Annotated in this window: 47 protein-coding genes and 2 tRNA genes (1 of these 49 running past the window's edge); 23 read left to right on the top strand and 26 right to left on the bottom strand. The window is 30.5% G+C overall.

All coding sequences use genetic code 11. The annotated features are described in order from the left end of the window. Together ACXLDF_RS14080 and ACXLDF_RS14075 are read left to right on the top strand one after the other, a co-directional pair. On the top strand, positions 1-104 hold the end of the coding sequence (locus tag ACXLDF_RS14080; protein ID WP_457559177.1) for a hypothetical protein. The gene continues 262 nt to the left of window position 1, outside the view; 104 of the gene's 366 nt are visible here — the last part of the coding sequence; its start codon lies off the left edge, out of view; it ends in the stop codon at positions 102-104. After that, positions 101-2,605 carry an N-6 DNA methylase gene (locus ACXLDF_RS14075; protein WP_457559176.1) on the top strand — a complete coding sequence of 835 codons (2,505 nt, stop codon included), beginning with the start codon at positions 101-103 and terminating at the stop codon, positions 2,603-2,605. The genes ACXLDF_RS14080 and ACXLDF_RS14075 overlap by 4 nt, the downstream gene beginning before the upstream one ends. Here the strand turns inward: ACXLDF_RS14075 and ACXLDF_RS14070 are convergent. After that, complete coding sequence (locus tag ACXLDF_RS14070) at positions 2,553-3,452, bottom strand: alpha/beta fold hydrolase (RefSeq protein ID WP_457559175.1); 900 nt, start codon at positions 3,450-3,452, stop codon at positions 2,553-2,555. The genes ACXLDF_RS14075 and ACXLDF_RS14070 overlap by 53 nt on opposite strands. 96 nt (positions 3,453-3,548) lie before the next feature. Between ACXLDF_RS14070 and ACXLDF_RS14065 the strand changes: the two genes are divergently transcribed. The 4 genes from ACXLDF_RS14065 (at position 3,549) to ACXLDF_RS14050 (ending at position 9,466) form a co-directional block, all read left to right on the top strand. Continuing rightward, positions 3,549-4,379, top strand: coding sequence for a PHP-associated domain-containing protein (locus ACXLDF_RS14065; RefSeq protein WP_457559174.1), 831 nt, complete (start codon positions 3,549-3,551; stop codon positions 4,377-4,379). 48 nt (positions 4,380-4,427) lie between these two features. Further along, entirely contained in the window at positions 4,428-4,955 is a 528-nt protein-coding gene (locus tag ACXLDF_RS14060) for a flavin reductase family protein (protein ID WP_457559173.1), read from the top strand. Between the two features lie 104 nt (positions 4,956-5,059). Beyond that, positions 5,060-7,807, top strand: coding sequence for a DUF3712 domain-containing protein (locus ACXLDF_RS14055; protein ID WP_457559172.1), 2,748 nt, complete (start codon positions 5,060-5,062; stop codon positions 7,805-7,807). A 534-nt stretch (positions 7,808-8,341) separates the two neighbouring features. Next, positions 8,342-9,466 (top strand): KamA family radical SAM protein, encoded by a 1,125-nt coding sequence (locus tag ACXLDF_RS14050; RefSeq protein ID WP_457559171.1) that lies wholly within the window; start codon positions 8,342-8,344, stop codon positions 9,464-9,466. A gap of 53 nt (positions 9,467-9,519) precedes the next feature. Here ACXLDF_RS14050 and ACXLDF_RS14045 read toward each other — a convergent pair whose 3' ends face one another. After that, on the bottom strand, positions 9,520-10,506 hold the full coding sequence (locus ACXLDF_RS14045) for an asparagine synthetase A (RefSeq protein WP_457559170.1): 987 nt from the start codon (positions 10,504-10,506) through the stop codon (positions 9,520-9,522). A gap of 270 nt (positions 10,507-10,776) precedes the next feature. Here ACXLDF_RS14045 and ACXLDF_RS14040 point away from each other — a divergent pair, with 270 nt between their 5' ends. Then, positions 10,777-11,214 carry an Lrp/AsnC family transcriptional regulator gene (locus tag ACXLDF_RS14040; RefSeq protein WP_457559169.1) on the top strand — a complete coding sequence of 146 codons (438 nt, stop codon included), beginning with the start codon at positions 10,777-10,779 and terminating at the stop codon, positions 11,212-11,214. A 48-nt stretch (positions 11,215-11,262) separates the two neighbouring features. On the opposite strand, the gene ACXLDF_RS14035 is transcribed toward ACXLDF_RS14040, so the two are convergent. The 4 genes from ACXLDF_RS14035 to ACXLDF_RS14020 form a co-directional block, all read right to left on the bottom strand. After that, on the bottom strand, positions 11,263-12,186 hold the full coding sequence (locus ACXLDF_RS14035; protein WP_457559168.1) for an alpha/beta hydrolase: 924 nt from the start codon (positions 12,184-12,186) through the stop codon (positions 11,263-11,265). 641 nt (positions 12,187-12,827) lie between these two features. Then, a tRNA-Gly gene (locus tag ACXLDF_RS14030) sits at positions 12,828-12,899 on the bottom strand. Positions 12,900-13,064: 165 nt separating this feature from the next. After that, positions 13,065-14,477, bottom strand: a complete 1,413-nt coding sequence (locus ACXLDF_RS14025) for a serine hydrolase domain-containing protein (protein WP_457559167.1) — start codon at positions 14,475-14,477, stop codon at positions 13,065-13,067. Positions 14,478-14,773: 296 nt separating this feature from the next. Further along, complete coding sequence (locus ACXLDF_RS14020; RefSeq protein ID WP_457559166.1) at positions 14,774-15,682, bottom strand: carotenoid biosynthesis protein; 909 nt, start codon at positions 15,680-15,682, stop codon at positions 14,774-14,776. A 156-nt stretch (positions 15,683-15,838) separates the two neighbouring features. Between ACXLDF_RS14020 and ACXLDF_RS14015 the strand changes: the two genes are divergently transcribed. Further along, on the top strand, positions 15,839-17,617 hold the full coding sequence (locus ACXLDF_RS14015) for a hypothetical protein (protein ID WP_457559165.1): 1,779 nt from the start codon (positions 15,839-15,841) through the stop codon (positions 17,615-17,617). A gap of 218 nt (positions 17,618-17,835) precedes the next feature. Here the strand turns inward: ACXLDF_RS14015 and ACXLDF_RS14010 are convergent, their stop codons facing one another. The 5 genes from ACXLDF_RS14010 to ACXLDF_RS13990 all read right to left on the bottom strand — a co-directional run bounded on the left by ACXLDF_RS14010 (position 17,836) and on the right by ACXLDF_RS13990 (position 21,457). Further along, on the bottom strand, positions 17,836-18,657 hold the full coding sequence (locus ACXLDF_RS14010) for a hypothetical protein (protein ID WP_457559164.1): 822 nt from the start codon (positions 18,655-18,657) through the stop codon (positions 17,836-17,838). Positions 18,658-19,181: 524 nt separating this feature from the next. Then, complete coding sequence (gene rpsJ, locus ACXLDF_RS14005; RefSeq protein WP_457559163.1) at positions 19,182-19,487, bottom strand: 30S ribosomal protein S10; 306 nt, start codon at positions 19,485-19,487, stop codon at positions 19,182-19,184. A gap of 285 nt (positions 19,488-19,772) precedes the next feature. Beyond that, entirely contained in the window at positions 19,773-20,543 is a 771-nt protein-coding gene (locus tag ACXLDF_RS14000) for a class I SAM-dependent methyltransferase (protein ID WP_457559162.1), read from the bottom strand. A 61-nt stretch (positions 20,544-20,604) separates the two neighbouring features. Further along, entirely contained in the window at positions 20,605-21,258 is a 654-nt protein-coding gene (locus ACXLDF_RS13995; protein ID WP_457559161.1) for a methyltransferase domain-containing protein, read from the bottom strand. Between the two features lie 70 nt (positions 21,259-21,328). Continuing rightward, complete coding sequence (locus ACXLDF_RS13990) at positions 21,329-21,457, bottom strand: hypothetical protein (RefSeq protein WP_457559160.1); 129 nt, start codon at positions 21,455-21,457, stop codon at positions 21,329-21,331. A 17-nt stretch (positions 21,458-21,474) separates the two neighbouring features. On the opposite strand from ACXLDF_RS13990, the gene ACXLDF_RS13985 reads away from it, so the two are divergent. Both ACXLDF_RS13985 and ACXLDF_RS13980 read left to right on the top strand, forming a co-directional pair. After that, positions 21,475-21,834 carry a hypothetical protein gene (locus ACXLDF_RS13985; protein ID WP_457559159.1) on the top strand — a complete coding sequence of 120 codons (360 nt, stop codon included), beginning with the start codon at positions 21,475-21,477 and terminating at the stop codon, positions 21,832-21,834. Between the two features lie 148 nt (positions 21,835-21,982). Then, complete coding sequence (locus ACXLDF_RS13980; RefSeq protein WP_457559158.1) at positions 21,983-23,248, top strand: bis-aminopropyl spermidine synthase family protein; 1,266 nt, start codon at positions 21,983-21,985, stop codon at positions 23,246-23,248. A 114-nt stretch (positions 23,249-23,362) separates the two neighbouring features. On the opposite strand, the gene ACXLDF_RS13975 is transcribed toward ACXLDF_RS13980, so the two are convergent. From ACXLDF_RS13975 to ACXLDF_RS13965, 3 genes are all read right to left on the bottom strand, one after another. Further along, entirely contained in the window at positions 23,363-23,686 is a 324-nt protein-coding gene (locus ACXLDF_RS13975; protein ID WP_457559157.1) for a hypothetical protein, read from the bottom strand. 203 nt (positions 23,687-23,889) lie between these two features. Continuing rightward, positions 23,890-25,224, bottom strand: coding sequence for a hypothetical protein (locus ACXLDF_RS13970; protein WP_457559156.1), 1,335 nt, complete (start codon positions 25,222-25,224; stop codon positions 23,890-23,892). Between the two features lie 64 nt (positions 25,225-25,288). Then, a complete protein-coding gene (locus ACXLDF_RS13965) occupies positions 25,289-26,467 on the bottom strand; it encodes a hypothetical protein (protein WP_457559155.1) in 1,179 nt (392 codons plus the stop codon). A gap of 153 nt (positions 26,468-26,620) precedes the next feature. Here ACXLDF_RS13965 and ACXLDF_RS13960 point away from each other — a divergent pair. The 3 genes from ACXLDF_RS13960 (at position 26,621) to ACXLDF_RS13950 (ending at position 28,798) form a co-directional block, all read left to right on the top strand. Next, positions 26,621-26,703, top strand: a tRNA-Ser gene (locus tag ACXLDF_RS13960). A 298-nt stretch (positions 26,704-27,001) separates the two neighbouring features. Then, positions 27,002-27,706, top strand: coding sequence for a DNA/RNA nuclease SfsA (sfsA, locus tag ACXLDF_RS13955; protein WP_457559154.1), 705 nt, complete (start codon positions 27,002-27,004; stop codon positions 27,704-27,706). Positions 27,707-27,901: 195 nt separating this feature from the next. Continuing rightward, entirely contained in the window at positions 27,902-28,798 is an 897-nt protein-coding gene (locus ACXLDF_RS13950; RefSeq protein WP_457559153.1) for a Fic family protein, read from the top strand. Positions 28,799-28,862: 64 nt separating this feature from the next. Here ACXLDF_RS13950 and ACXLDF_RS13945 read toward each other — a convergent pair whose 3' ends face one another. Beyond that, positions 28,863-30,050: an aminotransferase class I/II-fold pyridoxal phosphate-dependent enzyme gene (locus ACXLDF_RS13945; RefSeq protein WP_457559152.1), complete on the bottom strand. Its 1,188-nt coding sequence runs from the start codon at positions 30,048-30,050 to the stop codon at positions 28,863-28,865. Between the two features lie 373 nt (positions 30,051-30,423). Here ACXLDF_RS13945 and ACXLDF_RS13940 point away from each other — a divergent pair, with 373 nt between their 5' ends. Further along, positions 30,424-31,380: an NAD-dependent epimerase/dehydratase family protein gene (locus tag ACXLDF_RS13940; protein ID WP_457559151.1), complete on the top strand. Its 957-nt coding sequence runs from the start codon at positions 30,424-30,426 to the stop codon at positions 31,378-31,380. Between the two features lie 97 nt (positions 31,381-31,477). Then, a complete protein-coding gene (locus ACXLDF_RS13935) occupies positions 31,478-32,158 on the top strand; it encodes an alpha/beta hydrolase (protein WP_457559150.1) in 681 nt (226 codons plus the stop codon). On the opposite strand, the gene ACXLDF_RS13930 is transcribed toward ACXLDF_RS13935, so the two are convergent. Beyond that, positions 32,145-32,711 carry a class I SAM-dependent methyltransferase gene (locus ACXLDF_RS13930; protein WP_457559149.1) on the bottom strand — a complete coding sequence of 189 codons (567 nt, stop codon included), beginning with the start codon at positions 32,709-32,711 and terminating at the stop codon, positions 32,145-32,147. The two genes, ACXLDF_RS13935 and ACXLDF_RS13930, sit on opposite strands and share 14 nt — an antisense overlap. Positions 32,712-32,960: 249 nt before the next feature. Between ACXLDF_RS13930 and ACXLDF_RS13925 the strand changes: the two genes are divergently transcribed. From ACXLDF_RS13925 to speD, 3 genes are all read left to right on the top strand, one after another. After that, positions 32,961-33,965 carry a WD40 repeat domain-containing protein gene (locus tag ACXLDF_RS13925; RefSeq protein WP_457559148.1) on the top strand — a complete coding sequence of 335 codons (1,005 nt, stop codon included), beginning with the start codon at positions 32,961-32,963 and terminating at the stop codon, positions 33,963-33,965. A gap of 184 nt (positions 33,966-34,149) precedes the next feature. Next, a complete protein-coding gene (locus tag ACXLDF_RS13920) occupies positions 34,150-35,817 on the top strand; it encodes a hypothetical protein (RefSeq protein WP_457559147.1) in 1,668 nt (555 codons plus the stop codon). An 89-nt stretch (positions 35,818-35,906) separates the two neighbouring features. Further along, positions 35,907-36,275 (top strand): adenosylmethionine decarboxylase, encoded by a 369-nt coding sequence (gene speD / locus ACXLDF_RS13915; protein ID WP_457559146.1) that lies wholly within the window; start codon positions 35,907-35,909, stop codon positions 36,273-36,275. 42 nt (positions 36,276-36,317) lie between these two features. Here speD and ACXLDF_RS13910 read toward each other — a convergent pair whose 3' ends face one another. Further along, positions 36,318-37,076, bottom strand: a complete 759-nt coding sequence (locus tag ACXLDF_RS13910; RefSeq protein ID WP_457559145.1) for a SagB/ThcOx family dehydrogenase — start codon at positions 37,074-37,076, stop codon at positions 36,318-36,320. 128 nt (positions 37,077-37,204) lie between these two features. Here ACXLDF_RS13910 and ACXLDF_RS13905 point away from each other — a divergent pair, with 128 nt between their 5' ends. Together ACXLDF_RS13905 and ACXLDF_RS13900 are read left to right on the top strand one after the other, a co-directional pair. Further along, positions 37,205-37,465, top strand: a complete 261-nt coding sequence (locus tag ACXLDF_RS13905) for a hypothetical protein (RefSeq protein ID WP_457559144.1) — start codon at positions 37,205-37,207, stop codon at positions 37,463-37,465. Between the two features lie 545 nt (positions 37,466-38,010). After that, positions 38,011-38,205 carry a 4Fe-4S dicluster domain-containing protein gene (locus ACXLDF_RS13900; RefSeq protein WP_457559143.1) on the top strand — a complete coding sequence of 65 codons (195 nt, stop codon included), beginning with the start codon at positions 38,011-38,013 and terminating at the stop codon, positions 38,203-38,205. Between the two features lie 126 nt (positions 38,206-38,331). On the opposite strand, the gene ACXLDF_RS13895 is transcribed toward ACXLDF_RS13900, so the two are convergent. Beyond that, positions 38,332-38,709 carry a hypothetical protein gene (locus tag ACXLDF_RS13895; protein ID WP_457559142.1) on the bottom strand — a complete coding sequence of 126 codons (378 nt, stop codon included), beginning with the start codon at positions 38,707-38,709 and terminating at the stop codon, positions 38,332-38,334. Between the two features lie 228 nt (positions 38,710-38,937). Beyond that, positions 38,938-40,029, bottom strand: a complete 1,092-nt coding sequence (locus ACXLDF_RS13890; RefSeq protein ID WP_457559141.1) for a Coenzyme F420 hydrogenase/dehydrogenase, beta subunit C-terminal domain — start codon at positions 40,027-40,029, stop codon at positions 38,938-38,940. A gap of 333 nt (positions 40,030-40,362) precedes the next feature. Here ACXLDF_RS13890 and ACXLDF_RS13885 point away from each other — a divergent pair, with 333 nt between their 5' ends. Further along, positions 40,363-42,192: a nuclease-related domain-containing DEAD/DEAH box helicase gene (locus tag ACXLDF_RS13885; protein ID WP_457559140.1), complete on the top strand. Its 1,830-nt coding sequence runs from the start codon at positions 40,363-40,365 to the stop codon at positions 42,190-42,192. A gap of 5 nt (positions 42,193-42,197) precedes the next feature. Here the strand turns inward: ACXLDF_RS13885 and ACXLDF_RS13880 are convergent, their stop codons facing one another. The 3 genes from ACXLDF_RS13880 to ACXLDF_RS13870 form a co-directional block, all read right to left on the bottom strand. Next, a complete protein-coding gene (locus tag ACXLDF_RS13880) occupies positions 42,198-42,527 on the bottom strand; it encodes a hypothetical protein (protein ID WP_457559139.1) in 330 nt (109 codons plus the stop codon). A 183-nt stretch (positions 42,528-42,710) separates the two neighbouring features. Next, positions 42,711-43,151, bottom strand: coding sequence for a Zn-ribbon domain-containing OB-fold protein (locus tag ACXLDF_RS13875; protein WP_457559138.1), 441 nt, complete (start codon positions 43,149-43,151; stop codon positions 42,711-42,713). Between the two features lie 12 nt (positions 43,152-43,163). Further along, positions 43,164-44,438: a thiolase C-terminal domain-containing protein gene (locus ACXLDF_RS13870; RefSeq protein WP_457559137.1), complete on the bottom strand. Its 1,275-nt coding sequence runs from the start codon at positions 44,436-44,438 to the stop codon at positions 43,164-43,166. Positions 44,439-44,621: 183 nt separating this feature from the next. On the opposite strand from ACXLDF_RS13870, the gene ACXLDF_RS13865 reads away from it, so the two are divergent. Both ACXLDF_RS13865 and ACXLDF_RS13860 read left to right on the top strand, forming a co-directional pair. Continuing rightward, positions 44,622-45,437: an SDR family NAD(P)-dependent oxidoreductase gene (locus ACXLDF_RS13865; protein ID WP_457559136.1), complete on the top strand. Its 816-nt coding sequence runs from the start codon at positions 44,622-44,624 to the stop codon at positions 45,435-45,437. Positions 45,438-45,517: 80 nt separating this feature from the next. Continuing rightward, the gene (locus ACXLDF_RS13860; protein WP_457559135.1) at positions 45,518-46,786 is read left to right on the top strand and encodes an acyl-CoA dehydrogenase family protein; all 1,269 of its coding nucleotides are present in this window, start codon (positions 45,518-45,520) and stop codon (positions 46,784-46,786) included. 219 nt (positions 46,787-47,005) lie between these two features. On the opposite strand, the gene ACXLDF_RS13855 is transcribed toward ACXLDF_RS13860, so the two are convergent. The 4 genes from ACXLDF_RS13855 to ACXLDF_RS13840 form a co-directional block, all read right to left on the bottom strand. Continuing rightward, entirely contained in the window at positions 47,006-47,968 is a 963-nt protein-coding gene (locus ACXLDF_RS13855; protein ID WP_457559134.1) for an AEC family transporter, read from the bottom strand. 202 nt (positions 47,969-48,170) lie between these two features. Next, positions 48,171-50,078, bottom strand: coding sequence for an acetate--CoA ligase (locus ACXLDF_RS13850; RefSeq protein ID WP_457559133.1), 1,908 nt, complete (start codon positions 50,076-50,078; stop codon positions 48,171-48,173). 230 nt (positions 50,079-50,308) lie between these two features. Then, positions 50,309-56,551, bottom strand: a complete 6,243-nt coding sequence (locus ACXLDF_RS13845) for an MG2 domain-containing protein (RefSeq protein ID WP_457559132.1) — start codon at positions 56,549-56,551, stop codon at positions 50,309-50,311. Between the two features lie 215 nt (positions 56,552-56,766). Next, positions 56,767-57,318 (bottom strand): hypothetical protein, encoded by a 552-nt coding sequence (locus ACXLDF_RS13840; RefSeq protein ID WP_457559131.1) that lies wholly within the window; start codon positions 57,316-57,318, stop codon positions 56,767-56,769. Positions 57,319-57,671 lie beyond the last annotated feature (353 nt).

Here is a 57,671-nt window from a genome sequence, read left to right as displayed (position 1 = left end):
GGTTTATGGAAAAAAAAAATATCTTACCTGGAATTAGAATCATTAACTATTCTGATTTAGTCGAATTTTTAGAAAAACAGCCAAAAAATGTGCTTATTTTATGAGTGATCAATGTTCAATTAGTGCAGAAGAATTAAAAAACCAATTTGGTTCAGAATCGACCTTTTTTCATCTTTATTCTCAAATTTTTATAGAGAACATTAACTCTCAAGAGTTTAAATCTTCTTATAGATATTGGACAAAAGAATTTGGCAATCTTTCAGCTCATTTAAACTCAGAGGAAATGAAATTGGAATTCTATTTACGAATTTCTTATTTTATTTGGATATCGCAGCAAATCATTCATGAAATTGATTCTACATTTGATTTCGATCAAAATTTACCTTTTTCTTTCGCATCATTTCAGTTTAATTTTAATTATCCAATTCAATCTTTAGAGAATAAACAGTTTTTTGCTAAAAAACCTTTAAACAATAAACTTCCAAATAATATGTTCGTAATTAAGAAATTTGCTGATGAAGATTTGTTTTCCCCACTTTTGACTGATCTACTTTCTTTAGATACTCTAGAAGAAAAAGGTATGTTCTTTACTCCTAACAGTATTGCCAGATTTCTGGTCTATCAACTAAATAGATTTGATGGGTTCACCTTAGAAAATGCGATTATTGATCCTACATGTGGTAGTGGGGCAATTCTACGAGTGATAGTTAGACAAATTCTTGATTTAAATATTCCTTTTTCAAAATTTCTTCATTATTTCAGCAATATTTTCGGAATTGATGAAAATCCTGCTGCTTTACTCTCAACTATTTTAAATCTTTGGATAATGATCACAAAGCACTATAACCATCAATATAACTTCAAACAATTGTATTCATACTTTAAGAAAAATTATTTTTGTTTAGATTTACTCGATATATCAGACAATAAATTGTTTTCAGAACGTATATTTCATATATTTCATATTGTTCCAACAGGTACTTCATTTCAATCATCAAAAATTCAAAAGAATAAACATAAACCAAATACTCGATATTTTTTTACTGCAATTGGTAATTTACCGTGGAATGTTTTGAATAATATCCGCACTCCAGCCCTTAAAGATAAAATTCTTTCTTTGGCTAAATATTATCAAATCGGGATGACTTGGAAAAATCAGTCTAATATTGAAATTGCGACTATTTTCTTTGAGATCATTCGTAGAACACTAGTTAAAGCAGGAGGAATAATGGCATTTCTGCTTCCAGCCAGTTTACTAACTGGCTCACAACATGCTAAATTCCGTCGTTTTTTAGGAATAAGTGAAATCTTGAGTTTCCAATTATTTCCTGATTTTTTTCCAATTCATTCAATGTTATTAATTTGCAGAACTAAATATGATAACACCTCTGAACTAGATAGTAACTTAAAATATGTTCCATTACCGATAAAATCAAGTAAAGTCACTTTTCTAGAAAAACAAAATACTGAAACAAAACATCCTAGCTTAAATTGGATAGAAGAATTTCTTGGAATATCATATCCAGCAACGTTTAAAATTTACAGAAATCAACCTTTAGTGGGAAAATATATTGTTAAAAGTCAATATCATTCCAAAATATCTATTTCTCCTTCAGATTATACAAAATTGGTTTATCGAGGATTTGATATTACACCTCGCAAACTACTTTTTATAGATTGTAATAGAAAGCATATCAAAGACCCAAAAAAAGAAGTGATTCAAATCTTTCCTATAAAATCAGGCTATAGTTCAACTCAAAGTACTCGATGGAACAATGTCACCTTTACACCTACCAAAATAGAGCGCGATTTTATCTTTCAACTAATAAAAAGTACCGATCTTATTCCTTTTAAAATTATTTCCCAACATTTTGCATTTCTTCCAATTAAATTGGAGAAAAAACGCTATCATGTATTATCTGAAAATCAACTACCGCCGTTGGCTAAAGAACATTTCAAAAGATTGAAAATTATTTATCAAAATAATCGCAATCAAAAAGCACGAAATACTTCATTGATTCAAAGTATTTCTTATGGAAATAAGCTTTTTAATCCTCATTTAACACAAAATATAAAGGTTATTTATCCTGTAGGTGGTAGTCGCTGTAAAGCAGCAATAATTCGAGATTCAAAACTATTGATTGATGTTACATTTTATTACTTAACTCCAAAATGCGAAAATGAAGCGTATTATCTTCTTGCTTGGCTTAATTCGAATTTCTTACAAGAAAATTTACATCGTGTTTGTTCTATTGGAGCAAATGGTTCAATACGAGTAATTCACTTAGCACCATGGCAATTTCCCCTACCTGAATATAAAAATGCGAATGATTATAATAAAATTGCAGAAATTGGGAAAAAAATGGAAACAAGGGTTTTTCAAATATATCATGAAAATAAAATCGATATAGATCTTACAAAATCGACAAATCTTTCAAATAATCATATCAATCATCGATATTCTTTAAGTAAAATCTATAAACTCCTAAATCAAGATGACTTATATCAACAATATCAAATTCAATTGAGTAAAGCGCTTCAGCATTTATTTACTACTTATGAAAATAGAACTTTATCCGTTTCACCAAAAGATCAGAATGGTTAAACACAGTAGATAGATGGCCATCATTAGGAAATGTTCTTAGCAGACTATGGGGAATATTTTCAGCAAGATTTTCAGCCATGAACAGAGGTAAGATCTGATCTTTTTCACCATGCCAAATCTCCACAGGAATATCTGAAGAAATTGAAGAAAGATTAAAATCCCAATTTCTTAAATATATCATTGCATCTTCTTTCACAGGTTTAGTTCCATTCATGAATGCTTCATACATTAAACGCGCATAAATTTCAACATTCTCCCAAACTTGAAAAATTTTTTGATCATTTTCAGGAAATGAACTAATGTCTTTTAGAGTAGATTTTAGTGCCTTTTGCCAAGTATTATACCTTCGAGTTAAGGTAATCCATAATCCAAAGGATAAAAGAAAGGGAAAAGAACGCCCAATAATAATGCCAATTTTGAACAAACGATCGATTCCTTGCAAGTTTGACTTTAAAGGTGCCACCCCAGATATTGTAATAATGGATTTCAAACGCTGAGGATTGATAAATTTACCACAAACAAGAGCATATGGTGAACCACCAGATATTCCCAATATTGAAAATTCGTTTAAGCTCAAAAATTGAGCCAACTTAGATACATCCTCTGCCCAGTCAATCAATTGTCTTGGAAAATAAAAAGTAGAATGCCCCATACCTGGTCGATTGGGGCTGATTATTCTAATTCCTTCCGCTTTGGCAATAGTATCTAAGAATTTTCCTTCCATACCACTTCCAGGAAATCCATGAAAATAGAAAAGTGGAATACCAAATGGATCACCAAATTCATAGAATGTAATATATCTCTCATCTGTTATTTGAAAGGAATGAGATTGTGGAAATTTATTCATTGTAAGTAATTCACTTAATTTTTTTGAAATTTCAATATATAAATCGAAAAGATATTTTTATCAATGTTCCGCTGCTTTATTAATTGAACGATTTTCATGCAATCAACTAAAATGTATTCACGATCTAAATTTGGAGCGATTTTTGATGCTCATATTCATACATATTACGATCTTCACGATGGAACAATATCAGCTGAAGACTTAATTAAAATCACATTAAAATGGGGATTTAATTGGGTTAACGCCATGGCTCATGATAGTCTCCGCGGTTTACCTAAGATTAGAAAATTAGCTCAGGAAAAAGATCTTCCTGTAATTCCTGCTTTGGAAATTTCTACTGGATTTAATCATATCTTGGCATATGGAGTTCAAGAATGGCATTTAGCAAAAGATTCATGGAATCCAGAAGAAGTTATCGAACTTCTCAGAGAACAAGATTGTGCCATTTATTTAGCTCATCCAGGTTTAAATCCTTTTAAAGGATATTGGTCACCAGCAATTGTGAAGAGATTAGATATTGATGGCATAGAATGGGTAAATGGCTCGAATTATCTCCTAAATAAACGAACTCATAGATGGTTTAAAGGTTGGAAAAAAGGGAAAATCGCTGGTACTGATGCACATCATATCAACCAATTTGGGTATACCTATACACAAGTTCCAACTAACACAGAAGATCCTGATGAATTAGTGAAATACTTAAAATGTGGAAAATGTAAACCTGGTGGCTCATACGTTCCGATCAATCGATTTTTAATATGGGAAATTTACATATATAGTAAAAAGCATTTCTTTCCTTCTTTTTTCTTTGAAAATTCATGGATCAAGCCACAATATCAACCAATTGGAAAGCTACCAAACGATTCTTTTAATGTAGAAAAGTGGAAAGAAGATCTTTTAAAAAAACCTGTGAGATTTACTTGGTAATAAAAAGTGAAAAATTCTTTAAGATGAAAGAAATATCAAAGAATAACTATGGTATCATTAAATTTAAATGAAATTTCCATAGAAGAAGTATCTAAAAATTTCTTCATAGGAATGCAAAAAGAGTGGTTTTTAATAACTGCAGGAACGATTGATCGATATAATATGATGACTGCAGCATGGGGTGGTGCAGGAATTCTATGGGAACAACCAGTAATGTATATTTTTGTTCGCCCAAGTCGATATACATATGAATTCTTAAATCAAAATAAACTATTTTCATTGAATTTTCTTCCAGAAGAAAAACGAAAGATCTTAAAAATCTGTGGTTCTAAATCGGGAAGAAATATTAATAAAATGGAGATAGATGGATTAAGTCCTGTCTCAATAAAACTTTCTGATGAAACTGTTTATTTCAAAGAAGCAGATTTAGTATTTATTTGTGAAAAAATTTTCTTTCAAGATTTGAATTCAGAGCAAATTCCAAATTCAGTGAAGAATGAATTCTATTCTTCAGGAGATTATCATAGAATGTATGTAGGGAAAATTTTAAAATGTTATCAAAGAAATGAGAGTTAATATTCAAATCTAACTGAAATATCACCATACAATTTTGTATATTTTGTATTATTTCTTTGATTTTTTTTACAAAATAATTAAAGTTCCAAAAATAAATAATATGTATGAAAAAAGGAGCAACAATTACCATTGTTCTGACTTTCCTACTCGCTGGTGGTAGTTTAGGGACATTTTTTGGTGGTCAAACCTATTTTTCATCAAAGGTTAATGAAGCCGAAATCAATCTTAATTCGATTGAACTCATGGAATTTCAAAATAACCAATTTATTTTCCATGCAATTCTATCGCTTAGTACAGATGTTCCACTAAATGCATCAGTAGAATTGCGAGACATTAGCATCTCATATAACAACGAAGAAATTGGTCCAGTAACCATCAGTAACCCTACAATTTCAACAAATCAAAGCCAAATTTCATTTACAGGTGCAGTATCAATATCTAATCCCAGTATATATCGAGATCTTGCATCAGATTTACTTTCTGATTCTTCTGTTGAAGTCTCTCTTAAAGGTTCAGTAGATTTCAGTGCAATTGTATATACAATAACAACATCGTTTGATAAATTGGTATCACTAACAGGTTTTAATGGCTTAGCATCACAATTATCAAATTTGCATGTTACAGGTGGTAATTCAACTGATTTATTTGTGGATTGTGACATTTCGTGGGAAAATCCGACTGATTTAGAAATTGACCTAAAAAACTTACAAATTAATATTTATTATAAAAATACCAAGATTGGAGATTATATCTTTGGGATAATTACAATTTCCCCTGGAATACATGAAGAACATATTAGCCTAACTGTTGATGCCACATCTTCCAGCTTAATGAGTGATTTTATTCAAGAAAAATCAATTGAATTTGAATATGGATTAGTTCCAGACTTAGGAATTGAAAATCAAACGAATTTAGGCGAAATTTACAGAGATTCAATTACTCTGGCAGGTTTAGATCAATTACCGTTAATCATAAATAATATGCATTTGGTTAATTATACCGATTCTGCAATTGAAATCGAATTAGATTTAAACTACACCAATCCTTCTGCTGTAACAGTTCAAATGTCTTCACTAACCATGGATGTTACTTATGAAGATCATATAGTCGGGAACATCTCTGTTGAAAACTTAGTTTTAAATCCAGGTGATAATAATTTACGTATTAATGCAACTTTAATTCCTGCTGGCACAACATTATTGGATGATTATATTAATCTTGATACATTAACGTTCTGGCTTAATGGATATGCAAATATTGTCAAAGATGAGAATGAATCTGTGTTCCTATTCAGCAAAAAATTTGAATTAGAAGGATTTAAAGGGTTACCTTTAAGTATTACAACTTTTGATTTAATTAACATGACTAAAACGGAGATGGGAGTTAAAGTCGATGTGTTAGTAAATAATGAAGCGTTATTGGAAGCATCTATTCCTGAATTAGGTATCAATGTTGAGTATAAGGGCTTTTTAGTTGCATCAGAAGTATATCATGATGTAGAACTAACTAAAGGAGCAAATTTGTATTCTTTTAACGTTGATTTAAATCTTACTGAAATTAATTTAGTAAATGAATTTATTTTTGAAACCGAGTTAATTTTTGAAATTACTGTACAAGCGCGCTATGGAGTGGCAAATATTCTCCAAGAAATTTATAAAAATTATACAGTTATAGGTATGGGTGGTTTGAACTTAGAGATTAAAAAGTTGGAAATAAATGACGCAGCAGATGATTTTCTAAATCTTACTATTGAAACATCTTTCAATAATCCCTCCGAATTCGAATTTTCAAACATGAATTTATATATAGATATATACTATAACAATACCTTAGTTAGCAATCAAAATTTGCAAATAAATCTAACAACTTCTGAAAATACCCATATTGTATTCTTAATTATCAATGATCCAGTCGTAATTGATGAAATCCTCGATCTTTATTTGCACACTGAGCAAATTCCATTTGATTACAACATAACAGTTTCATTATTTGATAGTAATATAACTTTTAGAGGAAAATATAACGTAACGGGATTAGGTGCAATGAAAATGAGTATAATGGATTTCACAGTCAGTAAAGCGACCAATTCCTATATCGATTTCATTGTTCAGACAAATATTACTTTAGCTACAGGAATTTCAGTAAATCCTCACAATATCTCAGCAGATGTGTTTTATAATAGCTCTTTTATTGGAACTGCTTTTATTTCTCATCCAAATCTAACTGCAGAAGAAAACGTACTTGATCTTGTGCTCCGGATTTCGGGTAATTCAAGCGACGTGGAAGAATTCATGAGTAATTATATCAATGGGAATAATAGCTTATTTGAAATCAACATTTCGATAATGGTTTATAATTTGAATATCACAAATAGTATGAATTTTACTTTATATGGAATTGATGAAGATCTTTTGACGATATCAGTAACTTCTATAAGTGTAGCAATCACACCAGGATTTCCTGATCCATCATATTCATATACAGTCAATCTAGCATTAATTTTCACCAATCCTATGGGATTTGAAATCAACATTACAAATTTTGCAGGAACGATAGATTTCGATGATATAGATGGTTGTTCAACACCTATTTCATATAGCCCATATATGAATTATATTTTAGATAATCCAAATTTAGATTGGTCTGCATTACCCATCGAAATTAGTGAACATTCTTCTTCGTCTAAATCTTATCAATTCACAGGCAATGATGTTGAAACCACAGTTAGATTAAATGATGACTACAATTTAGACAACAATCTCTTACTTGATATTATTGGAGATCTATCCATTCAAATTGGATTATATGATTTTACAGTTTCTATAGAATTACTTAATGTTCACGTTGATTAAGTGGATTTTTTTACCCTTTTTTTTTTCTCTGTTCTTTTATGTATATTTGGATTATTAGTCAGAAAATGCTCGTTTATTGTGATATAGCAACATATTTCATTTAGAAAGTTAAAACAAATTAGATTTCTTTAGATTTCTAAAAATAACACCAATTTTTCAATATTTTTTCTTTTAAGTAAAATGCATTTTTATTTATTCAAAAAAATTCTTATAATAAACCCATTTTTGAGATAAGAGTTAAATATGAAAATAAACATATTTATATTAGTGTTTTAAAAACATTCAATCATTTCAAAGCGTGAAATGGTTTAATCCTCGACAACTTACATCTCCCACATTTAACTCTGTCGTTGAAATATATATAACAAGATAGGATGTTTCTGGCAAATATCGTTACGTACATTCTATGTCTGGAGAAAATCCAAAGAAAAAAGCAATAAAAACACTAGCTAATCTACTTTGAAAATCTCAAAAGAAAAAAAAATCTTAAAGGGAGATTATATGTCGAAATATACAAAAGGAGGATAAATAAAAATGGAAACCCATCATGAATATTCAGAAGATTGGAATATACAAAATCTACATCAAAACGAATACAATAAAAACTATTTAGAGACAAAAGAAATTTTAGAATCGATTAAAAATACTTACCCAGAAGTCGTTAAAAAATTCCCAATGAAAAGTACCCCATACTACCTTTCATTAATAAATTGGGATGATGAAGCAGATCCTATTGCAAAAATGGTTATACCTTCCCAAGATGAACTAAATTACAAAGATATTGGAACAATTACTCATGAACATGATAATACAAAGTTATTTGGATTACAACATAAATATGATCAGACCGCTCTCATCCTTGTTTCTAATGAATGTGCATCTTATTGTAGATATTGTTTTAGAAAACGATTTGTAGGATTACATCAGAAAGAAATTATGCATAATTTTGAAAAGGCTGTAGATTATATTAAACATCATCCAGAAATTAATAATGTCTTACTTTCAGGAGGAGATCCACTAATATTATCAAATCAGAATATTAAAAGAATTTTTGAATTATTAGATGAATTACCTCAATTAAAATTCATCAGAATTGGAAGTAAGGTGCCTGTAACATTTCCAAATCGAATTACAAACGATCCAGAATTGCTAGATATTTTGAGAGAGTATAGCAAACCTAATCGTAGAATTCACTTACAAACTCATTTTAATCATCCAAAAGAAATAACCGAAGAATCAATTTCAGCAATTGACGCTTTAATATCAGCAAATGTTTTAGTTCAAAATCAAAGTGTCCTTTTAAGGGGAGTCAATGATGATCCAAAAATATTGGCAGAATTATTGAACTCACTGGTAGGAATCGGTGTAAATCCTTATTATGTGTTCCAATGCCGTCCTTTCACATATAAACCATCTACATTTCAAGTTCCATTATGGGAAGGAATTGACATAATAAATGAAGCCAGGAAATACTTAAATGGTCAAAGTAAACGCTTTAAATTTTGCATGTCTCATGCAACTGGAAAGATCGAAATTATAGGAAAAATAGGGGAAGAAATCTTGTTTAAATATCACCAAAGCAAGTATCCGGAGAATCATAACAAGATATTCACCAGAAAATTGCCTAAAGATGAAGTTTGGCTTTGGGAACACACATGAAATGATTTTTTTTGTTTTTCATCATTTATCAATAAAATAAAAAAAATGCATTTCTAAAATATTATTATTTCTCCAGGAATTTTTGGAAAAAGACAAACATCAGCAATGTGTGCTTGTTTTGTGATGAATCGAAGCAATCTTTCAACACCTAAGCCACCTCCTGCGCTGGGGAAGAGTTTTCCTTTTTTTGCAAATTCAAGATATGATGAAAAGGCAGAAGGATCTTGGTTTCGTTCCTTTAATTTTCGGAGAATAACATCGTATTCATATTCACGTTCCCCCCCTGAAAGAGCTTCATTAAAACCTTCTGGATAAAAAAGATCATAATTAATGTAGTGACCTGGTCGATTAGGATCTTCTTTATCATAAAACTCACGTTTAAAATCAGTAATCCAAAATAACGATTTCTCTTTATCTGATAATATTTGTTCAAAATCTTTACCATATTGATTAAAAGCAGATTCACTTGAATACCGCGGGAATGGACGACTTGGAATAACTAAGTCTGATTCAAATAACCCCAATTCTGCTTGACATTGACTCTTTACATGCTTAAACACATCCACTATAACACTTTCCATTAAGGCCATAAAGTCATTTTGGGAAGCATGGCGCAATTCAATGTCAACTTGACTGAACTCTAATAAATGTCGCAAGCTTTGTCTTTTTTCTTCAGTTTCTAGGCGAACATTAGGTGAAACAATAAATATACCTTCAGCTCTACTCATAGTCAAAGCTAATTGTTTGTGTAAAATCATACTTTTAGTTAATTGCAGTTGTTGATCCCTATAGTGAATCGATGCATCATATACAGAATGATTTAGTGGATCTGTTATAGGTGATAAAATAACAGGCATGAGTTGAATAAATCCTCGACTATATAATGAATCATGTAGCGCTTTTAATACTTCAGTCTGGATTCGAAGTAGAGCCATTCTTTTTTCTATATCTTGGGAATCTAAATATTTTAATAGCTTTTTCTTCTTTTCATTCGATAAAGATTGTTGCGATTTTAGGGTTTTTTTAATTGTATCTAGCATTTCAAACATCTCACTAATAATAAAATAGTATGATCTTTCAAGAAATCATTCAATTTAAGATTGTTTATTCCAATAATATGGAATAAAATGGCCACAATATCGCAAATATTTATAATTTATGGGATATGTATTCCAAATTAGAATTTATCTTTTTGGAGAGAAATCACAATTCTAATAAAAATTGTGTATTATAAGACTTTATTCCAGATTTCAATAATTTTTGATAGCATCATGCATAAATCTTAATTATTTCAGCATATTTACCTCATTATGCGATCAATAATTGATGAAAAAGATATAAAAATTCTAAATGCATTGAAACAAGATGCCAGCCTTTCTGTGGCAAAATTATCTAATAAAACAGGGCTTCCAGCGACAACTATCCACAATAGAGTAAAAAAGTTAAAAGAAAATCGTATTCTTGATCATTATACTATCGCTGTGGATAAAGATCGCTTATATGGTAATATCGTTGCATTTATTTTAATAAAAACTTTTCAGGCAAATCAGCGCAAAATTGCAAAACATCTATTGAATATTTCTGAAGTGGAAGAAGCAGCAATAATTACAGGGGATCAAGATTTGATGATAAAATTCCGTTGCCGATCAATTTCTGATTTAGATAAATTCATTATCGACGAATTAAGGAAGATTCCAGGTATCCAATCTTCACACACCATGATCTCGCTAGAAAACTATGAAAAATGAAGAAAAATAAAAAATAGAGCATCATTTTGTGAATTTAAGCAAATTTAATTATAGTTTAGATTCAAGCCAATTTATTAAATCTTGTATTACTTCTTCTTTATTTGTTTCATTTAATGTTTCATGCCTAGCTCCATCATATATTTTATAACTTAGATCTCTAATTCCTAATTTTTCATAACGATCAACTAATGATTTAAATCCTTTAGCTTGCATGTTGGTTGGATCTTCTCCACCTGAAAAAAGATAAATTGGAAGATCTTTTGGAATTTTTTCTTCATTATTTGGTTTCCATATTTTTTTTAATCCTTTCGCCAATTCAATAAAATAACTATAAGGAACCATGAAACCACACCATGGATCTTCATCATATTTTTTTACAACTTCAGGATCTCTACTTAACCAACAATTCTGTGAATCTGCTGGTTCAAAAGGTTTATTCAAAGGTTTAATAGCTAATTTATCAATGAATTTACCTTTGGCATTATATCCTTTGAATTTTGCAATAATTGTTCCAATAATTAATAATAAATTAAGCATTGGTTGGGCACCATTGGTCCCACTTAAAACAACACCCTTTAATTCAGAACCCCATTGTTGGATATAATCTTGTGCTAAATATGAGCCCCAGGAATGTCCTAAAAGAAAAACAGGCAAATCAGGATATTCTGCCTTAAGATAATCCGTTAATTCTCTAATTGATTTTAGAGTCCCTTCCCATCCATCTGGTCCTAATTCTCCTGCATGTTCTAATCCTAATGCACTTTTTCCATGTCCACGATGATCGTCTGCATAAACGATAAAACCATGCTTGGTCAAAGCTTCAGCAACATGTTGGTATCGAGCAGCATGTTCAGCCATTCCATGTAGAATTTGTACAACAGCTCTTGGTTTTATTGATTCTTCAGGAATCCATTTGTATACAAAAATTTCGATACCAGCATAATCTGTATATGTAAAAGTTTTACTTTGCATAATTTAGCATTTGTCCTATTTCTATTTGAAGGTTTGGAAACTAATTTCATGTTATTTTTGAAATTAATACTTTGAAAGATTATTCAAAATAAAAAGAATTTTTTGAATCTTATGTAAAATTAATATATGAATCTGAACGAGATTTTAAAAATTTCATCAAATTTACATATATTTAATCAAAATAAGAATAAAATGCCTAATTAATTAATAAAGTAAAAAAAATAGATATTTAAAAATATTGTCAAGATTAATTCTTCGAGGTGATTGTAATAATGATTCCTGATCAATCAAGTAATCCTTAAGAAAAAATCATATTACTAATTAAGTCCGCTAAATTTGAAGTTAAACCAAATAGAACTTTTGTTCTATTTTTCTATTTTTCTTTTTTTCTTTTTTTATATTTTTCAAGACCTTAAATATAATTTAAACTTTCAATTTACAATTATTTTTTCCTCAACAAAATTTGAAATGAAAGAGAATTTTGAGAAATTTCATTTCTTTTTCTTTAATTTATCCATATAATTTAGAGAATTTCTACAGATTTCTTTCTAGTTTGTTTTTAAGAAATAATAACAATTTACTTAACCAAGATTTGATTAAATATTACCTTAAAATTTGAAAACATTAACAAGTAAAAGAAATGCGTCATCCGGGAATTGAACCCGGGTCGCTGGCTTGGGAAGCCAACATACTAACCGCTATACAAATGACGCTTAGTAAATATTAGAATACTCAAGTTGAAATAACGAATCATCTAATAAAAATTAAATGGCACTTTCAATAAATAGCCAAAATGAGGGCACAATAAGAAAATAGAATTATAAAAAATAAAGAATACTCGCTTTAAGAATAAAAGTATAATATATTCTTTTTATGATTTATATTTGCTTCATGTATATATATCTGTCAAATGTGGCAAATTTAATGTGGTTATTTTTAGAATCCCGATAAAATTGCACATAAAAAGGCTTAGGAGAGATAGAGCGACATACAACAAATTGTAATTTTTCAAAATTTTCCAAGTATAATGGAAATTCAAGGGCACCGTCATCAATTTCCAATTGTGCATTTATAATTCCCTTTTTTTCAGAAATTTTCATACTGTACATTCCATACGGAGCAATATATTCACCACATATTTCATTTAATAAAGCAATTCGGCGAAAATCTTCAAAAATTATTTCAGGTTTTTGCCCTAATAAGTATGCAATAGCAGCTCGTCCTACCTTTTCAACAGAATCTATGCAAGTGTTTTGAGCAACAGATATTCCTATCTTTAATTCTGGAATTATAGCAAAAAATGAACAACTAGTCCCTAAACCACCTCCATGATGAATAAGAGTATAGGGTATTCCATTTATTCCTTCATCAATCACCCATCCCAAACAGTATTTTGGTTGGGGTCCATATCCATAAGGAGTAGGAATTACAGGATTCCATAATTCTTCAACAGAGTTTGGTTGAATCAATTGAATATTATTATAGCGCCCTTTATTCAGAAGACATTCTGCGTAATGCATCATATCCTCCATTGATACATAAAGCCCTCCTGGAGCTTGTAAATCATTAAAAACTGGGACAGGTGCTTTAGTCAGAACTGTTTTTTTATCTTTTAATTTAGGAAGATAACCTGCCATGCGGTTATTTTCTGGATGATTGTTAAATTGATCAAGAGTGAAAGCAACATTAGTCATTTGTAATGGGTCTAATATTTCTGATTTAACAAATTCAGCGTATGAGCGTCCAGTCAAATTTTCGATAATAAATCCAAGACAAACATACATGTCGTTATTATAAAAGAAATGTTCCCCTGGAGAAAAGTAGAAATATTTTTCAGCATCAGAAATGTGGGCTAAAAATTGATCACGCGATTGTACTGGGCAAATTCGAGAAAAATCTCCAAAAAGATAAAACATTTCAAAAAGACTAGCATCACAAGCAGGAATTCCAGAACTATGAGATAATAAATGACGTATTTGAACATTTCGATGATTAGAAAATGGAGGATATGGTAGATATTTACTCACAGAATCATCCAATGAAAGCATTCCAGATTCAACCAATTTCATTATTGCAATTGCTGTAAATGATTTGGTCACACTGCCAATTCCAATCAATGTTTGGGGAGTCATTGGAAGACCTTTCTCCAAATCCCTAGCACCAAAACCTTTTGAATAGACAAGTTGTCCTTTATGAATTATAGAAATTGCAAGACCAGGAATTTTCCCTGATCGCATGTATTTTCTAATATATTTATCTAAATCTTGCAAATTATGTGATATATTATTCATTTTATTCTTCTCTTTCAATATTACAATGCTTTTATGTATAACTTATTAAAAATTTTTCTTTTTGCCTTATAATTTTTCTTTTTTCATTTTTAGAAAAAGAATTATCAAAATATACGACTTTTTGATTTTACAACTTAATTTTACTCATGATCAAAGAACCAATTCACGATTAAAATAATAATTGTAGAAAATTGATTGTTAAATTTTTAATAAAAAAATTCTTTTTCTGAATTTTAAGATTCGATTCAATTCTTTCTCATTCTTTATCATTCTTTATCATTCTTTATCATTCATAATCATTTCTTGGAATCATCATACTTTTTATTTTGTTTAATTGATAAAATTTCGAGAATTACTGTTCCAATTATTAATATCGTGCATAAGCTTAAATAGGCAGGAATTTGATTCCAAAAATTAAAGATTAAAGAAACTACAATAAGATATACATAAATTGAAATCCAAAAGAATAAGGAAAAGGAATGTTTCACATAAAGAATGTTTGGATGCTTAGTAACCATATAACTAATAACAGCAATAATACTCCCCAAAAAAAGAATTAAAAACATAATCGCACTATAATGATGTAATCCTAAAATTCCAAGAATAAAGAACGTTAATAATAATAGTATATCTGATAAGATTGGAATTGCAAAAATACGAATAAGATTTTGTTTCCAATTTGTATCTTTTAAAAATTTCCGTCCACTTTTCCTTAAAACTCCGAAATAAAACATTACAAAAAACCAACCTACAAAATTAAACCAAGGAACCCCATATAATGCTTCAAGACTAATGTTCCAATCGGTTATAAAACCTCCCCATACCCAGAAACCACCTTCAAGCCGAATAACAATTACATCTAAAAATAAATCATAAGAAACAGCGATAATAACCGACAGTAGGATTTGAAGAATTACAGGAATCTGATATCTTTCACTAAGTTCTGATGATGTAATTCCCAGCAGACCCCAAGCTAATCCAATGACAATTGGAACATTATTTGGAGGATTTCCAATCTGAAATAGAAATCCAGTGTGATAAGTATAACCATGAAATAATGCAATATTCAAATATTCAAGCATCAAACCAAATAAAGTACCACCAATTAATTCACTTAAAATTATTCCATTTTTATTCAAAATTAAGCCAATAACTGCAAATAAATATATAATAACAACCATCCATTCAAAAAGCTCTAGCCACATAAGTTACCTTTCTCATCTGTAAATATAAATCTACTATCTTTGTATTTAATTATCTTTAAAATTCGTTTTTGAATTCTATAAAAGAGTCAACATAGATTTAAAAGCCATATTTATTATTTATTTCTTTGACATTTAATGTCAAGGTGAATTTTATTCATGAGAAAAACAGTAAAAATATCAACATTATTATTAGTGCTATTGATGGCAAGTTATTTTGCACCCATTTATACAAGAGCACTAGATGATAGTGATTACGAGCCAAATAATGATTTAGCAAATGCTGCTGTAATTACTACGGGGGTTCATACTGGCTTAACTTTGTCATCATCTACAGATGAAGATGATTGGTTTAAAATTGAACTTTCAGAAGGAATGGCAATCTCTGTAGATATGGAAGTAACTGATTCAGATGATGGAAATTACTTTTATATTAGATTAACTAATGAAAATGAAAGCTTTTTAGATAGCGATTATTTTAGTTATTACACTGATAATGAATATGGGGATAATTCTGGAAATGTTTCATATTATGCAGATGACTCAACATTAATGGTTTATATTCAATGTCATTATTCTTTTTGGAATACAAATGATGCAACTTATACTCTCAGAATCAATATTTTTGATCCAAAAGGAGATGCTAAATTTAGTTATGGAATTGAAACAGGTGAAGATTTAATATATACTGCTTCTAATAATATTGATTTGCAAGCGAGTTCTAACTTTTATAATGAAGTGGGAGGATATATTGTAGATCAAATTGAAGATGATGCAGGTGAAGATGTTTTCTCTAATAGTTTTAACTTTTCACATTTCATGGGAGATCTTTTAGACTTTTTCTCAATGGATGTTGACCTAAAATTCAGTATAAGTGATATTTATAATTTAGATTTACAACAAAATAATAGATCCACAGATGTTATTGAAGGTTCTATAATGATGGGGAATAATGACAATTGGGTTTTACCTTCAGCATATATGGCAGGAAAACTTGAAGAATTAAATTCAACATTTGAACCATATTTTGATCCTGATTTTTATGATAATTTTCAACCTATACTAAATGATTCAATTACAGAATTGAATGATGTTGAAGCAACAGACTTTGAAGATTTACCCTTATCAGTCCATACTTATTTTGAAAATGTAACAGATGCAATTGGGATTTCTGTTGATCCACTAGATGATGGAACAGAGTTTCCTGCGTTTCCAAATGAACATTATCTCCCAATTTCTCCTTCAATATTTGGTTTTTATTCAATATTCAGTCTGTTTTCAAATGTAGAATTATGCTATCCAACTGATTTTAGCTTTTTAGATTGGTACAATTGGGGATTAGATGTATACAATTTTTCTGCACAATATGCCGAACAAGAAGGTGAAGATATACCTGTTTTTGAACATTCAATTCAAGACTTATTTGCAATTGGAGGAATCTCATCATTCCATGTGGATAAACAATCAATCGGATTTGTTTGGTCACTAAATGGTATTGATTTTGATGCTTTAGAAGATATTTTGAATTACACTGATGGAGATTTAGAAGATGATCTAACAACTGAATTAGCAAATCAAGGGATTGATTACAATAACTCAGGTATTTCAGTATCATTTGCAGTTGAATATAATAGTGATATGGTATTAGCTTCATATGCTCAATATGTTGATATGACTATTGCATTTGAGAATACATCAATCACAGATTTTAATATTGATGGTGAAACTGTTAGGTTTTCGATATCACAAACATTGGTTCGAGAGGGTTATGAAGCACCAACATCTGAACAAATACAAGACGGAGAATTAGGAGAAAATCGCGATTTAGGTGGAGGTGGGTTCTTCTCAAATATTCCAGGAGCTCCTATTGAAATGATTAGTTTTGCATCTTTAGTTTCTTTAATTGCTTTGGTGTATCTCATAAAACGCCGAAAATAAATGTATATTATATCATCTAAATTTTTTTTTCTTTTTTTAAATAATTTTTACTTTTTGCTTTCTTTAGTTAGCTTTTTGATTTTTTCAATTCAGTGAAAATTATACATTTTTGCAATCATTTCTTATCAGAAAAATGAGTTAATTTACTTGAAAGGAGAAAATATTTAAGACTTCTATAAAATCTTTTTTGTCTTTGTACGAAAAAAAAAAAATTCGAATTAATCTTTAGTAGATTGAATATATGATTCCTGCATTTCAAATAACAAATTGTGGAATTGCTCATACATTTTTTTTGCATCTTTTCTGCATCCACCAATGATCCAATATCCAGATTTAACATTAGGAGAAACCCATCGAACCATCATTTTAGGAAAGGGAAAAGTCTGACCGATTACTAAACCAACCTTGAAATATTTCTGTGAAAAGAAAAGCACATTCAAAATTAATATGACTGTACCTATTGCTAACATAATTATTGAAGCTAAGTTAAACCAGTAATTTTCTTGGACTGTCAAAACATTAGCTGCATCTGCAATTTTTTCAAATATCCAGAAAGTTACCCCTGTTAAAAGCATAAATCCTCCTAATATCATTATTTGAATGTCGGGATATCGAGATTGATTACGCTCAACTAATAAAATATTTGAAATTCTGGTTGTAAATTCTTGAATCATACGAAATTTCTTTAGAAAGAATAAATTATATTCCGATTTGTAAATTACGCGCTTGTTGCTTAAAATTAAGTATTTTTTTCCATAACCAATAAAAAATAATAAGGATAACATACATATTATCCATATTCCCAACACAACATCAAGAAAAATTTGTGTATTCTTAGAAATATCATCAGATCTATTACTTACAATCAGCAAAATAATAGGTAAAAGTAATAATAGAATCCAAATAATAAATCCGAGGAGTGAAGTGGTTCTATAAGGAATAAAAAAACTTTTAATAATTTTTTCATCAGGTAATCGTTGAATGAGAACATTTTGCGAATTTTTATCAATATTTATGATTTTTGCATTTTCATTACTCATTATTTTTCATTTTCTTTTTGAATATATATTAATTGGGATGTACCTTTATGATTTTGTGTTTCACGAATTCCTTTAAATAAATCAACTTAATGTTTTTTTATATCAAATAATGCTCTTAGGAGGGTCTGGCAACATTCAAAAAATGGATTAAATTTTGAAAATCTTGCATAGATTATCCACAATCCCCTAATCCATCCAAATTTAAAATTCATCGAACCATTATTTTGAAATAAAATAATCGAAATGCGATATTTACAACCGATTTTAGCTGCGTGAAAATACAGACTCAAATAAAAGTGGGAATGACAGGATTATAGTCGGAATATTGGCTGCAAAAATTGGAATTTGATAGAAATAGACGAAGCTGCTAGAACTTCTTAGCAAATATTCTTCGATCTAATTGTAAATTATTGAAAAATTTCTTCACTAATACGATCTTATCATAATAACACTATTATTGAAAATTAAAATTTTGAAAAGTAAGAAAAAAACTTTTCTTTTAAAAATCTTCAAGAAAAGGAGAATTAGATCAATTCAATTTCTACTAAAACGCTTTCTGGAAAAATTATCTTCATAATCAATATCATGGAGCGTTCATCAGCATTAATATCAATGAGACGCTTGTGAATTCGGAGTTGGTAGGTTTCCCATGTCGAGGTTCCTTGACCACAAGGAGTTTTCCTTGTTGGGATTGTCAGTTTTTTTGTAGGAAGTGGAACAGGACCGTATTGTTTTACACCAGTTTTTGTTACAACACGATTAATTTCATCAATGACTTCTTGTAATGCACTTAAATCAGGAGAACTTAAACGAATGCGGGCTCTTTGCATATTATATCACAAATTTTATGATTTTTTCTAATTTGGGTTGACGGAGATTCTCTTTTGCCAGCTAGGTTAAAAAGAAAAGAGAGAACGGCTTGTGAAAAAGATAATTGATTCACATTGAGATTCTCCTTTCAGACCATACCCGCAAAAGAGTTTTTAATTCTTTCGCCAAACTAACTAATTTGATTAAATATTTCACTGTAAAAAAAATTTGCGGTTTTATCTGGGATTTCCTTTAAATATTTCGATTTTTGGTGAAATAAAATCAAGATTAATCTTTTATATGAATTAATCGAAAAGTTCTGAAATTTTTCTCAAAAGTAAAAATTTTTTTTCTTTCCGTGTTCCAGGTTCTGTTTTTAGCATTCCACCTTTTATGGGGAATTGTTTTAAAACTTGAAAAAAGATTTCTTCTTCTAGGGGAGTGGGATAAAATTCGATTACAGTTTTGCTCAAATCGCACATACAATATATGAGATCTCTGAAAGCTTGGTAAATCTGTCGAGTAATTTGATTTTTATTTTTAGCACCTTCACTTACAAAATTATATGCCGAAATTGATATAACTGTAGAGAAAAGATTGGAGCGAAATGGTAGAGCCCGTAGATCTGCTTGAACTAAATGAAGAGAAGCATTATTAGGAATGAATTTGATCATATCTCTTGAAAAATCCAAACCAATGACTCGCGAAAAGAAATGAATTAATTCCAAACTCGAAAAGCCAGAACCACATCCTAAATCCAGACATAAATTATCTGCAAAATATGAATCTTCTATTTCTTCTTTTTTTGTAACATAATTATTTTCAATTTCAAAGTATGGTGAAGATTTTAATAATTCAATGGCTTTTAGAGTAGTATTTCTCTGATTTCGTTCCATCCACTGTGAATGAGCATATGCTTCAGCATCTAAGCCAAAATATTCGTGGATAGTTGGTCGATTATTTTTGCTGATGTTTTTTTTTTCAGTTTTCTTTCTAATTCTTCTTCCAGTTCCTTTTTCAGCTCTTTTTTTCAGTTTTTTTTTTATCTTTTTGTTTACCATATTTCTTTTTACCATCAACAAATTTTTCCAAATTTTCAAAATTAATTAATAATATTTCAGATATTTCTCTAAAATCTTATAGTCTATCAAGGAGTAAAAAAATTCGTCTTTTTTTAGGGTTTTGTGGATTATCAATCACAAAATTTCCTTCGAATACACCTATTTCTTTAAATTCGTGCCCTAATTCCATCATAGCTTCATGCGATTTGGGATAAAATTGAAAAATGAGTTTTCCTTTAGGTTTTAAAATTTCTGCACAAAATTGACTAAAAATCTTAAGATAATGTTGGCGTTTTTGCACATCTGACTCAGCTAAAATCCATTGAATAGCAGATATCGAAATAATAAAGTCTATAGAGCGAGGGCGTAATCCAAATTCCCGCATATCTGCCTGTATTGAATTTAATTCAGGTAAGGAATAATAAGAAATGAAGAAACGATTTATATCCAATCCAATTGTTCTAAATCCTTTTAAATTTAAGAATACGGATGCAAATCCACAACCCATTCCAATATCCAAAAAGAGGGCAGGAGGAGTAGCATGAATTAATTCAACACACCTTTTAGTGATTCCTTCTTGAATTCGCATTAAAGACTTTGATTCAGCATACTCTTTTACTCGTTCTGGAGTATAATAAATGAGGGGATCTTTAGCAAATTCTTCTGGTCGCTGATGTTTTATAAAAAACTCATAAACTTTCTTTTTCTGTTCTTGGCGATTTTTCCCCATCAAAACATTTCTCCAAATAATTGAAAATGTTAAGAATAATCATATTTTCTTTCATTTATTATTAAGATAATTAATCTTCCTTTCCATTTATTACTGATGAATTAGATGCACTTAATTCAGCAAATGAGCAATATTTTGCTGAGAAAAGCCAAAATTTTTTAATTATGCAACATTGAGCCATCATAGATATAAATACCATATGCGATGTGCAGTACGATGGCAAAGAAGAAAAAAATTGAATCGGAAGAAGAACAAGAAGAATCCGAAGATTTAGTCATGGATGATGATAAGATCAATAAAGTCCAAGCTGAAACTCAAGTTCGAAAAATGAATAAGAAATACGGAAAAGTGGCAACTTTAGAAACAATCCAACGTGATCCCTATCTTCCTTTAGCTTTAGAAAAGAAATTACGGAAAGATATTTTAAAAATGAAAGCAATTACAGCAAACGAATTAGCCAACAAGTATGAAGTTCGAGTTTCAACAATGAAGAAATTCTTGTTAGATTTAGAATCTGAAGGAAAAATTAAAAGAATTACGAGTAGTTCTAGGCTAAAAGTATTCAATCCAGTATAGATGAAGGATAATCTTAATTTTCAAAGAAGTTTTCAATGAAATTTTCAGCGAAGTTCTCAATGGAATTTTCTAAAATTTATCTTTTAAAACAACTTTTTTTTTCTTCTTTCGTTCAACAATAATTGTTGCAAATATCAAAGTGATTTTAATGGAATTTCTGTTTCAATTACAAAAAAAGATCCCAATCCGAGAAGACATTGAGGGACATCGTTTAATATTGCGTGAAATCTACCGTGCAGGTCATATTTCTCTTCAAGATTTAGCCTATCAAACAAAAATACCTATTCCAGTTCTTTCAAAAGTAATCAATTTTTTAATTGATAAAGAAATCTTGGATCGAATACCTGAAGGAATTTTATATACAGAAAAAGGGATGCAATTTATTGAACACGAATTAAATTTTTACGGATATGGTATTAGTGAATGCGATGAGTGCGATAGTCTTCCAATTTGGATTTCACCACGATGGGAACCATTACTTGAGTATTTAAATGAAATATTTATAAATCGACCATTAGTCAATACTCAATTAGATCAAGCTTTTGCAGACGCAGAGACATCTCTTCAAAGAGCCCTACTACTATATCGTAATGGTGCTTTAGAGGGAAAAAATATCTGTTTTCTTGGGGATGATGATTATACTTCAATTGCAGTAAGTGAATTGTATCGTGGTTTTTTTCCAGAAGAACCCCGTTTAATTCCAAATCAAATAATCGTTTTTGATATTGATGATCGTCTTTTGCAAGATATAAAAAATCAGAGTAAGTGGAATTCACCAGAATTTGTTACATTTCATTGGGATTACCGCAACCCGATACCTGTAAAGTTCCTAGAACAATTTGATACAGTTATGGTTGACCCTCCTTATTCAATTTCAGGATTGCAATTGGTTATATCTCGCGCTATAGAATTATTAAATCGAAATTCAGGTAGAGAAATATATTTATCATTTGCTCATCGAAGTCCTGAAGAAATGTTACAAATGCAAAAATTATTTACAAAATGGGGTTTAGTCATTTCTGAAATATATCCTCGTTTTAATTATTACGAAGGAGCACAAATATTCGGCAATATTACTCAATTATATCGTCTAGTTACAACAAAACAGACATTATTACTAAAAGAATCTTCAAGAAAACTAAATTCATTGGATGCTGAAGATTCACAACAATTAAAAAATAATTTATATTTTGTTAAAGCAGATGAAATATGGACAAAAACGATTTATACTGGGGAAATTTCCCCTTCAAACCGGAATTATTTTTGCAAATCATGTAAAAAGTCAATTTTAGTTGGAGTTAATTCAGATATTTCCACAATTGAAGAATTGAAACTAAAAGGCTGTCCATTTTGTGGTTCTCATGGATCTTTTGAATTAGAAGGAAAAATATATGAAGAAAATCAAAAAGAATAAGAAAATCAAATAAATTAAAAAGAATAAGAAAAATCAAAAAGGTCAAAAGAATAAGAAAAATCAAAAAGGTCAAAAGAATAAAAAAAATCAAAAAGGTCAAAAGAATAAAAAAAATTAACTCACTAAAGTAGAAATCCAAACATTTTGAATTTTTTTGCGTTGAGCTCGATTATATAATACTTTATCATGCCAAAATCCATTCAGACCTAAAAGAAATGATAAAAGAATATTAAATCTGACAGCATAATCAACAAAAGGATTGTTTGATACATAGATAATCAGAAAATACTGTATAAACAAGAGCAATCCCGCTAATCCAATAGAAAATGACATATCATCTCTGTTTTTTATTACATTAATAAAATGAGTAACATAGGTTAATCCTGCAATTGAAATAGCAACAATTGTAGTAAACTTATTCGCACCAATTCGCGCCATTCACTATTCATAGTTATAGCATAAGCTTCTAAGAAATATCCAAGTATAAGTGGTACACCAAAAAATTCTTTTAAATTGTAGGCATATAAAATAAACTTATTCGCACCAGAATCTCAAGAAAAAGATTCTTGCGGTGTGAACTTTGAAATTGATGTGCCTCTCCGTATATAGCCAAAATCAATAAGATATTCTCATCTATTTGATTAATTTGATTTCATACTTTTGGCGCGCTTTTCTAAATAATCTTTCCACCTAACTTGCTCGGCTAAACTATCATCTTTCATATATTTTAAAATTAAAGGAAATGCAGGATAATCTTTTATAGGTCTTTTTTTGAAAATATAAAATCTATCTGACTCATTTAAACCTTTATATGGCAATTTTACTCGAGCAACTAATGCAGGATCATGTAAATCAACGATTAAACGGCGTGGATGCCAAATTGTAAATTCATCTTCAAAAATTGCACTTATTTCAGCTAAAATTGAATTATAATTATTGTTTGAGTTAATGGTTTCATTTAACTCATCGTTTATCTCACCATTTAGCTCACTATTTGACTTTTCATTTAATTTAATATTTTTAATTATTTGAGAAGTAGAAGCATTTAATGATTTTGAAGAAATTGATGAAGTTGTAGATGAAACTAAAATTTCTTTATTCTCTCTTTTTTCTTGGTTCTCTTGATTCTCTTGATTTTGACTATTTTCTTTAACAGTTTTTACATATTTAAATCGGTTTTTAATTTGCTTTTTATAGCGAATTTCTTCAACTACTTCTTCAGGAATGTTATTTTTGGCCTGTATCTTGTAAAATCCACGAACAGCTAACCAATGATGTTGTTGCCCATATAAAATAATTACATCGGGGTGTTGGGAAAATTTTTCCAGCCTATTCCATTTAACTCTAGCTGATTGTGAAATTTCACGACCCAACTCTTGACTTGTAAAATAAATTGCACCTGTATAATCTTCAGCATCTTGATATAGGAACTGATAATTAAATAATTCAGCCAAAATCTTCAATTCCAAATCTGTTTTCATTGTATGAAGATTCTTATAGAGTAGTAGAGGAGTAATATAATCATGATCCTCAGTATAATGCAGAAAAGTATATGCTTCTAATAGTTTCTTTTTACGTAATAAAGTGTTATAATACTGCTCTTGATTAAATTTATTCATTATTCGTTGATCTTCATACATGAATTCTAATCTTTCATTAAAAAAGGTATATAGATCCTCTTTATCTGCATAACCTACAATTTTTAGTAAAATATATTGGAGCACAATAGCCCATTGGAGTTCATGTTTCACCACAGGGGGGTTATTATAGAGGGGTTTGATATAAGACCATATTTTATCTAAAAACTTTTTGATAGAGGGATTCTTTGGAACATTTATCAACATTAATAATGAAGCTAATCCGCAACCGTTAGTATGTTGAGCATAAAGAGGTAATTCCAACTTTGATATTAATTCTTGTTCTATAGTTGCTTCTTTTGATTGTTCCTTTCCACGCTCTTTCTTTGGCGTTGACACTATACTTCTAGTTAATGAAAGATCCCTAAATTAATTTCGGAAAAAAATTTGAGAACAATAAGAATTAATCCTCAAATTCAAAATCAATTTCAATATCCCAATCTTCGGATGAATTCTCAACATCTGACGACATAACTTTCTTCTTTTTTTCATTTTTTGTTTTTTCATCGATTTTTTCAAGAATAAATTCATCAGAATTCTCAGAATTCTGAATTTCTGGTAATGATGATATAATTTTCGAATTTTCTTGAACACTAGACGATTTTTGATTGATTGTTGGATTTAATACGCTAAATAAAGCAGAAGTCGAATTTTTTTTTTCCTTACTTGCTAAAACTTTCTCAACTGCATTCATTTCTTGGAGATGTGACTCAATTTTTATATCTTCTGCTACTGTTTCAATTATATTTTTCCATAATTTATCTAAATTCAATTTATTCCGTTTAAAAATATAAAATCGATGAGAATTATCTAACTGATCTATTTTTATTGATTTCACATTTGCAGTCATTGGATCATTAAAATAAATCTTAGGTATTTCTGTATTAGCTTCAGATTCAGTAATTTGAAATACTGCAACCCAATGATTCGAAAAGCCATATAAGATCCTATATTTCGGATCTCTTATTATCTGCATTAGTTTTTTTGCTAATTTATGATATGTTTTACGTTTCCCTACTGCTTTTTCAGGAATATAAAGTGCACCTGTCCCATCTCCTGATTCATATGGTATAAATGAAAATCCAAAAATTTCCATTAAAAATTTCAATTCTAAATCTGTTTTCATTGTTAACATTTCATTTTGTAATAAATCAGGAGTAATAAAACCACCATTTTCTAAGTAAAGTTTATAACAATCATAATAGGAGAATTTTTGAGAATTAAGGAAATCATTTAGCTTAGAACCAAGCAAATAATTATGAACTGCAACTTGATCATCAAATGTATAACCAAATTTACCATGCAAATAGTTATAAAGAAATCGATAATTTGTACATTCTCGATTTTGAATTTTCAAGAGAACATATTGAAGAGCATATTGTAAACAAATATTATTTTTTTTTTTTTTACATTCATCACTAATAAGAGGTTGAATGATTTCTAAGAGTTTTATAAGATTTTTGCGAATAAAAAGAAGTGATTTATCATAAGAAAGCATTAATATTGATGCTAACCCACAAGTATTAAACATCTGCTGAATAATAGGAATTTCAACTGTAGGTTTACCAGTATTCTCTGGCATAAATGAATTCACCACACTCCTCAATTCGCATTTATCTCTGCGCATTGATAAATTTTTGCAGTAATTTAATATGATTCATTTTTCTTTTGAGAGAGAATTTGAGCCATAAAACTTTTTTTTTTAGAATTGTACTTTTACATAAAAAGCAAAAAAGCACACGTATCGAAGTGGTTAACGAGTCGGATTCGAAATCCGATGCCAGTAATGGCTCGCAGGTTCAAGTCCTGCCGTGTGCGTTTTATTCTAATTAATATCTAATTTACATCAAAGAACAAGACCATTCTAAATTTATTGTTTGGTTTATTTTTGTTATTATCTACTCTTCATTTTTCTTGTTATAAAATCCTTGAAATTAAAAAGCTCAAGAGTATATATAATATTCAGAAACAAACAGAATGAAAAGTTAGGATGTAGATTAATGGAAATTAATTTAAGATTCACATGAAAAAAATAGTAGATTAATGGTTATTATTAAAGATCTTTCTTTTTATACAAAAAGTAAAATATAAAATTTTTAAATCAGAAGATATCAAAATGGTGCAAATTGCTCAAAAACTTGAAGAAGCTATTTTTATAAAACGAGAAAATCGATTTGTAGGGATAATAGAACTCCATAAAATACAATATAAATGCCATATACTCAACCCTGGCAGAATGATCAAATTCTTAATTCCAGGTGCTCATGTTTTGGTTGAAAATCGTTCATCGCCCACACGTAAGTTAGATTATTCTTTACTTTATGTAAAACATCAAAATTCCTTAATACTAATTGATTCACAAGTTCCAAACGAAATTGTATTCGAAGCTCTTCAAGAAAATCGCATAAAACCTCTTTCTCCGGTGTATCAAATTCAACGAGAAGTTCGTTATGGAATAAATAATCGTTCTAGAATTGATTTTTTAATTAATAATAAAATTTTTTTAGAAGTAAAAGCAACGAATTATGAAGAAAATGGCATTGGTCTTTTTCCTGATGCACCTACAAATCGAGGAAAACGACATCTTAAAGAATTAATTAGAATTGTTAAAAATAATCCAAAAAACAAAGCAGTTGTGCTTTTTCTAAGTCAACGTATGGATATACAGAAAATTAGTCCTTTTGATCAAATTGATCCAGAATTCGGTATCCTACTCCGAAAAGCAAAAAAAATTGGAATCACCTTGCTTGCATATGGAATTCATATTAAAAATGAAGGAACAATTGTAAAATTGAATAGTCCCATTCCGGTTATACTTTAGCTTAATGAAAAGCATTTTTCACTTTTATTGTTGATTAGTATAGATTAGTTTTTTATTAAAAAAAAATAATCTAAATCCACCTTACTTTTCCAATTTTTTTACATATTATTTATTAAAGTAAGGGGATTGATTTTTATATTTCCCCTTACATTATTCATATATTCAATTAAATTATAAAGAAGTAAGGGTGAGAAAGTGCAAATTAGAAAAAAAAAAGGACATTATTACTTAATTCATTCATACAGGGAACAAAAAGTAAAAAATTTTGAACGCTATATTGGAAAAGAATATCCTACAAACACTCAAATTGAACAGTTTATATACGATTATTTCAAGATACGATGGTTATCTCGTATAGTTCATCTTCAAAAGTTATATAATAAAAAAATAAAGAATATGTCAAGTACATTATCAGAAAAAAATCTTCGCTCATTTGGAATTCGATTTACTCACAACACAAATAGAATTGAAGGATCTACCTTGACAGAAATTGATACTAGAATGTTATTAGATTACGATCAACTTCCCATTAATACTCAAGTAAATAAAAAAGCCAGTGATATAATTGAAACAAAAGCTCATATGTTAGTATACGAAGAAATGCTAAATACACAACAACCACTATCAATGGAATTAATTCTAAGTTGGCATAAAAAGATTTTTGGAGCAACACAACCAAATCATGCAGGACAAATCCGAAATGGGCCAATTTTTATCGCAGGAAGCAATTATGTTCCACCATCATCACGATATGAAGTAGATCTTTTACTTGATGAATTGTTTCAATGGTATTATAAGAATTTAGCAAAGTATAATCCTACTTTTATTGCAGCAGTCTTTCACTATAAATTTGTTAGCATCCATCCATTTGAAGATGGAAATGGGCGAATAACTCGCTTAATTACCAATTTCATTCTGTATAAACATAATTACCCAATGTTTGATATTGAAGCAAAATATAGAATATCGTATTTCCGTGGATTAGAAAAAGCAAATCAAGAAAATAATCCTATGCGCTTTATTGGCTGGTTCTACCCACATTATATTCGTAATATAGAAAAGATACTAAAAAAATATGGAATTTTATTGTAGTCGTGAAAGCTGTGAAAACTTGATTAAAATCAATTATTAAAAAAAAAGTGGAAGAAAAAAATATTTAGATTATATTCAGTTTTTTACCTACTTTCTCAATAGAATTAAGCGCATAATCTAAATCTTCACGAGTAAGAAGTGCATTCATTTGCACACGAATTCTAGAAAGTTCACGAGCAACCATTGGAAAAACAATTGGAGTTGTAAAAATATTTTCTTCACGATATAATAAATCTGCCAAATTTTGAGCTTTTGCAGGTTCTCCGATGATCAGTGGGATGATTGGTGTGCAAGAATTTCCAGTATTAAAACCTAAATCTTGAACCTTTCCTCGGAAATATTCTGTATTTTCCCATAATTTTTCTACATGTTGTGGTTCTGTTTCGATTACAGAAATAGCTGCATCTGCGGCAGCAACAATTGCAGGAGGATGAGCAGTACTTAAGAGATATGAGCGGGACTTATTTCGAACAAAATCAATCAGAGCTTTTGAACCAGCAACAGCACCTCCAAAAACACCAAAACCTTTACTAAGTGACCCACCTTCTACATGAACTTTTCCCTGCAAACCAAAATGCGATACAATTCCACGTCCTTTACCTAACATACCTTCGCCATGACAATCATCTACATAGATCATAGCACCGTATTCTTCGCATTTTTCTACGATTTTATCTAATGGAGCCATATCTCCGTCCATTGAAAAAACACCATCAGTAATAACCAAAATACGGCGTGCATTATCGGAATCAGCGATTTTGAGTTGTTTTTCTAATTCTTCCATATTATTATGCTTGTATACTCCCCGTTTAGCTTTAGTAAGTCGAACACCATCGATTATTGAACCATGATTTAATTCATCAGAAATAATATAATCTTCTTTTCCAACTAATTGGGGTATAACACCTTGATTTACAGCAAATCCTGTCTGAGCAATAAGTGCTGCTTCAACTTCTTTAAACTTTGCCAAGTGTTCTTCGAATTTTCTAGTGAGATCAAACGTTCCAGCAATTACAGGAACGGCTCCAGCACCAACACCATATTTCTCAATAGCTTCCAGTGCAGCTTGTCGTACTTTCGGATGAGTCGCCAATCCCAAATAATTATTGGTATTTAACATCAAAACCTCTTTTCCATCAACCTTGGTATGAGCTTGGGAAGCTCCTTCTAAATGGCGAATAACCCAATTTAAATTTGCATCATATAGATTCTTTAATTCTTCATGAAGAAATGCTTCTGGATCTCGTTTCATAATTTTCCCTTCTAAAAATAATTAATGTAGAATGAAAGAGGTAAAAAAGTGATCATTTTATTAAAATTTCCTACCTCAATCGATATAATAGAATGCAATTAACACTTACTCCCCACACAATATTAATTTTTTTATCCTTTCAAAGAACTTGTAAAAAATATCGAACTATGGTAATGTGCATGTAATTGAACTTTTTAACTTAAAGATATCAAGCAGAAGACAACATTTTTATGCCACGCCTCTCTTGATTACCCAGATAATGCCTCTTTTACTAAATATAATACGAAGAATGAACATATTTTAAGTCCATTCATGATAATATAAATTGTATTATTTCTTAGTAAAGAATAAATCAAGATTAGTTGAGAAAACTGTGACAAAAATTTTAGTTACCGGATCATTAGGTCAAATTGGCTCAGAATTAGTGCCTACTTTGCGAAAAAAATACGGAAATGAAAATGTTATTGCTACTGATATTCGTCCCACTGCACCTGCATTTATTTGTAATACAGGTCCATATGAAATTTTAGATGTTCTAGATAATTCGCGCTTTGAAGAATTAATTAAAAAATACGAGATAGATACAGTATTCCATCTTGCAGGATTACTAAGTGCTACAGGAGAGCGATTTCCACAAAAAGCATGGGATTTAAACATCAATAGTCTCCTTTCAGTTCTTGAATTTGGACGAAAATATCAATTTAAGCGAATATTTTGGCCCAGTTCCATAGCAGCTTTTGGCCCAACTACACCTAAAAATAATACACCAAATGAAACAATTTTACAACCAAATACCATGTACGGAGTAACAAAAGTTACAGGTGAACTTTTACTTGAATATTATTGGCAAAAATTCGGACTTGATACACGATGTATGCGTTTGCCTGGTATTATTAGTTCAGAAACTCCTTGTGGGGGGGGAACTACTGATTATGCAGTTGAAATCTTCTATGAAGCTATCGAACACAATCATTACACTTGCTTTGTTAAACCAGAAACAAAGTTACCTATGATGTACATGCCTGATTTATTAAAATCAATTATTATGTTGATGGATGCGGATGTGGCTCAATTAAAACATCATGTTTTTAATATTACAGCTATGAGTTTTACTGCAGAAGAATTAGTTCAAGAAATTCAGAAACACCGTCCAAGTTTTACTGTGGAATATAAACCTGATTTTCGACAAAAAATTGCTGATTCTTGGCCTCGATCTATAGATGACAGTGCAGCTCGAAAAGAATGGAGCTGGAAACACGATTTCGGATTAACTGAAATGACAAAAGACATGCTTGAGAAGTTAGAACTAAAGCTTGCCCCATCAAAATAGAATTGTATATTAGCAAATCAAGTGATTTTTTTTGTGCGGATAGGTCTATATTTTTATCAAAAGTTTTTTATCAAATAAATTTGAAAAGAAAAAGGAAATGATTATCTATAACTTAAAAATAAAAGGAAAAGTAGGTCTAATTGAAGGAGAAATTCACACTCCAGAAAAAATAGCTGTAAAATTAAAAGATATTCAATCACTCTCAACCACCTTAGTAATTTTATGTCATCCACATCCTCAATATGGAGGTAATATGCTTAATAACGTGATAAATTCGCTATTTCATGAACTTCCAAAATATGGTTTAGCAACTGTACGATTTAATTTTCGCGGTGTGGGAAGATCTGAAGGAAAGTATGATGGAGGTTATGGAGAACAAGAAGATCTTAAATCTGTATGTGATTTTTTTTTAAAAAATAATTCAAAATTTAATTATAAACAAATTATTCTATGTGGTTATTCTTTTGGAGCCACTGTAGCAGGTGCAATTTTCGCTCAAGCACCAGAATATGTTGGTTATATCTCAATATCATATCCAATTACATTTATCACTGATTTCTTAGATTTGGTTAACGTAAAAAAGCCAAAATTCTTCATAATGGGGGATAAAGATGATTTCACTACAGTAAAAGATTTTATCTCTTTTTTTGAAAAGTTACCTGAACCAAAACAAAAACAAATTATTACTGGAATCAACCATTTTTGGATGAATGCAAAAGCAGAATCGCTATTGATTTCTGAAATAAAAAATTGGTTAATATCATTTATTTTTGAATAATGAACACATTAATTTCTTCTTTTGCTTCAAAAGAAATTTTATCAGGATTTCCATGATAATAATCACGAATATCAATTAAATCAGGATGATTTGGATAGAGTTCTTTAATTCTATCTATACCTTTCTTGTTAAACTCAAAAATAACTAATTTTCCATTTGGTTTTAACACTCTCATGCATTCATCAATGGCTTTATGAACTCTGGCGATATGATGAAATGTTGCCCATGCTGTAATTAAGTCAAATGAATTATCATCATAAGGCATGTTTTCTGCCTCAAATGGTTGAAAAGAAATTTGTTTTATTACACCGACTTTTTGGGCTGGTGTTCTCCAATCAGCCCATAAATCTTCAGATGGTTCCCCAGTTTTTACCATATATCCCAATAATGCAAGAATTATTGCCATCTTTCCTTCTCCAGTACCTATATCCAATATTTTTGCGCTAATAGGACAGTGAAGCGATTGAATTGTTGTCCATATTTCATCAGCATGAGATGCAAATTCCTTACCTAAAATCTTTTTTGCTTGTTCTAAATCCATTTCACTCAACATATGATTGTTCGAAATATTATTAGAGATAAAGAAGAGATTTTGCGTTATCTATTCCATATCATCAAATTCTTCTTATTAATATTTACGATTTTAGACTTTAAAAACATTTAAAAGTAAGGACATAAACGTTGATTTATTTAACTATCTTCTGAAAATAATACAATCCACACAACAAATTAATAAAACACTTCACCTTAATTTTAATTGTTAGTAAAAATAAACAAAAAAAGAATTAGGGAAGTAAAATACATGCGATTGCTTAAAGATCGATTTCAAAAAAGTATCAGTGGATCAGAAATTATAAGCGTCGCTTTTGAACCTCGACAAAAATTTATTGCCAGTTCGGCTTTTGAAGAGCCAGTTCAAGTTTTTCGCTACCCATATATGAAATTATTTAAGAAAATTATTCATAGGGAAAAATTACCCGAGATGAATCAAGAAAATGCTCTTATATACATGAAACAAACAGGAAAGATTGATGAGTCTCAACTTGATAAATTAGAAGCCATTCAAAATAATGAAATTAAAATTAAAGGGCGTATATTAACAGCAAATAAAATTCTTTTTACTCCAAATGGTCAATTTTTAGTAATCGGTTATTCAAATGGAGATTTATTAGTTTATAATACCCGATCGTGGAAGAAAGTCATGGAGAAAGAATTTAATTCCAAAATAATTGGTATGCGCTTTATAAAAAATGGAACAGAAATAATTATTAATCTGGCAAATTGGGAAATTTTATTTTTAAATCCTACTACTTGGGATGTTAAAGAGCATAAACAAATATCTACTCAAAATTTAGGTGAAATTTTAGTAAACGATAAAAAATCTATATTAAATCTCATTTCAGACCGAAAAAGACTACTTATTTTAAATTATAAAGATGAAAAAGAAATATTTCGCTTAAAAGCACATAATTCTGGAATAAATATGATTAAATTGTCGCCAGATCAGAAGATATTAGCTAGTTGTGGAAATGATGGAAAAATTTGTCTTTTCAATATTCAAACAGGTGAAATGATAGCTCACTTAATTGGACACACTGATGAAGTTCATGCCTTTGCTTTTTCACCCAAAGGAGATTATCTAATTTCAAGTTCAGAAGACTACACACTACGATTATGGGATGTCACTACATTTAAATGTGTGAAAGTCATGAAAAACATTGCTGCTGCGTATACAATGCAAGTGGTTGACCAATTTCTTGTCATGGGAAATGTTGAAGGCGGAATAATGGTTTTTAAATTGTTTTAGTCATTCTACGCAGATTTGAACTCTTTTTTATCTTATTAGTTGAATTTTTAAGTAATTTTAACGTTCTCTATATTTTCCATAATGATAAATAATCTTCTTTTCTCGTTCAAAATTCTGATAAAAAATAAAAAACTAAATTTTTAATTAACTTCATATAGTTAATCATAAAACAAGGATGATAAATATGGGAAAACAAAGAAAAAATAAAAAAGAAAATTCTGTTCAATCATCCAGATCAGAATTAATGCGACAAAAAGAAGAAGAGAAAATTGTAACAACAGAAGTAATATCCCATCCATCCTTAAAAGACTCTAATAAAATAAAAAAGTCGAAATCTTCATTAAATTTAAAAGACAAAAAAGAGAATAAAGAAAAGGATAATGAAAGAATAAATAAGGAAAAACCAAAAAAAAAATTAAGACATAAATCAAAATCCCAATTAAAGAATAATGAAACAATTTCTTCCCAAAGAAATTCAATGAAATCTTTGGAATCCATGTTTGAAATGATTGTAATTACTAATTCTAATTCATTTCATTTTAAAGAGAAATTGAAAGTAAAAATCATTCTAAACACGGTCGCAGAATACGTACCTCATGAAAAACTTCTTTTTAAACTCTATTATGTATCCAACCAAAATCAGCGATATTTATTAACATATGGATTAAAAAAAATGAATAAAGGTCTCAAATTGAAACAAACACTTCAATTTTCAGCAAGATACCCTCCCAGTCCGTTAATCCACTTTGAATTAGATCTTTTTCATCAAAATAAAAAGATCCGGACATTTTTCTCTGATGATTTCATTGTAAGTATGGCTAATGCTGAAAGGGCAGTCAAAATTCATGAAATAACTTTCTTCTCTACCGTTTTAATTCCAGAAAATCCATTTGTATTCTGGGTTCATACAAGTTCACCCCCTCTACCTGATGCAATTTCTCTTAAAGTTCATTTTACACTTCTCGATCACCGATTAGTTTTAGCAGATGAATCGTTTCCAGTTAAAATTGGGGGTCCAAATGCCAACCCAGGCAATATTCTAAAATATCCCTTTCAAGTCATGATGCCGCCTATGGAAAATAAGGATAAACGATTGAAAATTCTTATAGAAATCATCGAAGTTGAAAAAAATAAGGTAATATACTCTCAAAATAATACAATCCCTATGGAGATATCACTTACAGGATTTAGAATAGAACATATTGGATACAAACGCAATGTTCCCTTAGGGGAAATTGCCTATATGATGGGAGATATTCAAAATCGTTCCCAATATGCAATTAAAGGTAAAGCTCAATTCTACTTTTATACCCTTTCGGGAGATAAATTTTTGTGCTTTAATCGTAAATTCAAAATTCAAGAAAATCAATATGAAAAATTATCAGAAGACATCCCATTGTTAGAATTCCTAGGTGGAAAAGAATATTGGGTTGTATGCCTATTGAAATTTAAGGCAAATGGAATTAATTATAAAGTAGAAGCACTATCTGAACCACAATTAGCACATATCCCATCTCAAAAGATTTTTTTTGGAAAACTCCGAGCAAATTTACCCAAAGAACCACTTAAGATAAATTCAATTGTTCCTATTGGTATCGATGTACGTATCAGGGCAGAAAATCAATTTCATCCCGTTTATTGTGAAATTGTCGAAAATTATGAAAACTTAGATATCAGGCGAATACATCGTTTTAAAATTAAACATTTCGATGTAGATCATTCAAATTTCCATTGGAAAATTCCAGTACATTACGGAACCTATTTTTTACAAGTTCGTTTTATATACAATTATGTGCAAATAAATCCTGAAAATATTGAATCAAATACATTAGAATTCACAATTTTTCCATAATACATACTATATCCATATTTTTTTAAATACATTAAGATAGAGAATTAATTCAAAAAATGTAAATTTATCCGTATATAATACAACTTAACATGACTGATCCACAAGCACTGGGTTTTCACTATTTAATTGAGTTATATGAATGCAATTCAAAAAAAATTCAAGATAGTCCTTGGCTTGAAAAACTAATGAGTGAAACAGTTAAGAGAAGCAACTCTCATGAAATTGGGCGCGTTTTTCATCGTTTTTCCCCACACGGTGTCAGTGGAGTGGTTTTAATTGCAGAATCACATTTTTCAATTCATACGTGGCCAGAATACGGTTATGTAGCAATAGATTTATTTACTTGTTCCATAGATACAGATATCTCACTGGCATATAAATATTTAGTGGAACAATTGGAAGCAAAACGTCATTCTATCACAGAAATTAAGCGAGGTTTAAATCTTCAATTAATTTAATTATGTAATGAAGGGGTAAGGCGAGAAAATTATATTAAAGAGTTAGATTTTGCCTAAAACGGTCATATATACTACACTTTCTTGAATTCCATCAAGATTTAGTAATTTATTAACTTCATTATCGTAGAATGCACCAATTTGACAAGTTCCCCAACCCAATGAGACTGCCCCTAATGCAAGTTGAGCCGCAATATGGCCTACATCCATAAAAATATAACGGTAAGCACGCTCATGATATTTCCATTTCGATCGACTGAAAACTGCAGTCCACACAATCACTGCAGGAGATTTAGCAACCATTGTTTGATCTAATGTAGCAGAACTTAATTTTAAACCAAAATTACCTCTCTGAAGAAGTTCTAAGGCATGTTCTCGAATATTCCAATGATAGATTCCTGAATTGAGATCTGAAGATTTATTTATGAAAAGATATGTTTCGATAGGATAAAGAGCTCCAGCGCTAGGCGCTGTTCGATACTCAAATTTGGGAGTAATTTTAGATAAACCATTCGATAACCATAATAAATATCCTAAGAATTCCGCAGAAATAGGTTTTGAAGAAAATTTACGATAACTACGGCGATTTCTGATACAGTCATAAAGCGTGATCGTTGATTTTGAAGCGATTTCATTTGGTTTGGGTAAAAAAATCTGCTTTTTGCCAGAATATAGTTTATATCGGCTGGAATCATAAGGATATTGAATATTTGAATGTATTTTTGAATTTCGTATATATTTTGTTTGTTGAAAAAAAATATCTCCAATTTTCTGCATAAATGATGGTTTATTCTCTTCTATCATATTATTTCAACATTAATTAAGTATTTAGGTCTATAAAAGGGATACTAAAAATAGATATTTTTGCGAACGAATCCATTTTATCAAAAAAAAGTACATTTATTATTTCTAAAACCAAACTTTATTCAACGATGAGCGAAACAAAATGCAATCTGTCGAACAACCTAATTGAAGGATTTTTGTATGAAATACTAGATAATTGGATGGATTTTAACACGATCGAGAATCTATTATTTAAGCGTTTTGGTGAAAGCATCTGTGTTCCTTCAGATTTAACTAAACATGGTGAAAAACGCTATATTGCTAAACTTAAAAAAACCCTCAAACGTGGAATTATGAATAAAATTTATCTTTTTGATGAAACAACACAACGATATAAAAATAATGAATAATCTTTCTTAGAAATCGGAGTTTTTTACCTTATATCACATATTGTCTTGAACCTTTATGCTTCAAAATTTTCCAGAAAATCAAAATTTCAAAAAATTTAAAAAAATACAAGAAATTCAAAAATCCTAAAAAAGACTATATCCTACACTCAATCAAATTCACCTTACAGTAAATTTTAAGATATTTTCTACCGCAAAATGCCATATTTGTAATCGAACATTACAGATCTCTTTAGATCTGAATTTATTTTCAAAAAAAGATTTTTTCTCATTTCCTCACGTAATAATCCATGGAACTCACATACACGTTTTAATCGCTTATCTTGACTGAGAATTACAAGTACAGGCATAAGAATACTTTAATTCAATTCAAATTATTTATTTTATAAATCACCCATCAAAATGGGTTCATGTTGAATATATTTACCTAAGCGAAATATTTATGTTCTAACTCTCATTCAATTACACAACCTTTCCTCCATTTGGGTCCAGTTCTCAAGTCTTTTATTACCCCTAAGGAAAGCGAAGATTTACTAGAGGTTTGACACATGGGAGATTATAAAGTAATTATTGATTTTGATCTATGTACTGGTTGCGGGGAGTGCAATGCAGTTTGTCCTTCTGAGGTATACGATGAACCTGTAAATGGTAAAATTGTAGTTGCACGTGAAGACGATTGTGTTGGTTGTCAAGCTTGTGTTTCAGCTTGCCCAGAAGAAGCAATCACTATTGAAGACGCATAAAATTTAATGAAAGTCAGCAAATACGAATAAATTTGCTTTTTTTTACTTTTTTATAATTACTTTTCGCACAAAGTCTGCTTTTATATATACCATAATTTTATTAAAAAAGAAAGAAAAAGGAAAAAATTAGAGATCGGCTTTATCTGGAGGACATCCATATTGATCTCGTACTTTACAACGATCTCGGCTGGATGAACCTTCACAATCAGCGCATTCAACTTCTCGTAACATATTCAAAATTTCATTATCTGATCGAGGTTTTACATCGCTATCATCTGCGAGCATTTCATCATCCAATTCATCTAAATCTTCTTCGATGTATTCAGGGCCATCTTCTTCATCATCGAATTCATCTTCAGAAATTTTATTCTTTTTTGGTTTGGATTTTGCAGGAGATTTAGCTTTTGTAGGTTTTTTGCTTCTAGTTGTTTTTTTTCCTCTAGTAGTTTTTTTCACTTTAGTCGCTTTTTTAGCTTTCGGACGGGAAGTTTTCTTCTTAGCCATATGAAAAAGTATTTAAAAAGTCAAAAAAAGTTTTCGATTTTTACATAGAAATTACCGATAATCAGAAATAAACATACATATTCGAGGTTATTACACATTTCAGTTAATTTAGAATAATAATTTCCCAATTGGAATGAAAATAATAAATTAAAACTAAAATCAATCAAATAATTATTTTAAACTATAAAAAAAATAAGAGAATTAATTAATAAAAGCGTAATTTTTCTATTAAACATCCAAGTGAAGGACTTTCTGATTTCGATCCGCACCAGCAGAATATCCTCGGTCTTTTTTGAATTTTCGGCGTAGAGATTGAAAAACTAAATCTAAAGGAATATGCATGGGACAATTAGTTGTGCATCGACCACATTCTACGCATGTATCACCGACATGAGTAAAACGTGTAGTAATAAACATTACTGGATCCATAGTTTTTGCTTTGACTTGTGCTGTTAAATTGCAAACAACGCAAAAACAGACTGGACATGATTTAACACACATTCCACAACCTGTACATTTGGTTAATAAGGAGAATCTGTCTTCATTGCTTAAGAATTTATCTAAATCAGTTTCACGTTTAATTGAACAATTTTCTATTATATTTTGGGCAGTTTTTTCGTATTTTTCATTAGCTTTTCCATCAGCAGCTTTATTATCCCAATTTAGTTCTTTAATAATTTTCTTCGCCCGATCTGATTGAGGTGTTAACACATAAGATTCACAATTCTCGGGAACACCATAGGTGCCTAATAAAAAGTCTGCTAAAGGATGGCTTTTTTCAATACATCGAGAACAATTACTAGCTATATTAAATGTTTTTGATAGCAGTTCTTTTTTTATCGATCCATCAGAAAAAGTAAGAATAAATTCCTTTTCTGTTAATCTTTCGTTCACAATGGTTGATTCATCAATTTCTTCCTTTTTAAACCATTTTTTCAAAGTGGCATTTGGTATATATCCCAAATCATGAAATCCAATTAAAAACAAGTTTTCCCATTTTAATTGATTTTTCTTATCCAATTCCACCATGGCGCGAATATCACAAGCGCGAGCTACAACTGCCACTGTAGTATCGAGTGCTTTTTTGGAATGTAAAATGGTATTTGAAGCAGAATCAGTACGCGCATATCCATATGTAAGTAATTGACTTAATGGAAAATTCTCTAATTCATTTGGATCTGAAACAAATTCAGGAATAATTGCATAACGATTTCTCTTTTCTTTGCCTGATAGAACTTCAGACACGTATTTTTTATCGATTAAATGAGTAAGTAGCTGAGTAAAATCAGCTTTGGTTATGATATATCGTGTGAGGGACATTATATTGTTAATCTCCACATTGGTTAAATAAATGTGAAATTGCTAATTATAAGAAGATCAATGTGAGATGAATTATGAATGTTTGTGTATGGTGAAGGAACTCATATTCCATGATAAATATTTGTTGTGCAAAACATTGCCACAACGAAAGAAAAATGAAAAAAGAATTTTTGTCGATGTTTTTTGAGAAAAATAGTAGCTAAAAAATCGTAATTTCAAGGTGATTTTTAATAAATAAAATGAAAGCACCTAGTTCTATAAAAATTATTTTAGAAATTGATTTGAAAGAATAAATTGTCTACCTTTTTTAGGATTAACAAGGTAATTTTATTAATGGTTCAACTTTTAGGAACTCCAGATAAAACAGCAACAGTTGGAGAGAAAAAGATATTTAAACTCCTTCAAATGATCTTTTCGACAAATGATTCCGTTTATCTTTATACAGAGCCATATTTTAAAGGTTTACGGCCGGATTATGTATTAATTGGGGATTCAATAGGAGCAATAATAGTAGAAATTAAAGATTATTTAGAATCTAGTTTGATCTCAACCCCAAAGGCAGAACCATGGAAACTATTAAAAAATAGGAGCGATGAACAAAAAATAATACCAAATCCCTACGATCAACTTTATAAATACTGGAAAGTTGCCCAAAATGCAATTAATGGTTGTGAATTTCCAAATAATATTCAAATTCCAATTCATCGGATCTTGATTTTTACAAATATATCGAAATCTTCAGAAATCGGTATAATTATCAGCAAAACACATCAAAAACAAGTTCAAATCGGCTTTAAAGAAGATATTCATAATAGTAAGACATTTACAACCTTTTTTCTTAATTTTTCTTCATTTAGTAGTCATTTTAATTTTTCAACAAAACATATCAAATTATTAAGAGCCAACCTATTTCCAATAGCTCGTCTACCTTCTTTACACCAGAAAAAGCTTTTTGAATTTTTATCAGTTAAAGAAAAAATCCATTTATTAGATTTAAAACAGGAAAAATTTGCCCGAGAGTTAGGTTCTGGCCATCGCTTATTATTTGGAGTAGCGGGGAGTGGAAAGACAGTTGTATTAATTGCAAGAGCCCGTGTGTTAGCATTACGCCATACTGATTGGCGTATATTGGTGATTTGCTATAATCGACTTCTTCAGAAAGTTCTTTATCAGACAATTATTCCACAAGATTTTCAAGCTCAAATATTTGTAGAATCGTTTCACAAATGGGCTCAATCTATAATATTGAGTGAAGATTCTCCTGAAAACACAGCGTATCAAGAAATTTTAAGAAAAATTGAAACACAAGATCAAAAATCAGTGTTTTTTGGGGAGATTGTTCCAAAATTACTTAAGCAAACCTTAATACGGCAAAAAACCAATAATCAAAAAATAACAAGAACAAAATTCCAGTATGACGCTATTTTAATAGATGAAGCTCAAGATTTCGAAAAAGAATGGCTAGAAAGCATAATGTTAACACTTAATCCAGAGTCAAATTCTCTTTTCATTGCATGCGATGGATTACAGGGAATATATGCAAGAAAGAAATTCTATTGGAGCGATGTTGGAATTCAGGCGCGGGGAAGGGTAAAAAAGCTTACAAAATCTTATAGAAATCCCCAAGAAGTCGGAATTTGTGCTAAAAAAGTGCTTCCATCTTCTTTTATTGATTTAATTAAAACAGATGAAGCATGTTTAGAGACAGAAGTATATGGATTTATTAAAGGTATTGTAGAAATTTATCCATGTAATACCAGAAAAGAAGAATATACCTTAATTTCAGATATAATTTCACAAATCCAGAATTTTAATCACTTTTCAAAATCAACTGTTATTTTAAATCTACAAAATCTTTCTAAACATCAATATAATCATCCAATTATTGATATATTTAATGAAAAGAATATACACTGGATACCTACGAAAAGATGGAATGGTTCCCGGGAGCAAGTTCTTTTAATTACCCCATATACTGCTAAAGGTTTAGAATTTGACATAGTTATTATTCCTGAAGTTGATAAATATGATACTCGTGAAAAACGTCAATTATTATATGTAGGTATTACAAGATCGACTCAACGAGTGATATTTACAGGAAAGAAAGGAAGTCCAATTGTAACCTTTCTAGAGGATATAATTAAGAATATTTATTCTATATAAATAGATTAAAATGCAATTTCCCAAATTTCAAGTTTATTTTCATTGACAATATGGCTTGTTTTTGTAGATCGGATAAAATTTTTCTGCTTAAGGTACAATATTAATGAATCATTCTCCATGGATCTGCGTAAAAGAAATTGATTTTTTCCAAGTTTTGGATTGAAATTATTCACAGATAATTGAGCAAAAGGTTCACCATCTTCCGTAATCAATCTCACATTTAAATGACCATTTGTTGTGTGGGAAATATTCCAAAATAAATATTCAGATTGAAAGAAAATAGGTTCAATTTCTAAATTATGGAATTTTTCCATTAGGATTTGTGATTGAGTCATATAATTATATTCATTCATACCTTTAAAAACTGCAAAAAAAAGTAGAAAATCAAATATAAAACGAAAATGTAGAAAAAATAAAAGATTAAAGAAAAAAAATATTAGAAGAAAAAACTGAAAAATTAAAGAAGAAAAAACCGAAAAATTAAAGAAGAAAAAACAAAAAAAAGAAGATCACAATTTTTATGCAGATGCTGGTTGAAATCCAATGTCCCATCGAAAAACAGGGTTACCTTCTTTATCTGTTCCAATTTCAGTTTTTAAGAAAGTAGCTTCGACCAACATCCCAATATGATAAGTACTTGGATCACTTTCATCAATCCCTACCAATTGACCTGAGATTGATGGGCCTTCTTCCATTTTTACAACTGCAAAGACATAAGGATGTTTTCTATCATAACCTTTCTTTGTCATAACTTTAGCACCGACATATATGGCAGTAAAAGTCTGTATGATCCCTTTTCCAGAAAATTCCATCCATTCTGATTCAGCTAAACATTTAGAACATAAACGACGAGGTGGTAAATCAATATTTCCACATTTTGGGCATTTTGCGCCCATTATTTTCTTTTCACGTAAATATTCAAAGTATTGTTGAACTGTTATCATAGGTGTTGTTGACATTTTGATACCTCCCTAAATTTTCTCCTTAGTGATAAGACTCACCACAGCAGTAGCTCCAGAACCACCAAGATTATGGGTCATTCCTACTTTTAGCAGTTTTTTCACTTGGCGTTCTCCTTCTGCATAACCTCGCATTTGTTTGAAAATTTCAACAATCTGTCCTGCCCCAGTAGCTCCAACTGGATGACCTTTGGTTTTTAGTCCACCACTTGTATTAACTGGCAATTTTCCATTTCTTTTGGTTTCTCCACGCTCAATTGCTTTAGCAGCTTCACCTGGGGCATAAAATCCAAGATCTTCTAAAGCAATTAATTCAGCAATAGTGAAACAATCATGAACTTCAACAATATCAACATCTTTAGGAGATAATCCACTCATAGAATATGCTTGTTGTACAGCAGCTTTAGTTGCACGCAAAGATGTTATTATTCCATCTTTTCGGTCATGCAAACTTAAAGAATCACTTCCCTGACCAATTCCACTAATCCATAAAGGATTATCAGTAAAATCGTATGCTCTTTCTTCTGATGCTAAAAAGAGCATAGCTGCACCATCTGTGATTAAACTACAATCGTATAATCGCAAAGGTGAAGCAATTAAAGGATTTTTTGATGATTCTAAAAATTCAAATTCATCTCTCCATGTTGGTTCAGGCTGTCCTTTTTGAATTGCTCGTTTGCGGTATTTTTCCATTACTTCAGGAATTGTGCTTTGAACTTGAGCAAAGGGATTATGTTTGCCATTTTCATAATCTTTAATCGCAATACGCATCAAATCTTTAGAAGTAGTACCGTATTTATGAAAATGAGCATTAGCAATTGCAGCGTATAAACCAGGAAAAGTAGCTCCCGCATAATATTCATAAGTTGTATCAGCAGCAGCAGCCAGTGCCCCAGTTACACCTTCAGTGTTTAATTCATGCATTTGTTCTACTCCACCTACGCATACTACATCATTTACACCTGATGCTATGCTCATAACCCCTTGTCGAAACGCAATCCCTGAGCTTGCACAAGCCCCTTCAAACCTTGATGCAGGTTTGGGATTTAACCCAATTAAATTGGCCATTTGAGGTGCCATATGTCCTTGATGATTAAATAAATCGGCTGTAAAATTTCCGAGAAATAATTCATCAATGTCTTGTGGTTTAATTCCTTTATCGGTTAGTTTTAAGGCTTCAAGCCATGCTTCTTGCCATAGATCGATACTTCGTAATTTAGGATAATGAACACCAAAATGACTCATTCCTGCACCGACTATAGCAACTCGACGATTTAATTTTCCCATTAATCAAGTTCACCTATTTGCACTTATGTAAGTAAAGTGCCATATAGAGCATAAAATTTTTTTAAGTTACATGCTCAAATATGTCAAGTATGATTTATTTAATGCAATTTTATTTAAATCATTACAAATTCTCTTGATTAAAGTTATTAGAAATGTTGTGAATTTTGTAAGGTGAGAACAATAATGAAATGGAATTTTGAAAACAAAATTGCAATTATAACCGGTGGAGCATCAGGTATTGGTAAACAAATTGCAAAAGATATGGTTGAATCTGGAGCATCAGTCGCAATATTCGACTTAGATGCTGTTCAAGGGGAAAAAACACTTCAGGAATTACAAGGTTTGACAGAAAACAAAGTAAGATTTTTTCAAGGCTCTGTTGCAAATAAAGAGTTTGTAGACACAGCAGTATCTAAAGTTTTTAAAGAGATGGGAGAGATTGATTTTCTCATTAATTGTGCAGGAATATTGCGAGACTTTATGATCCATAGATTCGATGAAAGAAAATGGGATTTAACTCTTGAAGTTAATTTGAAGGGAGTGGCTATCGTTTCTCAAGCTGTCGTTACACAGTGGATTTCGATATCTAAAGCAAAAGCATCCGAAAAAGGAGAAAAATACTTACCCGTTTTAGAAAATCCACCCCGAGTAATAGTAAATATAGCTTCAATGGCTGCAGATGGAAATATGGGTCAAATGGCTTATTCTGCATCTAAAGCAGGTGTTGTAGGGATGACATTAACCATGGCTAAAGAATTGAATAGATATAATATTCGCGCTCATGCACTTAAACCTACCTTGATTGAAACACCCATTATTGGAGATTTACTTCAAAAAAACGATGGAAAATTCAGAAATATGTATGAAAGTAAAATTCCATTTGGTATTGGTAAAACAAAATATGTAAGTGATCCAGTATGCTTTCTTTGCAGCGAAGGAGGATACTTCATGAACGGATGTATTATTCCCATTAATGGAGGCAAACTTGACGGACTATAAAGCGTTATCTAAAGATAAATAAAAAAAAACGGAAAAAAAATTGAAAAAACAGAAATTAAAACGAAAAAGATGATAAAAAGATGTTCAAAGAAGTCCCAGGTGTTCAAATTATAGATCCAGAGATTAAAAAACATATCACCACACGTAATATATATAAAATCTTTAACCAATTTATTTATCCTGAACTTTCTTCAGAAGAATATGAGTTCCTCCTAGAAGTGGAAGAATATATGCTGACAGAAATTGAACCAAAAATAAATTTAGCAGAAGATGTGTATGAACTCTTCCCAATTTTAGGAAAGGGAAACTATATGCAAAGACTTAATCCTTTTGGTGAAGGAAACCATTTTGGTATGAGATATGAATTATTATTGGCGATGGCAACATCTATTGTCGACCCCGAGCTTGATCTTGCACGAGTTGTTTCTGGTTTAATCTTTACAAATCCAATTTTTCAGAATCGTAAAGATAATCCGAAAATGGACCAAATCTTACAAGATGTGCTTTCTGGAGAAAAAATCGGATGCATCTGCATTACAGAGCCAAAACAAGGATCAGATGCAGTTAACATGAAAACTATAGCAGAAGAATATCCCACAGGAATTACAATCACTGGAGAAAAAATATTTACAACAAATGGCCCAAAAGCCGATTATTTTATCGTTTATGCAGTTACTGACATAAAACAACCAAGAAAAACTATGTATCAAGCTATAGCAGAACGCGGTTTTGAAGGACTGGAAACTGCACGTTTGGGAATTCCAGCAGTACCACGAGTTCATATTGGACAAACCAAATTTAATCAAGTTCATATCCCTCCTGAAAATATTATCGCAGGACGTGGTAAAGGATACGAGCATTTGTTCTCAGGATTAGTTGCTGAACGTGGAGATATCGTTGGTTCCAGTCTAGGAGTTAGTTGGTTATCATTAATTACCGCATTTCTCTATACAAATCTTCGTGTACAGTTTGGCAAACCAATTTATAATTTTGAAGCAGTATCATTTCCTATGACAGAATTGTTTTCTGAATTAATGGCAGCTACTTCTTTAGGGTTACAGATGGGAACAGAATATCGCAAATTTGTAGAACACCCTGAATATAAATTTATAAGGTATAATGCTGCTTTGAGTTCAGGAGCAAAAACTATTGCTTCTAAACTATCACATAAAATTGCCTATGAAGCACAGCATTTATGCGGCGGAATTGCATATACAGATAATCTAAGAATGGATAGAGCACTCAATGTAAGTCGAATTCAAGAAGTTATTGGTGGTTCACGAAATATTCAACGTTTCTTGATAGGACGAGTTTTAAAAGATATGTTAAAAAAACTTAATTGGGAATAAATTTAGCTTTACATGAAAATATTAATTTCCTGTTGATGAAACTAATTCGCAGTTAAAAATTTTTTTATTCTTTTTTTCTAATCATTTTTACTGAATCTTTTTAACTGAATCTTTTTAACTGAATCTTTTTACTGAATTATTTTTTTTGATTTACTTTTATTGGACCTTCATTTGAACATCTATTATTTAAATCTTTTCGTGTGAATTGCTATTTTATTCTTATAATATAGATAAACCAAACCACAACATAAATGGAAGCATTATTAATCCGATGAAAGTTAACACTACAACCCCCAACGCGGCGAATTGTTCATCAAATTCGAAATAAATGGAGTAGATTACATTATTCTGGGCGGGTGGCGCACAAATAATTAGAAATAGAATAGTTCGAATTTCATTTTGATAATTTGGAAAATGAAGAATGAATCCAAAACATAAAAAGATTAACAATCCTAACACAAATCGGATTAATGCTGTTTGCATGAGCGCATTTTTATAAAATTTAACACGTTTTTTTGAGATTCCAACCAACGAAATACCAATTAAGATAGCACTAACTGCTGAAGTTATTTGCGAGAGTGGTGTTTTAAGTGCTATGAGAAAATCACTGGTTTGAAATTGAGGTAAGGCGCGAAAAAGAATTCCGAAAAAAATACCTAAGAACGGAGGAAAGAGAAGTAATTTTCGCAAGGTTTGACCCAAACTTTCATTTTTTGATTTTGTACCTAAATTATGAACTTGTAAAGGTAAAAAAGTGGCTTTAATTGTTGTCATTGTACTGGCATAAATAACGGGAATAACTAAAAGTTCTTCAGGAAAAACAAGTAAAATGATTGGTGTAATATAATAAAGTGAATTAGGAAAAGATCCATGAAGAGTTTGAGCACCAATTCTTCGATAATCATCTGTTTTTTTACTGAAATACTTTAATCCTATATAAAATTGAGTATAGTGGGATATGATTGCAATTCCAACAATTTGAAGGATAGATTCAATTGAAAGATTGAATTGAGAAACAAGAATAATAATAAACACTTGTAATGGAGTAATAAGGTTGATTAATAGATTTACAATCTCTTTTTGAACTCTTTCTTTATAAGAACCAACAACCACTCCTAATAACACACCTACAAGGATGAAACCATATACTAATAAAAGTTTCCAAAATACGTAAAAGTCCATTAAGTGAGCCAATTATTCCAACTTAATGAAGATTTCCCCTTAATTGAAAAAGAATATAGAAAAAGTTTTTTGTGTAAATTAGTTTTTTGATCAAAACTTATTCACATTTTTCAACTTTAGAGAAATTAAATAATCGAAGTTACAGAATCATAAAGAAAATTTCACACTGAAAAAAAGCAAAATAAGAAAAAAGGATATAAGGTTATTCTTTCAAAATTTTCTTGATTGCATCCCGGATTTCTTCCACAGCAGAACGATCTTCAATAGTAGATATATCACCAATATCTTGCTGCTCGGCAATCGCTTTAATAATCCTCCTCATAACTTTTCCTGAGCGAGTCTTAGGTAATCGAGATACTTTTAAAACATCCTTCGGAGTTGCTATTGGTCCAATCCCCTCACGAATAGTTTGGATAAGTTCTTTCTTCATTGTATCATCCCAATTAAAACCTTCCTTCAATACAACCAACACAAGAGGAACTTGACCTTTCACTTCATGAGCAATACCGATAACCATGTTTTCTGCTACAGCAGGATGCGAATTTAATAATTCTTCAATTTCACGGGTACCAAGACGATGAGCTGCCACTTTAATTACTTCATCTGCTCTTCCTAAAACAAAATAATATCCGTTTTCATCTTTAATAGCGTAATCCCCAGTATAATACACTTCTTTTCCTGGTATTTCACGAAAATAAGTCTGTACAAATCGTTCGTCATCTCCATACACAGTCATCATAAAACCAGGCGGCGTGGGAGGATAAGCAATTAGAAAGCCCTTTTCATTTGGCGGCATTGGATTTCCTTCAGCATCTACTACATCTAAATTCCACGTCCATGTAGGAAATGTGGGAGATCCAGGTTTAATCGGGATATTATCAACCCCAACAGGATTACAGAGAACGGGCCAGCCTGTTTCAGTTTGCCAATAATTATCCACAATTTCCACCTTTCCAAGTACCCGTTTAGCCCATTGATAAGTTGGTGGATCTAATGGTTCACCAGCTAAGAACAAATAACGCAAACAACTTAAATCGTGTTTGGTAATCCATTCTTCTGGATATTTTCGCAACATTCGAAAAGCTGTAGGTGAACTAAAAACAACATCTGCCTTTACTTTTGCAATGGTCTCGAACCAAATTCCTGGATTCTGCTCGCCACCTTTTCCATGTAGAGGAGTACCATCATAAACAATAGAAGTTAATCCAGCAATTAAGGGCGCGTATATAGTATAAGAATGACCGACAACCCAGCCAATATCTGATGTAGCAAAATACACGGAATCTTCATTGCATCCATAAAGAGAAAAGATGGAATGATAAAGAGCAACCATGTATCCCCCCGTATCTCTAAGAGCACCTTTCGGTTTTCCAGTTGTTCCTGAAGTATAGAGAATATATGAAGGGTGATCCGATTCTAAATGCTCACAAGGTACTTCCTTAATAGGGCAAGAATCTAACTCAGTTTGCCAATCTAAATCTCTTCCCGAAACTAGATTATAATTTTGGATTTTAAAATTTACTACTAATACATTTGGAACCTTAAATTGTGCAATTTCGATTGCATCATCCACAATCGACTTTAAAGGTGTTATTTTACCTGCACGTTTACTTGCATCGCTGCAAATGATTAATTTGGGTTTGGCATCATCAATTCGCACAGCAATAGATTCTTTACTGAAACCTGCAAATATTATTGAGTGTATTATTCCAATGCGGGTACAAGCTAAAGCAGCGGCACAAGCCTCTATGGACATTGGCAAGTAAAAAATTACACGATCACCTTTTTCCAACCCCATATGTCGAAATAAGCCGGCAATTTGATTTACAAATGTATACAATTCTGCATATGTTATCGGTTTAGATATACCTTCTACCGGATTTTCATATATAAACGCTGCTCGATTCGCATGAGTTTCAGAAAGTGCCCAACGATCTACTGCATTATAACAGATATTTGTTTTCCCTCCTTTAAACCACCGATAAAAGGGAGGATTCGATGTGTCGAGAATTTTCTCATGAGGTGTAAACCAGTGTATTTTTTTGCTAATAGGTTCCCAGAATCGCTCTGGATGAGTTATTGATAGTTGATAATCTTCTTTATATGTCATCGATAATCGTTTAAATTTCAATCTTAAAGTTTAAAAGCTCTTTGTATTAAAGAGAGAGTGATCCACTTTGATAATATCTTGACAGTATCACTCTTCACCTCTATTTAACTATTTGCTTAGTAAGTTAAAGTACAAAAAATCGAAAAAAAGAAAAAATGAAAATGAAAACTTATTCGCACATAAAAGAATGATACAGAAAATATGAAAAAACAGTAAAGAATACATTTTTATCATACTTCAGTCTCATCTATAAAAGAAAAACTTGTATTTCTCTCTAATGAATGAGGTTTATCTTCAGTTCGAAATTTCTTAGGAAGTAATTTTTGAAACCATTCAGGTTTTTTCGTAGAAAGCGCAGCTAATCCCGCTATTCCAAGCGATACACCTATAATAATTCCAATTGTGGTATATGGAGGAAGTGTTGAAAAAATCCTTACAGGATCAAACCATTTTTGGGCAATATTCCCATATATATCAAATATTTCTAACATAAAAACTACATTTGAATCGACATTGTCTAAGATATCAATAGTTAAGTCAATTTTTTCTGTTGTTTCCTTATTATAGAAGAGAATTTGATGCCATTGATTTTCCTGCAGAAAATAAACTCGTATTTTATAAATTAAATTTGCATCTGATACCTTTAAATTAATCAAAACTTTTGGCGTGGAAGTGGTAATATCTTCAAGATTGGCTTCAACTATGTTTGGATTATCTGTGTCTCGATAAATTTGATCGTTTGGAGAATACTCTAAAGGAATATTTTCTAATTCTTTTCCATGTGTTTGCAGCGAAAATTTATCGTACATTCCCCAAAGTTCGCACTTTCCACCAAATGAATTTTTTAAATTAATTACTTGGATTTTATAAGAAATACTTGTATTTCCAACAGGAAGAGACGCAAAGTATACATGAATACGAGATCCTTTAATATCAACAGGATAATTAGATCCATCTAGTGAAAGAATTTGCAAAGATTCTAGAATATATTCAGTTCCTTCAGGTAGAAAATCATCTAACGCATAATATTGGCGATTTTCTCGTGTATTTTGGATTTTTATTGTCACAGTAATTACATCTCCACCAAATAACCTTTGATGAGTATCGAATGATTTCTCTAAAATTATTCCATCTTTTGAAACTTGTTTGGATGAAATATCTTCATTGTTGGTATTTGGATAAAGAGATATCGGATGATATTGAAATTCACTTAAGGAACTTAAATCATTTGATTCAGCAACAGAAGGGGAAACAACATTACATATAATTGGTCCTATTTGTTTATAGATATGTTGATAAGTAGTGCTGTTATCAATTGGATTCAAGTAAACAAGATCACCCGAAATTCGGACTTTGGTTAAATCATAATTGCCTATATTTCCAGGTGCCATAAGGTTGAAATTAAAATGACTTGTTCCAGTTGGAATTGCTTCACTAAAAAGTGAATTTGTATTGACTGGAGAAACTATATCAAAATTTTGATTTAAATCAACCAATTCTATTGTAACTTGTTGTAAAGAGTACCAAGAAGGAATGTCTCGGAAAATTACGGAGAGATTAAATGATTGTCCAGATAATGCAGTAATATCATTTTGAATTTCGATAGTAGGCATAACTCGGACAATTTGGGAAGACTCAAACATATAAACAAATTGTCCAGTTCCTGAAGAATCTAAAGTGAGAGTGTTATTTCCTGTTTCCATCTGTGAATCTACTCGTAGTTTTATTTGAGATGGAATCCAATCAGCAGTATAGTTTAACTCATAAATCGGAGTTTCTTGATTATTCACATTTACATTGATAGTGCCGTTAAAATCAAGAATTTCTTGACCTACGGTTATATTTTTCATAAAAATCAAAGCCTGAATTGCTGAAGAAGTATCTGCTGTAGTCCACCATCCATATTGATGTTTCTGTGAAAGTAAAAACTGAGTTGCTTTTTGAAGAAGGGGAAAATGTGTTATATATCCATCAGCAGCTAATGCCATAATTACATTGGCAGTTATTTCAACCGTACCTCCAAAATATCCCCAATACCAATAATTATCTGAATCAAATGACCAAAAGACATTCCCATTCTGACTCTGCTTATTCTCGAGAAGGAAGTTTATCAAAGTGTTGGATCGAATTGAATTTTCAAATACTGTATCATGTGTAGCTAAATAATACATAGCTGCACCATAAGATCCTCTATAGTTTTCATTATCCCATTGGTCATTTAAAAATGAAATAGCTTTAGATACTACTTCAGAGAGATCAATAGCAGATATTTTCTGCGAAAGAAGCAATTTAGATATATATGCAGTAGCTTCAAATGCAGTATTACCATAATAACTAGCAAGTGTCCAAGAACCATCGCTGTTCTGTTGATTTAAAAGATAAGCCAGTGCCTCATTAAAATTGAAGGAATTGATATAGAATCCTGCTTTATCAATTTCAATCATGGTATAAAGCACAATCGATGTCATATAGATTCGTGACTCATCATCTTGCCACCAACCCCAACCTCCATCAGAATGCTGCATTGTATATAGCCGATTTAATCCATCTGCCACAATACTTTGAATTTGATTTTCCACTGTTTCAGTTAATTCACCAGTCATTTGTAAATATTGATATATTAAAACACTAGGAAGTAATTTAGAGACTGTCTGCTCCACGCATCCATAAGGATACCCAATTAGTGATGACCAACTATCTAAAGAAACATCGAGAAGATCACTATAAATCGCAATAGTTTCTTTGTGATAAATTGTATTTTCATTTATTGAATAATTTAAAATAAATGGATCGCTTGCATTCAACACACCAATCTGCTGGAATTTAAGTTCTAAGCCATTAGGTTTGACGTATATTTGAATCTGTTTTGCATCGGAATAATCACCTATTGAACTATTAGTAGCGGCTAAAATTGTAATATTTTGATTAAACGCATCTCTACAATATGCAGAAAATTCTACTTCAGAGACCATATTAGATGGAATAAACACCTGCTGAACTTCATTATTCAGAATATTTAATCCTTGAGCATTAATAGCCACTAAAGCTGTAGTATCTGTTCCTAAATAATTGTAGATATACGCTTTAATTGTTATTATATCGTCCTGTGTTACTGGTTGGGCGATATCAAACTCAACAAAGAATGGTAAAAATGATTTTATTTTAATGGTTTGAATATCTCCCCATAAAACGTTACTACCTCCTTCTTGATCTATACCCATAGCTACAGCACGAATAGTCCATTCTCCAATATTATCTGGTAGCTTAAAAGTAAAGTTTGTTGGCTCAGTAATCCATAATTTTGGATTCCAATTTGATGACTCAGAAATATTTTTCCTTATATCAACATCAAATGATCCTAAAATACCTTCGAAGCTAAAAGTTGGATTTCCATCATCTCCTTTCTGAACATCAGATAATAGATTAATTTCATTATTATCTGTTGCATCATCATAAGCAATATTAGCAACATCATAAGTACGTGTGTGCCAATATAATCCTCCAGTTGGAGATCCATATCCTATCCACCAATAATTCGAGCCATCATATCCCACTCCCCAAGAACTGGAAGATTGAAGATACGCAGCATAGTTATAATTGGAAAAATAAGCAAGTTCTGAATCATCTTCTGGTTCAACATCTAAAACTGCACTATCGATGAATGAAAGAGAAATTAAGGTAGGATCATCAGATGTTGGCGAAATAGTCAATGTAATAAAATCTCCAGGCTCATAAACATCTTTATCTGTCTTTAATGAGATTCCTACTGTGATATTTACATGGAATACAAGGTAATTTTCAATAATATGTCCTGTTTCAGAGATTGTGTAAACAAATATTGTAAAATCAGGCAGCCATGAAGAATCAACAACAAATTCATAGGAAAATGTACCATTTGTTATATTGAGTGGAGCAGAAAAGATTAATCCTCGTTTATACACCTCAATATAATGTAAATTATTTGTGGGTACGTCTGAAGAACCAAAGATTTTAACAGAATCCTGTGAATGAACTAAAAAGCGATATCCTTTTTCATCTTTTGTTGTAACATTAGTTCCTAAACTAATTTCATAAGTTTGTCCTACAGTAAATCGAATATAAGCAGATTGATAAGTAAAACCTCTATAATAAGAGTTACTTTCTGAAATTACGTATGAATAAATACGATAAGTTCCAGATTTTGCATATTGGGATAAATTGAAGGATAGATTTTCTTCACCATTAAAGATCATTGTAGCTTTGCCAATTCGCTGATAATTTGAATCGTAGAGATATAATTCACCTTTCCCTTGTACAGGTTGATTAGCAATAGTATCCCAGAATTTGGCAGAAATTTTAATAGTGTCACCTGGAAGATATGATTTTTTATCTAAATTAAGACTTAAACTATATTTTTTAAAGCGGAAATAATCATAAGAAGAAGAAGATCTTCCATCTTCTAAAACCATACTTACTTCTATTTGAAAAAAATCATATTTCCCAATTAAAGAAGAATCTACAGAAAATTTAATTGAACCAGAACCAAATTCATTAGTGTTTCCTTTATATGTGGAGATATACTTTCTTGTTTTTAATGAATATTCATCTATCCAAATGGCATTAATCCCATATAGTTTAATAGATACTGAAACATTGGCTAAGGGATTAAATTCCCAATCCCAATAAGAAGAACCTCCTGAACGCATTAAGTATTGATATGCATAAAAATAATATGTTAGTTCATCTCCAGGATTAGGAGCCCATGGATTAACATAACCCCAAATGTAAGTGTCTTTTATACGTGTATAACTCTGTTTACTCTCCGAAGATCTTCCATAGTCGTCAGAAACTATAGCATGAGCATCAAAACTATAAGATAAATCCGCAATATTGTTTAAATAGATCGCAAAATGATATTTTCCTAAAGCATTTGTTTTCCCTGTCTCAGAATAAACAATTTCTCCATTATAATTCACAATTCTGAGTTCTACTTCAGCACCGATAACTGGTTGTCCAAAATAGTATTCAACAATAACATCGCCTTCAAACAATGTAGGTTTAGAAAATAATAAATCTGTTGATTCTGGAAAGAAATTTTTTCCATATGTATCAATTGATACGCGAAAAACAGGTTTTTCATAATATTGAACTTTAATTGGATAGGAATAACTATGGTTCTGATAATCAAAAAGAATTGAATATGTTCCAATATCTGTATCATCACTGAAATGAAAGTCAAAGGTCAAAATTCCAGACGAATCAGTTAAAATTTCCGTCCAATATACAGTAAATTCATCTGGATTATTCACTGATACGCGAATAGGAGTTCCAGCTAAGGGTGTGCGCGTTTCATTCATAAATGAATATTCTAAGACCATTGCTCGTAAATGCATGGTTTCACCCAAGCTATAAATGGTTTTATCGGTTGTCACAATATATTGAAAATGATCTCCATTTAGAGATTGTTCACCCCCCCAGAGACTATAATAATAATACTCCCATGACTGATAAAGGAACATAGAAAAATGAACTGTAGATCCAGGAATTTCTATGTTTAAGCGCATATAATATTCATTTTCTGTTTCTGAAGGAATAATAAACTCTAAAAGATTGTAGCCATTTTCATCAACACTTCCATTTCCAGCTAAAACTTGTACCCAACCGCTATTATCATATTCCCAATTATAATATGAAAGAGAATAGGAAAAATTCTGCTCAGGTAAGGGGGAAAAATCAGATAGATCAACTAAATGAATTCCAGCTCGAAAATCCTGCCCGGGTTTATAATATCGTGGGGCTTTTACAAAAATTCCTTCATTTCCAACTGTGAATTCTTTATAGGAATTAATATTATAATCAGTAACATACAAAGTATACATCCCTTCGGCAAAATCATCCGTGATTGAAAGTACAGCTCTACCAGTAGAGTCGGTATAGACAGTTTGATAATAAATTTTATCAGATTCGCCCGAATCGTCATAATAATATGAATAGTAATCATACCAATTTCGCCAATAATTCTTATAAACATATACATCTATTACGTGATTAACCACTGGAGTAAAATTATAGGTCATTTGGATTTCTATATTAATATCTTCTTCCGAAGTGAAAGCATATTTCTCTAAGTTCACTGCCATAGCATAATCGCTATCCCACCAATATTGAGAACGCGGAATTTGATTCATATCGGGTTCTGAATCAGTAGCAGGAGTTGTTCCATCGTTTGAAGCGGATTTATCATTTAATTTTCCCTTTTGCTCTTCATCAGTTATTTCTGTAAACAATGGTGTCTTTGGATTTACTGAAAAACGATATGGAGTTGAATGTGATGGATATGAAGTTTTTATTGAAGAATTGGTTTCGGAAATCTCTGGAGAAGAAATTGAATTAGGAGATCTAAATGCACCCACGTCAAATGCTCCTACGGCAAGAATTTGGAAACAGACCAAACCAACCAATAATACTGCAATTTTTTTACGATCTTGATTCATTTTTATTTTGCACCAAAAATAATCGTTATTAAAAATATGGGTCTTTGTAATTTTATCCTAAGGTTTAGAACACATTTTTTACAAAAATCAAAATCATAGAACAGTAAAGGAAAATCGATTAAATAGTCAAAAAATAGGAAATTAACATTTTATAATTTAAAAAACGAAAAATAGAATATAATTTTACTAAATACTTAAAAAAATGAATCCAAATATTAGATTGGTCGATGATTCAGATGAAAAAAAACATCATACCACAAATAAATAAGAATTACAACCCCAAAAATGATTAATATCGCACTATCTCTATTCCATGTAAAAAATATAAAACCAAAATAACCAATAAAAAAGCATGTAGTAAAAATAGCCATAAAAATCGATCGAGGAAATAACCATCTACCCAAAAGAACCCAAGTGGATAAAACAGGTATATCAGCCTTATGCTGCAATTGATATAAACCATTATTATTGTTTACTAAATTAAGTTCTACTAATTTATCCAAATGATAACGTGCAACACTTGGGCTTGATAATTCTAAATTTCTCTGTAATTCACGAACTCCTATTTCATGCTTATTTAATAGAACAAAATACACCATTAAGGTGGTGCCGTTAAGTTTTTTTTGAATTTCTCTCTTATTTAATTGATTTTCTCTTTTTTTTATTGTATCGAGATCATTTTTATTTTTTTTTTCAGTTGAGATTTCAGATTTTCGTGAATTAATAAATTGTTTAATTCTTGTAATAAACCCAGTTTTATCGCCCATTAACAAAAAATATGCAATACATCATTATAAAATTATGGATCTATGCTATTTTAGTTCAAAAAGTGTTCCTTACAGTATATTTTTTATAAAAAGATAAAAGAAATAAAAGAAAAAAAAGAAAAAAAAGATAAGAAAAATAATTAAGATTTATAGGATTGAACAAGAATAACCTTCAATATCTTTCCAAAGTTGCTACAATTGACATATTTATAAAAGATAGTAAAAGGTTAAAACGAAGAAAAGTCAATTCCAGCAATACTTTTTATTTTTTCAAAATCTTGTTTGTCCCGAGTAATAATTCTCGAAATCCCCATAGATAATGCAGATCCAGCAATCAAACAATCATTTTGCTT

The sequence above is a fragment of the Candidatus Harpocratesius sp. genome (assembly GCF_054039255.1).
The sequence above is the reverse complement of the archived record's forward strand: the minus strand, read 5'-3'. Positions and strand labels throughout refer to the sequence as shown.

Coding starts and splice junctions, on each gene's coding strand:
- ACXLDF_RS13935 (WP_457559150.1), top strand. CDS start 31,478: ATGATTATCTATAACTTAAAAATAAAAGGAAAAGTAGGTCTAATTGAA.
- ACXLDF_RS14055 (WP_457559172.1), top strand. CDS start 5,060: ATGAAAAAAGGAGCAACAATTACCATTGTTCTGACTTTCCTACTCGCT.
- ACXLDF_RS13875 (WP_457559138.1), bottom strand. CDS start 43,151: ATGTCAACAACACCTATGATAACAGTTCAACAATACTTTGAATATTTA.
- ACXLDF_RS13905 (WP_457559144.1), top strand. CDS start 37,205: ATGAGCGAAACAAAATGCAATCTGTCGAACAACCTAATTGAAGGATTT.
- ACXLDF_RS13965 (WP_457559155.1), bottom strand. CDS start 26,467: ATGCCAGAGAATACTGGTAAACCTACAGTTGAAATTCCTATTATTCAG.
- ACXLDF_RS13885 (WP_457559140.1), top strand. CDS start 40,363: ATGGTTCAACTTTTAGGAACTCCAGATAAAACAGCAACAGTTGGAGAG.
- ACXLDF_RS13945 (WP_457559152.1), bottom strand. CDS start 30,050: ATGAAACGAGATCCAGAAGCATTTCTTCATGAAGAATTAAAGAATCTA.
- ACXLDF_RS14035 (WP_457559168.1), bottom strand. CDS start 12,186: ATGCAAAGTAAAACTTTTACATATACAGATTATGCTGGTATCGAAATT.
- ACXLDF_RS13870 (WP_457559137.1), bottom strand. CDS start 44,438: ATGGGAAAATTAAATCGTCGAGTTGCTATAGTCGGTGCAGGAATGAGT.
- ACXLDF_RS13900 (WP_457559143.1), top strand. CDS start 38,011: ATGGGAGATTATAAAGTAATTATTGATTTTGATCTATGTACTGGTTGC.
- ACXLDF_RS13860 (WP_457559135.1), top strand. CDS start 45,518: ATGTTCAAAGAAGTCCCAGGTGTTCAAATTATAGATCCAGAGATTAAA.
- ACXLDF_RS13910 (WP_457559145.1), bottom strand. CDS start 37,076: ATGATAGAAGAGAATAAACCATCATTTATGCAGAAAATTGGAGATATT.
- ACXLDF_RS14070 (WP_457559175.1), bottom strand. CDS start 3,452: ATGAATAAATTTCCACAATCTCATTCCTTTCAAATAACAGATGAGAGA.
- ACXLDF_RS14040 (WP_457559169.1), top strand. CDS start 10,777: ATGCGATCAATAATTGATGAAAAAGATATAAAAATTCTAAATGCATTG.
- ACXLDF_RS14050 (WP_457559171.1), top strand. CDS start 8,342: ATGGAAACCCATCATGAATATTCAGAAGATTGGAATATACAAAATCTA.
- ACXLDF_RS13850 (WP_457559133.1), bottom strand. CDS start 50,078: ATGACATATAAAGAAGATTATCAACTATCAATAACTCATCCAGAGCGA.
- sfsA (WP_457559154.1), top strand. CDS start 27,002: ATGGTGCAAATTGCTCAAAAACTTGAAGAAGCTATTTTTATAAAACGA.
- ACXLDF_RS14045 (WP_457559170.1), bottom strand. CDS start 10,506: ATGCTAGATACAATTAAAAAAACCCTAAAATCGCAACAATCTTTATCG.
- ACXLDF_RS14010 (WP_457559164.1), bottom strand. CDS start 18,657: ATGAGTAATGAAAATGCAAAAATCATAAATATTGATAAAAATTCGCAA.
- ACXLDF_RS13925 (WP_457559148.1), top strand. CDS start 32,961: ATGCGATTGCTTAAAGATCGATTTCAAAAAAGTATCAGTGGATCAGAA.
- ACXLDF_RS13840 (WP_457559131.1), bottom strand. CDS start 57,318: ATGGGCGATAAAACTGGGTTTATTACAAGAATTAAACAATTTATTAAT.
- ACXLDF_RS13990 (WP_457559160.1), bottom strand. CDS start 21,457: ATGGTATTTATATCTATGATGGCTCAATGTTGCATAATTAAAAAATTT.
- rpsJ (WP_457559163.1), bottom strand. CDS start 19,487: ATGCAAAGAGCCCGCATTCGTTTAAGTTCTCCTGATTTAAGTGCATTA.
- ACXLDF_RS14025 (WP_457559167.1), bottom strand. CDS start 14,477: ATGAATAATATATCACATAATTTGCAAGATTTAGATAAATATATTAGA.
- speD (WP_457559146.1), top strand. CDS start 35,907: ATGACTGATCCACAAGCACTGGGTTTTCACTATTTAATTGAGTTATAT.
- ACXLDF_RS13880 (WP_457559139.1), bottom strand. CDS start 42,527: ATGACTCAATCACAAATCCTAATGGAAAAATTCCATAATTTAGAAATT.
- ACXLDF_RS13980 (WP_457559158.1), top strand. CDS start 21,983: ATGGAATTTCTGTTTCAATTACAAAAAAAGATCCCAATCCGAGAAGAC.
- ACXLDF_RS13890 (WP_457559141.1), bottom strand. CDS start 40,029: ATGTCCCTCACACGATATATCATAACCAAAGCTGATTTTACTCAGCTA.
- ACXLDF_RS14060 (WP_457559173.1), top strand. CDS start 4,428: ATGGTATCATTAAATTTAAATGAAATTTCCATAGAAGAAGTATCTAAA.
- ACXLDF_RS13855 (WP_457559134.1), bottom strand. CDS start 47,968: ATGGACTTTTACGTATTTTGGAAACTTTTATTAGTATATGGTTTCATC.
- ACXLDF_RS14000 (WP_457559162.1), bottom strand. CDS start 20,543: ATGGTAAAAAGAAATATGGTAAACAAAAAGATAAAAAAAAAACTGAAA.
- ACXLDF_RS13985 (WP_457559159.1), top strand. CDS start 21,475: ATGGCAAAGAAGAAAAAAATTGAATCGGAAGAAGAACAAGAAGAATCC.
- ACXLDF_RS14020 (WP_457559166.1), bottom strand. CDS start 15,682: ATGTGGCTAGAGCTTTTTGAATGGATGGTTGTTATTATATATTTATTT.
- ACXLDF_RS14065 (WP_457559174.1), top strand. CDS start 3,549: ATGCAATCAACTAAAATGTATTCACGATCTAAATTTGGAGCGATTTTT.
- ACXLDF_RS13995 (WP_457559161.1), bottom strand. CDS start 21,258: ATGGGGAAAAATCGCCAAGAACAGAAAAAGAAAGTTTATGAGTTTTTT.
- ACXLDF_RS13845 (WP_457559132.1), bottom strand. CDS start 56,551: ATGAATCAAGATCGTAAAAAAATTGCAGTATTATTGGTTGGTTTGGTC.
- ACXLDF_RS14015 (WP_457559165.1), top strand. CDS start 15,839: ATGAGAAAAACAGTAAAAATATCAACATTATTATTAGTGCTATTGATG.
- ACXLDF_RS13930 (WP_457559149.1), bottom strand. CDS start 32,711: ATGTTGAGTGAAATGGATTTAGAACAAGCAAAAAAGATTTTAGGTAAG.
- ACXLDF_RS13975 (WP_457559157.1), bottom strand. CDS start 23,686: ATGGCGCGAATTGGTGCGAATAAGTTTACTACAATTGTTGCTATTTCA.
- ACXLDF_RS13895 (WP_457559142.1), bottom strand. CDS start 38,709: ATGGCTAAGAAGAAAACTTCCCGTCCGAAAGCTAAAAAAGCGACTAAA.
- ACXLDF_RS13865 (WP_457559136.1), top strand. CDS start 44,622: ATGAAATGGAATTTTGAAAACAAAATTGCAATTATAACCGGTGGAGCA.
- ACXLDF_RS13920 (WP_457559147.1), top strand. CDS start 34,150: ATGGGAAAACAAAGAAAAAATAAAAAAGAAAATTCTGTTCAATCATCC.
- ACXLDF_RS14075 (WP_457559176.1), top strand. CDS start 101: ATGAGTGATCAATGTTCAATTAGTGCAGAAGAATTAAAAAACCAATTT.